The sequence below is a fragment of the Paenibacillus sp. AGC31 genome, assembly GCF_057334655.1.
This window is the reverse complement of the sequence record NZ_JBHFJH010000050.1, coordinates 173,014-230,684: the sequence shown is the minus strand read 5'-3', so window position 1 is coordinate 230,684 and position 57,671 is coordinate 173,014. Positions and strand designations below refer to the sequence as shown.

Below are 57,671 nucleotides of genomic sequence, written 5' to 3'. Positions count from 1 at the left end.
AATTCCCTCCAGTTTCAATGTAAGCTAGGTTTGATCTAACCATATGATCCCCAAACTCCAGGGGACTTATGTAACAAATGCATTTTATCCATATCCTGCGATTTCTCAGTCTCATCTGGGCTAAAATGTGTAACGAGTGTTCTGCACATCACTGTACCCATCAGAAACTGCCAGTCCAAATTGAGAAAACATGAACGAATAACACATCGCTATCTTCAAAGAGTTACGGTTTTTCCCCTTCGAGCTTTTGTTTCTCCTTGTGTTTACGACGCTGCTCTCGCAGTAGCTTGAACCACATCCGCCATCCGCCTTCGACTTGTAACACTCGGGTTAATAACCTTATTCCTGCAACCATAATGGCTGTAATCCGGATCTTCAATCGGAATTCAAGTTCCGTCCGGAACTCCATCTCATCTGACCATACCGGTATAACTTCAAGCATTGGCGTCTTTTCAAACTTAACCTGATAGGTCAGAAAACCAATGATAATGGACTTGATTCCCCATACCCAACCCGTAAGGACAGCCGTATACGCTGCATCACCAACCCCGATGTGGGTAGCCCAGGACAGTTGAGTCATATGTACGCGTGTGAGTGTTTGCTTAAGCCACAGCTTGAGCGCGTCCGTTGCCCTAAGCATGATTTTCACATCTTTAGCCCACTTCTTGACTTTGCGTTTGTTGACTCTCTCGCTTCCCTGGACCTCCCCTCTCGAATGATTCATGGATTGTTCGGTCTTGACCAGAAAACCTTCCTTCATATTGCGAAAAACAATACTCGGGATCTCATAGTTAATCCGCACAATTCCATAGAGAAGACGAACATTAATATTGGCGTAATCATCACTTTTATGTTTACTGAATGTAAAATGTACATGAACATTTGAGATGAGGACTGCGGCAATCAGCAATGCGAACAACAAACCGATTCCTCCAAGCCAAATCCACACAGGCCTTACCTCCAAGCCCTCAATTCTTTTTCTCGTCTAGTATGGCACTTTGAATAGGAAAAAATTCACGTCTGACCTAAAAATCCCATTTCATATTTATTTGGAAACTGTTTTATTACCATTTATCTAAAACATTGCACAAAAAAACCGACTCCACTAATGGTGTCGGTTAATATAACATTTCAAATTAGAGTGAAGAATCCGTGCTATCATCTTCGCTGTTGATATGACTTAGATCATCCGCCGGATCAGCACTTTCCGGTTCCAGTTGTTGCAGATCCAGTTTGTTGAATAAGAGTTGTGTCTCTTCCTCCAGGTTCTCCGAATCTTCGAACAAGCCTGGTTCCGGTAGGTCTTTAATTGAAGCCAATCCGAAATAATCAAGGAATGACTTGGTCGTTCCGTACAGAATTGGTCGTCCAATCGCCTCGGCTCGTCCCACTTCAATTATCAAATCCTTATTCACGAGCGTATGAATGGCCCGCTCCGATTTTACACCGCGGATTTCCTCAATCTCTACCCGTGTAATGGGCTGCCGGTACGCTACAATAGCCAGCGTCTCCAGAGCCGCTTGGGATAAGGATGTTCGTGCTGGAGAGTACGCCAGTTTCTCAAAATACACAGCATGCTCAGGCAAGGTGCCCAACTGAACTACACCAGCGATCTTGAGAATCTGTACACCTCTTCCCTGCTGTGAAAATTCATGAATCATCTCCTCAATCGAGTCCGTTACAAGCTCCACTCGCTGGTCGACGATCTCGGCGATTTGTTTGATACTCAGACCTTCTTCTCCGGACAAAAACAGCAGGCCTTCAATAATCGATTTCAATTTCGGAAAATCCATGATTCTTTGTTTCCCCTCTCCACTCCATAACGATATCCTCAAACATCCGTTCCTGATAACAGACAATCTGCTTCATCTTCATCAGTTCCAGCACCGCCAGAAAAGTGACAACAATCTCATGGCGATAGATATGCTCATCCATCAACTTGGAGAATAACAGTCTGCCTCCCGGCCCCATACTTTCCAAAGCGCCGATGACATCCCGTATCCGGTCCTTAACCGAAATCTCATCCCGTTTGATTCGGGTTACAGTTGTACGCTTCTCAGCCTTGCGTAGCGCCTTCTGGAATGCTGCAATCAGATCAGAGGTGTGTAAACCCTCAACCGGGTTCGATTGGGCTTCTACGGGCATATAGGGGCGCAAATCCTCGGGCTCTTTGGAAAATATAAGGCTGCGTTCCCACTCCCGTTCATGAAGATGACGTGCAATTCCCTTGTACTTGCGATATTCTATCAGACGTGCAATCAGCTCTGCACGTGGATCATAATCTTCTTCTTCCATATAATCATAATCCTCGAAATCCTCAATGACCGGTGGTTTGGGCAATAAAAGTTTGCTCTTGATCGACAGCAATGTTGCTGCCATGACCAGAAATTCACTCGTAATATCCAGTTCCAGTTCCTGCATCGAATGCAGGTACGCCATGTATTGATCGGTAATATCGCTGATGGGAATATCCTGGATATGAATTTCAGCCTTATCAATCAGATGAAGCAGCAGATCCAAAGGCCCTTCAAAAGTCTCCAGTTTGTATGTAACTACCGTCACTAGACGAATCCTCCCGCCAGAAAAATACAAAACCCTGCTAAGCCGTCCGAATCCGGTTTCCCGTGTTCGTCTGCGCAAAGCAGGGCACTACTATTAAATAAGCACTATTTTAGCTGTTTCGTCAAGTTTGCCATCTCAATTGCCGCCGTAGCCGCATCCCAACCTTTGTTACCCGCCTTGGTTCCGGCACGTTCAATCGCTTGTTCAATATTTTCTGTTGTAACCAGTCCAAAGATTGTAGGCACGCCTGTTTTCAGGTTGATTGCCGCTACCCCTTTAGCCATCTCGTTGCACACATAATCGTAATGTGTAGTTGATCCACGAATGACAGTTCCCAGCGTAATCACCGCATCATACTTGCCACTCTCCGCCATTTTCTGCGCTATTAAAGGGATTTCGAACGCACCTGGGACCCAGGCTACATCCACTTCCTCATCCTTCACGCCGTGACGTTTGAATGCATCGAGCGCTGCGCTAAGCAATTTGCTCGTGATGAATTCGTTGAAACGTCCAACAACAACTCCATATCTTAATCCTTCTGATACTAAATGTCCTTCAAAAAATTGTGCCATTCATGTCATCTCCCTAACGGTATAATGTAATGTAAGTAACGGAAATCCCTAATTAATCTCTTCCATAAATTACATGGTGAACGTTATTCACCTAAAATTATTTACTCTTCGTTCTGCTCGATATCATCAAACTTGAGCATATGCCCCAACTTGGCTTGCTTGGTGTGAAGATACACCGTATTGTCCTCGTTCTCCTCCATCTGGATCGCGACACGCTCTACCACTTCAAGTCCATATCCTTCAAGGCCTTTAATTTTACGAGGGTTGTTAGTTAACAGTCTGATCTGACGAACTCCAAGGTCTTTTAGAATTTGAGCGCCAATTCCGTAATCACGCAAGTCGGCAGCAAAACCCAAACTCAGGTTTGCGTCAACAGTATCCATACCTTCCTCTTGCAGCTTATAGGCTTTGAGCTTGTTAATCAGCCCAATCCCCCGACCTTCCTGTCTCATATATAACAGTACGCCATTGCCTTCCTCGTGAATCTGTTTGAGTGCCGCATCAAACTGCGGACCACAGTCACAACGATGCGAATGGAATACATCACCTGTCAAACATTCAGAGTGCACACGTACAAGCACAGGTTTCGAACCATCAATTTCTCCTTTGACCAAAGCCACATGTTCCTTATTGTCCACAGCATTTGTATAAGCCACCGCTTGAAACTCACCAAAGTCTGTTGGCATACGCACAGCCACTTCACGTTGAACCAGCTGTTCTTTTTCGTTACGGTAACGAATCATGTCCTGAATACTGATCAGCTTCAGATCATGTTTGCGGGCAATCTCCTGCAGATCCGGAAGTCTGGCCATTGTGCCATCTTCCTTAATCACTTCACAGATAACGCCAGCAGGGTAGGAACCACACATGATAGCAAGATCTACTGCAGCTTCCGTATGTCCGGCACGCCGAAGTACACCGCCGTCTTTTGCAATCAACGGGAACATGTGACCAGGCTTACGGAAGTCCCCGGCTTTCGCCTCAGGATCAATCAGACCTTTCACAGTAATAGAACGTTCATGTGCCGAAATACCTGTTGTCGTATCTTTGTGGTCCACAGAAACGGTGAAAGCTGTTCCATGGAAATCCGTATTTTGTTGAACCATCGGTTTCAGGTTAAGTTCGTCCGCACGTTGTTGTGTAATCGGAACACAGACCAGACCTCTACCTTCAGTAATCATGAAATTAATGACTTCAGGTGTCGCCTTTTCGGCCAAAGCGATAAAATCGCCTTCATTCTCCCGATCTTCATCATCCACAACAATGACGGGTTTACCACGCATGAGATCATATATGGCTTCTTCTATTGTGTCCAGAATGGATTGTTCTGACATTGGTCCACCTCCAGTTAATTTCTGTTCTCTATTTATACAAATCCGTGATTGGAGAGAAAATCTTCACTGATACTGCGCGGCTTGCCAGCATCTGTCTCCCGATGTCCTCTTCCATACTGGAGCAGATGATCCACATATTTGCCCAAAATATCGCATTCGATATTAATGGTATCCCCTGTCTTTTTCACATTTAGTACAGTTTCACCAATGGTATGCGGGATAATGGAAACCGTGAATGCGGTATCCGATGTATGGACAACGGTCAAGCTAATGCCATCCAGTGTAACCGATCCTTTGGGGATCAGATATTTGAACAACTGGTGATCATCAGGCTTGATCTCAAACACAATTGCATTCTGATCACGTGTTATACTGCCAATCACTCCAGTACCATCGACATGACCCTGTACGATATGTCCGCCAAAACGACCGCCTGATTGCATGGCCCGCTCCAGATTAACTTTACTGCCTGATTGCAGCTGACTGAGATTGGTATGGCGATAGGTTTCAGGCATTACATCGGCGGTAAAACCTCCACCTTCGAGCGTTGTCGCAGTTAAGCACACGCCGTTCACTGCTACACTATCACCAATCTTCAGATCGTCCATGATGGCGGAAGCTCCGATATTCAGGACCATCGCTTCGCCTTTCCGACCAATACGCCGGATCTGACCGACTTCTTCCACCAAACCGGTAAACATGCTGCCGCCTCCCTTTTTCAAGTTATAAAAAACCTAACTTTCTACTTTCAAATCCATTTATTTATTCAGGCCACACCGGAATACCACCAATGCTGATATTATCTCCAACTTGTTCGATCTCCAACTGATTCAATTGAATCGCCTGATTCATACGTTCCACACCTTCGAAGCGGAAGCTTCCAGGTGTATCATAACCGCCTACAATCTTCGGAGCGATAAACATCAGCAGTCGATCGACCAACCTTGCCTCCAGCATGGCTCCATTCAAGGTACCTCCACCTTCAAGCAAAATTGAACCAATGTCACGCTCACCCAACTTGCTAAGTCCGTTTAACAGATCCACACGTGGTCCAGGACCACAGCGTATAATTTCGACGCCGTAGGCTTCCAAACGTTCAGCAGCTTCAGGACTGGCTTCGTCTGTTGTTAGCACCCATGTTGGAGCAAGACCATCCTTAACCATTTTGGCACCTACGGGAAGACGTAACTTTGAATCCACCACAATGCGCACCGGACTAATGCCTTCGACTTGCAAACGGGTTGTAAGTTCTGGATTATCGGCAATCACTGTGTCCACGCCAACCATAATTCCCTGGTGACGATGACGAAGGGCATGCACAATCTCACGAGCAGGCTCGTTCGAGATCCACTTGCTGTCTCCGCTGCGAGTAGCAATTTTCCCATCCAAAGTTGTAGCTGTCTTCAGTGTCACAAAAGGTAGACCCGTTGTAATAAATTTAATGAATTTTTCATTCATGCGTCTTCCACGCTCACGCAGTACGCCAACTTCAACTTCAATGCCTTGTTGACGAAGCATGCTTATGCCTCTGCCGGATACTTGCGGATTTGGATCTTCACAACATACCACAACACGTTTCACCTTTTCATGAATCAGGCGTTCACTACAAGGTGGCGTCTTGCCATAATGACTACAAGGCTCAAGTGTAACGTATACCGTACTTCCTTCTGCATCACTGCCTGCCATGTTAAGTGCATGCACCTCTGCATGACCGGTTCCACGTTTCAGATGGCTCCCCAGGCCTACAATACGACCTTCTTTCACAACTACACATCCAACGACCGGATTGATCCCCGTCTGTCCCTGTGCTCGTTCCGCCATATCCAATGCCAGTGCCATATAAAATTCATCATTGATCATTTCCAAATCCGTTCACCCCGCGGTTTAAAGTCTTGTTTATTAAAAAATCCCCGTCGAACAATCAGTTCGATGGGGATGATGAGAGACAAATGTCAACAGCAGGAGTGAAATGGATACAGCACGCCAACACTTTGCCCAAAACTTCATTTCGGGCAAGTGAAAATAGACACATACCTTAATGAACATCAATTACAGGTAAAGAGCTTTTATAGTGCGGCATATGTATGGAACTGTCCGGCGTAACCGGATCTTCCCTGCACAGTGCAAGACATCACACATCGTGACCGTGCAGCAATACTCCTGCTGAATGCAAACCTGTTAGGTCTGCACCTCTCCTTCTCCCATCCAGACTATACTGTCGGTTCTGGAATTACACCAGATCAGCCATCTGCCAATGGCAGACAGGTCACGGACTTTGCATCAAGTGCTGGACACATAGTCCTTACACTTCCTGCATCACCGCCGGTAGGGAATTGCACCCTGCCCTGAAGGATTGCTTTCGTTATTACTTGGATGTTAGCACTTTAATGCCAAAAAATCAATTGTTTTTTGTTCCTTTTTGTCACATACTAACTTTTAATAAGCTAAGAAACAACAAAAAACCGCTTCCTCTCAGGAGGTACGGTTTTTGCTTGGAGGCACATTTTCACATCCATCGTATCATTCTACATATCAGGAAAACACCAGCTCGCCATATGCTTTAATTCTTTGGCATTATGATATGGAATGCGGTCAGGTTCTTGCAGGGGCGAAGTCGGAAGCGGGAACTCTCTTGCCACCCTTCTGACCCAACTTGTGGAATCAATCGCAATAGCCGAGCATTTCCAGCGTCCATTCGCTCTCGGTCGAAACGTCCCATGCAAATCTGCTTTTCCCGGCATCTCTGGAAAGACACCATCCAGATATTCGACGATGACGCGCTTGTCTCTGACTTCGTGACAATATACTGTCACCCATACACCTTCCCGGACCCGAACAGCATACACATCGCCAGACTGTACCTCCCCGGTACCTGCATCAGGAGATGCCTTTGGCACTTTTCCGCGAACACTTCTCTTCTTCTCCAATGCACCTAAGATCGTGTCCTTTACAGCTGGACTCTCATCAGGCTTATCCGCAAGAGATATATTATTCAGATCAAACTCATGAAATATCTTGTTCAGGTTGTTCTCATTAATTCCGACAGATGAATCCCACCACGCCAGAGGGGCCTGCACTTCAACCCGCACATTGGGGCGTGCGTCACGTTGCATATAAGAGGTAAATTCCGTGATCATACCAGGATGCTCCGGCGTATCCAGTATGCCAATCAGAGCTAACGTCTCAAGCAAATCACGGTAGGCATATTCCTTCTGTGTAGGCAAAAGACGTTCCTTCTTGAGCGCTACTGCTGCCTTGCTGTAACGTGTTTTGGGAGGTAATTCGCGCAGCACCGTTAACACCGCACGGAATGTCCAGCGGTCATAATCATTGGGTATTGGAATCTCCTTCGCGGTAGCCAGTTCTCGAAGTGCCAACACGCTTCCAAAAGGATCACCGTCCAACGGGGTTCCATTGGTCATCCGCCAATACCATTGCAGCGTCGTGTCGATTGCTTGATCTACACTTAATCCGCAGATCTTGCAAGTGTTCGAAGATGGATATGGCGTATGTTCATGACTTGGCATACTGCTCGCAATAAGCTTGCTTGTAAGCAACGAGCGCCAAATCATGGGTGCTGACCACAAAGAGGATACAAAGGCCTGCGCTGCATCATTGATCGTCCATTGATTTGCAACTTTTTTCAGCTCAGTAATCGTTTCATCATGTTGCGGACGTACAAATCGATTCGGTTCATGCCCGTCTGTCTCAAGCGCTTCTCGATCCTTTACGGATAGACTATCCGGAACAACATGTCGCGATGCCTGCAGTTCTTCATCCCACAACGTGCGCTCACTATAAATTTGTTTTAACAAGCTTAGCTGAGTAACCATATCCAAGATTTTATTCATCCTTTCTAATCATCGATTTCAAGTATGTAACAAAATAAAAAAAGTGCTTCTTTAAAAGAAGCACTTCATGTTTGGATCCAGTTAAAGTGAAGGTATTAAGCTTCTACAACTTCAACAGTTTCCATTTTGTCTTTACCTTCCAAAGCGTCCACGAACTCCATACCTTTAGTTACTTTACCAAATACAGTATGTTGTCCATCCAAATGTGGTTGCGGTTGGTAGCAGATGTAGAACTGGCTTCCACCTGTGTTACGGCCAGCATGTGCCATAGCAAGTGTTCCGCGCTCATGTTTGTTTGGGTTAATTTCACAGTTGATTGTGTAACCTGGGCCACCTGCACCGGAACCGTTAGGGCATCCGCCTTGAGCTACAAAGCCCGGGATAACGCGGTGGAATGTAAGACCATTGTAGAAACCGGAGTTAGCCAGTTTCTCAAAGTTTGCTACTGTGTTTGGAGCTTCTTGATCGAACAGATCGATCAAAACTTCTCCGCCGTTTGCCAATTTAATTTTCGCTTGTTTCGCCATATGTAAATGACTCCTTTCGTATTGACCATCGTTAATGGTACCAGAACGCATGACCCTGGGCCAAGCATTACAGCACTTTTCTTAGTGTACACCGAAAATGTCTGGATCGCAAAAAAAACGACAACTTTTTTCATGATTTAGCTCAAATACGCAAAAAGCAGACGAAAAAGGAAGGTTCCTTTTCATCTGCTTCAACTGCAAAATCCCTATATCTTGAATAATGCAGAACCGCATTATCTTTTGACGAATTAGCGAGTCACTGGCTGTTTGCCAATACGTGCAGGTACCAGGTCATTCTGGATGATATCTTGATACGTCTCACGGCGTACCACGACATCTCCTTGACCGTCTTTGACAAATACAACGGCCGGACGACGAATCCGGTTGTAGTTGCTCGCCATGGAGTAGTTATACGCGCCTGTGCAAGCTACAGCGAGCAGATCGCCGCTTTCCACTTTTGGCAGGTCCAGATCCCAGATCAACATATCGCCACTCTCGCAGCATTTACCCGCAACAGATACCGTTTCCTGAGCAGCCTCATTTGCACGATTGGCAAGCACAGCTTCGTACTTGGATTCATACAAAGCAGGACGTGGGTTATCAGTCATACCACCATCCACGGCAACGTATTTACGCACACCTGGAATGTCTTTGCTTGTTCCAACAGTATACAGCGTTGTTCCCGCTTCACCCACGATGCTGCGGCCTGGTTCAACCCAGATCTCAGGTACGGCATAGCCGATTTGAGCAAAATGATTTTTAACGGCATCTGTAATAGCCTTCACGTATTGCGCAACTTCAAGCGGCGTATCTCCATCGATATAACGGATTCCGAATCCACCACCAAGGTTAACCACTTTGAAAGCAACATTAAGACGCTCATATACACTTGCTGCAAATTCAGCAACACGTTGAACAGCCATCTGGAAGCCTTCAACTTCGAAGATCTGGGAACCAATGTGGGAATGCACACCGAGCAATACCAGGTTGGACTGCTTGGAAGCCAAGTCAATCGCTTCAAATGCTGTACCATTGCCGATATCGAATCCAAATTTCGAATCCGTTTGACCTGTGGAAATATATTCATGCGTATGTGCCTCAACACCAGGCGTCACACGAAGCAAAATGTTCACTTTACGATTTTTGTCCGCTGCTACAGCCTGCAACAGATGCAATTCATTGAAGTTATCAACAACAAAACATCCAATCTCCGCATCAAGAGCCATTTCGATCTCTTCCAACGTTTTGTTGTTACCGTGGAAGTGAATGCGCTCAGCCGGGAATCCTGCTTGCAGTGCAGTAAACAGTTCACCGTCAGATACAACATCCAGGGAAAGTCCTTCTTCTGCTGCAAGGGCACACATCGCCATTACACAGAATGCTTTACTTGCGTAAGCAACCTGGAAGCCCAGTCCGGAAGCACGGAATGCTTCCATGTACTCTCTGCAACGCTCGCGAACCAATTGCTCGTCCACAACATACAGGGGAGTTCCAAATTGTTCTTTCAGATCTGTTGCATCAACTCCGCCAATCTCCAGATGTCCTTGCGCATTTATTTTACTTGTACCATGTAAATACATAATCTGCATTCCTCACTTTTTATATACTGGAACAATTGATATTCCAATGATTTTACACCAGTATATCAAATTAGACAGCGAGATGAATGGATTTTTCGGAAGATCATTTGTGTTTTTTACTTTTTCGCAGTTCCCCGTCCGGATCATCGGACATTTTGGTGTTATCACGGGTTTTATTAAATGATGGACGTTTTTTATTTTCCAGCAACGGTAGCCGGAATAAAAAATTGCCCAGGGCTTTTGCATTAAACGGTATAAAAGGCCAGAGATACGAAGAATTGTACGACCGGTGAACGGTAAGCGCCAATATGAGCAATGTACAGCCCACGACCAATCCCGGAACCTTGAATATCGCTACTGCAATGAGCAGAACTAACCTGACCAACCTGTTGGCAAGACCCAGCTCGTAACTCGGCGTAGCAAACATACCGATGGCTGCGATAGCCATATAGAGTACAACTTCATTGACAAAATATCCTGTTTTGACGGCGATATCCCCGACTAGAATTGCCGCGATCAAGCCCATAGCCGATGCCAGAGGTGTAGGCGTATGGACCGCTGCCATCCGTAATAAATCGACGCCCAGTTCGATCAATAGAAATTGTAGAATCAGCGGTAGCTTTACATTTTCCTGCGGACCAATGAAGTCGAGTCCCATCGGTTTAATCGAAGGGTCAATAACCATGAGAAGCCATAGTGGTAGCAAAAACAACGATATGAGAATCCCTGCAAAACGCACCCATCTTAAATACGTCCCCATCAATGCCGTCTGTCTGTTTTCCTCCGCATGTTCACACAGATCGAAGAAGGTCGTAGGCAAAATCATCACACTTGGGGAAGTGTCTACAAAAATGACAACTCTCCCTTCCAGTAAATGGGAAGCTGTAACATCTGGTCGTTCCGAATAACGAACGAGCGGGAACGGATTCCAACCCTTGTTGATAATCGCTTCCTCTAGCTGCTTGTCGGCTGCGGGAATACCATCGATATCCACTCGCTGTATTTTTTCACGAACGGAATCTACCTGCACTTTATCCACAATATCGTCAATATACACCACACAGACATCGGTTTGTGTTCTCCGCCCCACCTGCATAATTTCGAATTTCAGTCCTGGGTCGCGTATTCTGCGGCGCACCAGGGTTACATTGGTCAGGAGCGTTTCGGTAAAGCCGTCTCTGGAACCTCGGACTACCCTTTCCAATGAAGGTTCTTCGGGTGAACGTACCGGATAACTCCGGGTATCCATAATTAAGACCGAGCGGTCCCCTTCAACGAACATTGCGCTCATCCCGGTAAGAACCTTGTTGATGACCGCACTCATCTTGTCGACTTTTTCCACCTGAATATGGGGAATGTAACATTCAAAATAGGATTTGAGAGCATGTCCGGACACGTCATCTGGCGTGAGATAGGTCAGTCTTTTCAATACTTCAAGCAAAATCTCATCCTTGGCAAAGCCCGTGATCATCAGCAATCCAACGTGCTTGCCCCCCAGGACCATTTCCCTCATATTAACGTCGAACGATTCTCCAAGCCCCAGTACCTGTTGCAGCGTATATTTGTTCTCACTCATGCGTGGGGAGATATCATCGTTTTCCTGCCAATATTGTACGGATTCCTCAATGCTGTCGGACATCTCATTTTGTTTTTTCTTATTGTACGCTTTCTCCTCTTCTTCCTTCTGAATCTCATAAGCAGACTTGTGTAACATCTCTTCCGTTATACCTTCACTATTTTCCTGGCCTGTGTGCTCCGTTCGTTCATCCATCTTCCATCCTCCTATGGCCACGAGTTACCGCTGATATATGAAAAAATCAAACAGGGAACCTGTCATTTTGCCCAAAATCATGGCGAGCAGTAATCCAAACAAATAAGGTTTCATGCCCAATCGTTTGGCTAATACGGGCAGTACATTGAGTACCTCAGTGAGCGCCGCGGCCAGCAGGCCGATGAACACGCCACAGAACAAACCAACAATCGGGCTGAGCAGCAGCACCCCATGCATTTTCCAGTGCCAGAAGTCCGCCACGGTCCCGAGCAGTGAACCACCTATTAGCGCCCCTTCGTACCAGTGAGTCCTGTCATACGATTGCGTAAGTTGAGCCAACCTTGGGATCATATCGAGCACCAGAATGAGCGCAATTACGCCGCTCCCTACGGCAATTCCCCCTGCAATACCTAATACAATGCTGATTGCTCCATTAAGAACGCTCATCCGCATTCATCTCCCTGCGTTCCTGCTCATGCATCCGTTCGCTCTCTTCAATCACCACATATTTATCTACATTTTGCTGGTATAGAAACATCTCCACTTCTAGCGGGGTAGGTTCCTCATTCCACTTTTTCTTGAACAAATGATTAAAAAATACGGCCATTCCGAATCCAATGCCAATGGAATACGCCACTTGGAACAAATAGGGATGTTCGTCCCGATGCCCAGTAAGCATCTCCACAATACGAATCTGTACTTCCTGCATGTTCACATCGGCATGAAAATTCATGATGGTTAAGGCTGATCCAAAGAACAGCAGCAGCCAAACCAGAATGAATAGGGACTTGGAAGGTTGACCATTTCCCGCAATGACTTCAACCAACGTATGACCTGATCCCATCAGTTCCACAGTTACCTCCGGCAAGATGTGCCGAATTCGGGGAATAATCTGCAATATATCAATGAGGATCAGATTGCCATCCTCCGGTCCAGGGCGCAGCAGTTCAAGCTCCAGTAGCCTGCCCTCCTGGTCTTCAGATGAGGTCAGTACATGTGCAATGTCTCCAAGCTTGACTGCTCTGCCCCTCTGGATGCGAATACGGCTGCGCAGACGAATATAGACCATTGGAGTGGGTGTCTGGGACATCCATAGCACTCCTTTACTGCGTAATTTAGGTTAGTATTTGAAGAATGTGCAAATTTATTACAAACGGGTTGGAAAAAAGGTGGAAGGGTGAGTTGGCGCTGCGGGATGGATCGGTCATTGGTCGCTGTTGCTCGGGGGAGGATACACCCAGACACTCCGACGGCAGACCAACCTTCTGATCGCTGTTGTCTCCAAATTCTTTTGATTGATTTCTAAGTGTTAGAAATTTGGAGACAAAGGCGAACGCTTCGCTTCTTCAGGTCTAATCTGCCGCCTGCGTTGCTTGTGTATTATTAGGCAAGCCCGCTTCGCTCCTTTTGACCGATTCCATCCCTCCGCTGCCCATCGTCCTCCCGTTTCCAAACGTTTGAAATAAATATGCTGGGGAGGTGGCAGGAAGGGAATTCAAAGAAGAGCTTTTGGGGGTTATTTGGCTCAAAATTCTATGACTCCTGAAGTTATCTTCTGAATACAACATAGACTACAACTTTGTAGAGATTTGGAGCCGAAGGCGAAGGCTTGGCTTCTTCAGGTCTAATCTGCCGCCTGCGTTGCTTGTGTATTATTAGGCAAGCCCGCTTCGCTCCTTTTGACCGATTCCATCCCTCCGCTGCCCATCGTCCTCCCGTTTCCAAACGTTTGAAATAAATATGCTGGGGAGGTGGCAGGAAGGGAATTCAAAGAAGAGCTTTTGGGGGTTATTTGGCTCAAAATTCTATGACTCCTGAAGTTATCTTCTGAATACAACATAGACTACAACTTTGTAGAGATTTGGAGCCGAAGGCGAAGGCTTGGCTTCTTCAGGTCTAATCTGCCGCCTGCGTTGCTTGTGTATTATTAGGCAAGCCCGCTTCGCTCCTTTTGACCGATTCCATCCCTCCGCTGCCCATCGTCCTCCCGTTTCCAAACGTTTGAAATAAATATGCTGGGGAGGTGGCAGGAAGGGAATTCAAAGAAGAGCTTTTGGGGGTTATTTGGCTCAAAATTCTATGACTCCTGAAGTTATCTTCTGAATACAACATTGACTACAACTTTGTAGAGATTTGGAGCCGAAGGCGAAGGCTTGGCTTCTTTAGGTCTAATCTGCCGCCTGCGTTGCTTGTGTATCCTTAGGTAAGCCCTCACGCTTCGCTCCTTTTGACCGATTCCATCCCTCCGCTACCCATCGTCCTCCCGCTTCCAAACGTTTGTAATAAATATGCTGGGAGTAGGCAGGAAGGGAATTGGACGATGAGCTTTTGGGGTTATTTTGCTCAAGAATTTAATGACTTGTGAAGGTAGCTTCGGGATATTAATTTTAGAAATTTGGGGGTTTGAGGCGTAACGGAGTGTGAAGCATTATTTTACATATCAAAAAAGTCGCCGTATGGGCGACTTTTTTTGATATTGGTAGATAGTCACGGATCATGTAACAATAACTCAACAATTATGTTCTTTTTCTCTTTTGTTCAATTCAGCTCTAAATCGTAAAGGGGTTGAATTCATTGTTTTGCGGAATTGGTTAATGTAATAACTTGTGCTGTTAAAACCGACCTCATAGGCAATTTCGGTGATGCTACGCTTGGACGATTGCAATAGTTCAATGCTTCTTTGGATGCGGTACTCTATCACATATTGCATGGGTGTAGTTTTCAGGATTTGCTTGAAATAACGGCATGTCTCTGATCGACTTAACTGTCCGGACTTTGCAATATCTTCCAGCTTAATTGGATCGGCATAATTGAGATTAATCCATTGCAACATGTCTTTCATTCGATTGTTTCTGCTCATCTCTGATGGATCATGTTTTAGAGAGTATCCGTTCATAATCAGCAGTTTCCACATATTCAACACCATAGAAGCAACATTCACTTCGTAAAAAGGATCTTGGTGCACTAGCTCCTTTCTAATCCGTGCAATAGCATCCAGGATCTGTTCTCCCCAAGCGTTAGCTCTTTCGATATACAGAAAAGGCAAATTAGTTGCCGTAACATATGGATGTACGTACTTTATATACAAATCCGAAGGCATGATAACATGTGGGGACAAATTCAGACATAAATAAATGCAGTTCTCGCTCACACCGCGATCCTCAGCCATATGCATTACTCCACTGTTGATAAAAATCCCGTCACCTTTGGACAAAATCATCTTTTGATCGTTGATATGAAACAACGCCGTACCCTGAAGAACGGCAACAAACTGCAATTCATCATGCCAGTGGAGAGGAATATGTCCGTGAACATTTTGAACAATGGTTGTCTCATAACAGGCTATAGATAATGTATCGGTACGGTGTTGCGTCATTTCTTTCAAATGTTGATCAATGATAAATTCAATCTTCTGCATGGCCCTCATCTCAATATAGTTATATTTTTAAGTGTAATATTGATATAAATGTACCTCATTTCTCCTTAATATAACACTATTCTTATATTTAAGGTGAGGCGAACAAGAATGACAACTTCTGCAAAATCCAAAATTTCAGGCATCATACTCGTTCTGACGGGAGCCATCTGCTGGGGCATTGGGGGGACAGTATCTCAAAAACTGTTTCAACTGGATGGAATTGAAGTCAATTGGTATGTCACTGTACGATTGTTGATTGCTGGGTTACTATTACTGGTTATTCAATCGTTTACAAATGGACGATTTCAGATTTTTGATGTGTGGAGAAATAAAAAAACGGCTGGACAGCTGATCATTTTTGGATTGGTGGGCATGCTTGCCGTTCAGTATACGTACATGGCATCCATTAAACACGGCAATTCAGCGGTGGCTACACTCCTGCAGTACCTGTCCCCGGTCATGATCATGATTTACATCGCACTCCGTAAGCAGTCTGTCCTCACACGCAATGACCTTGCATGCGCCGTTCTGGCTCTCGGTGGGTGTTTTTTCCTGCTGACGAATGGCTCACTTACGCGGTTATCTGTCTCCTCGCTCGCAGTGATATGGGGCCTGTTATCTGGGGTTTCAGCTGCATTTTATACGCTGTATGCCGTGCAACTGATTAAAAAATTCGATTCACTTGTTGTGGTTGGCTGGGCTATGATCATCGGTGGTTTGGGAATGAGTTTTATTCACCCGCCCTGGAAAACGAATTTCGCTAGCATCACGCTTGAAACCTACGGTTATTTGATATTTACGATCCTTTTTGGAACCATGATTGCTTTTTGGTTTTATATTGCGAGTCTCAAAAGTCTTACTCCCAAGGAAACTAGTCTGCTCGGGAGCGCAGAGCCCCTTGCTGCTGTTGGAACAACCGTCATATGGCTCCATGAACCTTTTGGCTTCTATCAATGGATTGGCATGGCATGTATTCTTGGCATGATGCTGGTCATGCAGTCCAATCGTTCAGGATCTTCCCGTATTAACAACAACAAATAACCTCCCTCGCCATAACGCGCGATAGAAGGTTGTTAGTTGTCGTATATTGGTACATAAGCGCCAATATTGTTGTTGCACTCCACAAAATCACTGCGCGATCTGGTCGCGGATGGATTGCAGTATTTTTTTCTCCAGACGTGATACCTGTACCTGAGATATTCCCAGCCTGCTGGCAACCTCGGATTGGGTCTGATCCCGGTAATACCGAAGATAAACGATTAACCGCTCCCGCTCACTGAGACCACCGATGGCTTCGTTCAGCGCCAGCTTGTCAAACCAACGTTCCTGAGACTCGTCGGCAATCTGATCCATTAACGTAATAGGATCACCGTCATTCTCGAATACCGTCTCATGGATGGAGGTCGGTGGTTTGTTCGCTTCCTGGGCAAATACGACTTCCTCCGGGGTTACCCCCAGCTCTGCGGCAACTTCCTTAATCGTTGGCAAACGATCCAAATGTTTAGACAGTTCGTCCCTTTTTTTGCGGACTTTATTCGCCATCTCTTTCAGTGAACGACTGACCTTCAAGGTACCGTCATCCCGCAGGAATCGCTGGATTTCTCCGATGATCATCGGTACCGCGTAGGTTGAGAACTTCACGTCATAACTGAGATCGAATTTGTCTACTGACTTGAGCAGACCGATACAACCAATCTGGAACAGATCTTCCGGATCATATCCCCTGTTCATAAAACGCTGTACGACGGACCAGACGAGTCTGATGTTGCAGTTCACCAGCGTATCCCGTGAGACATGGTCACCCGACTGACTGAGCGCAATCAGCCGTTTGACCTCGGCATCGTCCAAATAGGTCTGTGAAGATGGTTTCACTTCAGCATCCATAAGAACACCAACCCCTAATTATACAATGCTTTCTTGGATTCAATCCTTTTTTTCATCTTGATGGAGGTGCCTCTGCCGGGCTCACTGCTGACTTCGAATTCATCCATAAAGTTTTCCATAATGGTGAAGCCCATGCCCGATCGCTCAAGTTCGGGTTTGGACGTATATAGCGGCTGCTTGGCCAGTTCAAGATCTTCGATTCCTTCACCGCGGTCTTCCACAATAATGGTGATCATGTCTTCCCGAATCTCGGCCTGGATGGACACAACACCCTCGGAGTTATTGTTGTATCCGTGGATGATACTGTTGGTCACGGCTTCCGAAATGACCGTCTTCAGGTCACTGAGCTCGTCCATCGTTGGATCAAGCTGGGAGATAAATGCAGCAACGGTTACCCGTGCAAACGATTCATTCTCTGACTTGGCCGCGAATTGCAGATTCATGAAATTTGTCCCTGTTCCTTCATTCATGAGACGACCTCCAGACCTGAGAGAGCAGTTCCCTCATTTTCGTATATCGGCATAATCTTGAACAGACCCGACATTTCCAGCAAACGGTACACTGGCGAATTGACGTCACAGACCACCATCTTGCCACCTTTATTCTTAATGAGCTTGTATCTTCCCAAAATGACACCCAGACCTGAACTGTCCATAAATTGCAGATCTTTCAGGCTGAGTACCAGATGCTCGCTTTGTCTCCGCTGGATAGCTTCATCCATTTGCATCCGTACCATGTCAGCTGTATGGTGATCCAGCTCCCCGGATAATCGTACAATCAGAATCCCGCGATGGTGTTCCATTTCCACATGCAAGTTCACGTTTGCTCACTCTCCTCCCTGTCTTAGAACAAGGATTTCTACGCTTCCGAAGGCTTTTCCTGCCCCCCGACAAAACTAGAAGAAAACCCCTATTTAACTACAAAATATGTTCGAAGGATACGTGCAACTCGCAGAAATCGCCGTTTAGTCAAACAGGTTGGACGTTGTCCGCTTGAACAGCTTCCACCAGCCAGCCTTATTCACATCCTGCGGAGCCTGAATGTCGAACTCCTTAATCACGTCATTGCCCTGGTAGACCACCAGTTTACCAATACTTTGCCCGGCTTTGATCGGAGCTTTCAATTCTTTGGCAACCAGCAATTCATGCCGGATGTCATTGGATTTGGCTCCTTTGCGCATCAGCACACTATAATTTTGCGTGGCATTCAGAGGCAACTCGGTAACTTCACCTTTTTCGATCTTCAGACTACCCAGCAGATCCCCTGCCTTGTAGAGCGCCTTCATCGTATATTGACTGAACGCATAGTCAAACATCGAAGATACTTCGCTGTTCCGTGTTTTGGTATTTGGTTCACCGAGTACCACGGAAACGACACGCAGTCCATCTTTGGACGCTGTTGCAGACAAGCAGAATTTCGCTTCGGAGGTATAACCTGTTTTCAAACCGTCTGCCCCTTGATAAAAACGAACCAGCTTGTTTGTGTTCACTAGCCAAAATGGCTTTTCCGAATCTTTGCGAAGATAATCCTGATATGCACCAGTGTACTTTGTAATCCCGGAATGCTTCAGCAGTTCACGGCTCATGACAGCAATGTCATGAGCAGACGAATAATGATTATCGACCGGCAGACCGTTACAGTTGGCAAAATGAGTATCCTTCATGCCAAGCTCCTTCGCACGCTCATTCATCAGCTGTACAAAAGCTTCTTCCGAGCCAGCAATCTTCTCGGCCATAGCAACAGAGGCATCATTGCCTGATGCCATGGCAATCCCTTTTAACATATCATCGACCGTCATTTCTTCCCCAGGCTCCAGAAAGATCTGCGAACCGCCCATGGAAGCTGCATATTCGCTCGTTCTTACTTTGTCCGTCAGCTTCAGTTTGCCCGAGTCGATCGCTTCGATCGTAAGCAGCATTGTCATAATTTTTGTAATGCTCGCCGGAGGCAGTTGATCATGACTGTTTTTCTCATAAATGACCGTTCCCGTATCTGCATCCATTAAGATCGCAGAGCGCGCCGACGGGGCCAGATCAGTTCCTCCTGCTGCCTTCGGTTTTTCTTCAGCCAATGCTGTTGATGCCATAAGGGACAGCAGAATACAAAGGGTCATGAACGATGCCATTATTCTTTTCTTCACAAGGTTACCTCCTCAAATGACTTGCTTACTGCATGTTCCATGCATGTACTGCTAATCATTGTCGGCCCGTTTCCAGTAAATTATTCCATGTAAAGCATGATTTCCCGAACTTTTATTGAAAATGTGGTCAAAGCAAAAAAACGCACTGCATTCAACGAATGAGTAACCGTACGTTTATCACAACAAAAAAAGGTTACCCCCGATGATTTCTCATCTAAAGAGGTAACCCTATCTACTCAAATCTTGCTTACATTTGTGGAATAACCGCCAATACCAGCGCCAGGAACGACTCACGAACACGTTCCGTCGTTTCCATCACCTCATCATGTGACAGCGGCTGGTCCAGAATTCCGGCAGCCATGTTGCTGATACAGGAAATACCGAGTACTTCCAGACCTGCGTGGCGTGCCACGATCACTTCAGATACAGTGGACATGCCCACTGCGTCTGCGCCCAATGTACGCAGCATTCTGATCTCTGCTGGTGTCTCATAGTTCGGACCGAGCATACCTGCGTATACCCCTTCACGTACGTTAAAACCTTGTGAAGCGGCCGTATCCTTCGCCAGCGCACGCAAACGGCGGCTATATGCTTCGGACAGATCCGGGAAACGCACGCCCAGTGCAGCGTCATTTGGTCCGATCAGTGGATTTTTGCCTGTGAGATTTAAGTGATCAGAGATCAGCATCAAGTCTCCAGCTTCATACGACGTATTCACGCCGCCCGCAGCATTGGTTACAAGCAGGCTGCTTACACCCAGTTCTTTCATAACCCGTACAGGGAAAGCTGTCAATTCCGGACCATATCCTTCGTACATGTGGAAACGGCCTTTCATCATCACAACTGGACGACCTTTAATGGTTCCAACCAATAGTTCACCTTCATGTCCTTCTACTGTGGACACTGGAAAATGAGGAATATCCTGATAAGCAATACTTACGCCATCTTCAATCAGTTCTGCCAGTACGCCAAGACCCGAACCCAAAATCAAACCGACTTCCGGCTTGATGGAGCTTTTGCTTTGAATATAAGATGCTGCTTCCGAAATCATTTGTTGGTTTAATGCTGTCATGCGATGTATGTTCCTCCTTGAGTTGAAACGATCCGTCTTATGTATAACGGCGTTTGGATGTATTCAATTTATTTTATCCTAAATCGGCCCAATGTTCCGCATTTATTTGTGAATGCCATGCGTCAAAATCTATCTTGCCCTCGGATGATGGGTTTCATAGATTTCTTTCATGGTTTTGCGTCCATGATTGCCATATTGTTGTCCAGGCTGCTCCACGTGACCCAGCATGTCTTGAACCGCACGTGTATCCGCCCCATTGGCAATCAGGTGTGCCGCAAAGGAATGACGCAGTGTATGCGGCGTAATTTCTTCCGAGATTCCTGCGTCCACCGCCGCTTTTTTGAGCAGCTTCCAGAAGCCCTGCCGGGTTAAACGTCTCCCAGATACATTCACGAAAAGTGCCTGCTCGTCCGAATCGGTTTTGAGCAACTTGTTGCGGAATTCCTCCACATATACACTTGCCCAATGTGCAGCTGGCGCACCGATGGGAAGGATACGTTCCTTGCCCGCCCCACCGCATCGTATAAAACGCATGCCTGGCTGTACATCCCGAATGTCAAGGGCAATCAGTTCCGAGACCCGAATGCCTGTGGCATATAACAGTTCAAGCATCGCTCGATCTCTCACACCCTGCGGTGAACGAATATCAGGCGCTGTCAGCAGTTGTTCGATCTCTTGGATACTTAACACCTGTGGTGGCGTCTTGTCCGCCTTGGGAGCTTCCACATCAAACGTAGGGTCCTGTATAATATCACCCCGCCGCAGCAAAAAATGAAAGTAGGAGCGCAGAGATACGATGCTGCGGGCAATGGTTGCATTGGCACGTCCTGCCTGTTTGAGCTGACCTGCAAACAGGACGACATGTGTGCGTCTGACCTGATCGGCTTCGCGTATGCCATATTCCTTATCAGCAAATTCAATGAACTTGTCCACGTCTCGGAGATACGATTCAAGCGTGCTGCTCGACATCCCTTTATCATCTTCCAAGTATAAGGCATAGGCGTGTATCGTCTGTTTCATGTACAACGCTCCTCAACTGACAGATCTGCCGCTCTGGCAGACTGCTCCCGTATTTGCATCCCTGGCTGTTCGAAGCTACTCCCCGTACCAATAGAACAAACGGAGACGCTCTGCCATCGTAGGACGTCCTTCTCCATTACCCGGCCAATCCGTTTCCTGAAATACTTTGATTGCATTGCCAGTTGGCATCTGATACTGATCCACAGGTGAGATCCAGCCATTAAAAAGATCCAGAACATGATAGAACAGATAAACTAATGCGGCAAAAACTATGATAAATCGAATAAAACGGAGCCCTCTCCGCACTGATATAATCATGGGCGCGTCCCCTCCTGATTCGAATCCGGTATTGTCCTTGAATCAGGGTATGTCCATTAACACAGGTTTATGCCATTCGGGGGAAACTCCAGATCATGTCCGGTGCCAAAAAAGCTCTCCCGTCAAAACCGCCGGTGAGAGCTTGAAGATATGCTATGTTATTCTTCATCTTTGGGTTTCTGTTCATTTTTAGCTTTGCAACGATAACAAATTCCATGAAAGTCCAGTCGGTGATCTACTACCGAAAAGTTGAATTCCCGCTCCAAACGCTCTTCAAGCGGTCCAAGCCAGTCTTCACGTATTTCATCCATACTTCCGCATTGAACACAGATTAAGTGATGATGGTGATGCTTGGATGTATCTCCGCGCAGATCATAACGCGCTACACCGTCGCCGAAGTTGATTTTCTCTACAACATGCAGCTCACTCAGCAGTTCGAGGGTACGGTACACGGTTGCCAGACCGATTTCGGGAGCCTTTTCTTTAACGAGCATGAATACATCTTCTGCGCTCAGATGATCTTCTTCATTCTCAAGAAGTACTCTTAAGGTGGCTTCCCGCTGGGGCGTTAATTTATATCCTTGGGACTGTAGTTGCTGCTTAATTTTATCAATCCGTGCTTCCATTTTCTCCCTCCCCCTAGGAAATCACTGCACACTGCAACTTAACCCACTCTTTTCATTATAGGGGGAGTGCGTAATTAAAGTCAACATTTTACACTATACGGTACACGTTAGGCCGGTAGTAGCATTGGCGTGACCCAACGCATCATCGCAGGTGTAACCCATGTTTCAAAAGACGCCACGCCGAGCAGCAGTGCAGCCATAACCAAAGTTAACACTATATATGAAGCAAAAGGCCTTTGTCGACCCGGTGTTCGCTGCATCAAAACACGATTACGAATGATGTATAACGAAAACGTCATCGCCGCTACACTGCAGATCAGCAGGATCGGAATGACGAATAGATTATGAGGTGCCACGGACACCAGTGCAAACAGAAGCCCTTTCCAGGAATACTGGCCAACAAGGTACCCTACCGTGAATCCAATGAGCACACCTTTTAGAAAATCCAGAACCAGTATACCGGGCAGTCCAACAACGGATAAACCCAGAATAAAGATCAGACCCACCCATTTCAGGTGAAGCATGGCAATGTCCCAATATGCCCCGGTCTCAGTCACTTGTGCACTGTGCTGCACGGTCATGAAGAAATTGCCGAGATAACCCTCCAGATCCTGACGTTGCTCAAGAGACAATGCGTTGACCATGAGCGCGCCAAAAATGACGCCGACCAGAAACAAGACGGCCACGAATACATATAACGAAGTCTGACCTTTAAATGTAAAGTAGGAAGAGCGCATACAGGTACGAGTCCCCTTTCCGGTATCATGCTGCAAGGATTCTCAGTTACATCCTCATAGTCATTCTTATGAACCGGAATGCACCTGTATGACTTCTTGTCCAGATTGGACCTCTGTAAAGCAAAAGCTATATGAGTTGAACTACAAAATTTTTACACGGGTCACTCCGTAGCTCTTTGCTGAACAGCAACTTTACCGTAAGTGCCGCCACCTCCGGAGGACAGCTCCAGTTGTCCGTTCCGTGCAGCCACAATCAGGCCAGCCAGCACAGGTCCAACAACCGCAGCAAGCTCTTCCTCACGCGTGCGATGAAGTACGTTCATTTCTGTACCAAAATGGTCCAGTAGCTGGCGCAGTTTGGCTTTGCCAAGTCCCGGGATGAACTCCAGTGGCACCTGATAATGGTAGGCCGGTCTGTTTGCAGGAACATGAGGACTCTCTCGATCAGAGATTGCCAGAATGCGATCCAGAACCCCCTGAACCAGCTTCAGACTGCCACAGTGCGGACAACGCTCTGCTGACATCTCCTGTTCGTTCATTATGCTGCCACATGCGGCACAGTAAGTACGGTGGTATTTGCCCAGCCTTGGATTCAGTCCATAATTGGCCGCAATTTTCCTGCTGGCTTCTCCTTGAAGTGCCATGCGGAATTCATCAAAAGAAGGGGAAGCAACATGCAGTTCGTTATACTCCCGTCCAATCTTACCGAGTGAATGAGCATCCGAATTGGTCAGAAAAGGTACATGATCCAACTCCCGAATATAACTGGCCATGGATGAATCAGAGCTTAACCCCAACTCGACAGCATCCACGAGATGGGTATCCAGTACATCGCCCATACGGGGCGCAGTACTGCCATAGATGCCTTTATGCGGTGTAAATACATGTGCAGGCACAATAAGCCCACCACGTGCCTTAATCTCAGCTTGCATCTCTAGAGCGGGCACGTACACCCGCTGAGAACTGAGATTCACATTTTTCATATAACGTTTCATCCAGTCCGTGAAGGACTTCATCGTTTTCAGATCACGGAAGTACGCCAGCATATGGAACTCACGCATTCCAGGCTCGCGCAGCTCAATCTCTGTACCCAGCAGAATGGTGGTGTCCTGATAGGCAATGCCGCCGCCCTCAATCTCGGACATGGTACCACTCTCCAGCAATTGCTCGATATCCAACTGTACAACCGGAGAATGACAATCAATAACACCAAGCAAATGAATTCCTTTGCGATCCGATGCTTCCCGAGCAATATTCTCAAATGTCAGATCGCGACTGCCACTGATTTTCACGGCCTCACCGCGAGAGGTTCGTCCGATGTGAATATGCAGGTCTGTATAACAGGGCTCCCACGTCGTGGACATTTCCAGTTGGTCTTGCATGCCTAGAACCGTCCTGTCGTTCTGTAGAGGTCCCACGCGTATACAGCCATCATCGTTTTGGCATCACTAATCCGATTCTCATCCATGAGAGCGTAGGCTTCCTCCAGAGTTATTTCGGCAACTTCAAGGAATTCATCTTCGTCCAGCGCCATGTCCCCTGCTTCCAACTCTTCAGCGATGTAAAGATGAATGATCTCATCTGCGAACCCCGGTGACGTGTAGAACGAACGCAAATGACGCAACGACTTGGCCACATATCCCGTCTCTTCTCGCAATTCACGTGCTGCGGCCACCTCCGGCTCTTCTCCCGGGTCCAGTTTCCCCGCAGGAATCTCCACTTCGGTGCGTCCCATTGCCTGACGATACTGATCCACAACAAGCATGCGATCCCCGTTTAGCGCAAGTACAGCTACAGCACCAGGATGCCGGATAATCTCACGTGTAGCCGTTTGTCCGTTTGGTAGTTTTACCGTATCGACCTGAAGTGAAATCACTTTTCCCTCGAAGATCGGCTTGGTGGATACGGTCACTTCATCCAGCTTTGGATTGGCAGGTTGCGCTGCGTGGATGGATTGGGCAGATTGGTTTGGTTTCATTGGTTCTTCAACTCCATATCGTAGGATTATATATTCGGCTAATGTATATATCTCTGATTTTGGGCATATGGTGAGCGTATAGAATTCTCACAGCAAATATAAACGAATCAGGGGGACTTTCGATGAACAGTTATATGACGCCTCAATCCGTACACGTGGTAGGACAAGCCCGGCAAGTGCAGCTCATACTCAAGCAATGGTTGCGCGAGTGGGGCCCGGATGCCAAATTAGTCGATCTGCTCGCTGGACGCAAATGAATGGGGCATCGATCCCTTCATCCATTGATTCAATTTGACCTTAAATTAACGAGTCTTCTCCCTTGAAATATAACATGAATTCACAAAAAGTCCGAATCCGATACAGATAGACCGGGTTCGGACTTTTGTCTAACAACATGTGAGGTAACATGTGCTCTATATTATTTCTTGTCAGCTGCCGTTTCCTGAATAATAGCCACGACCACTTGGGATAACTTCACAATGTCTTCGGCACGAATACGTTCTTTGGTTGTATGGATATCCTCATACCCTACCGCCAGATTCACTGTTGGAATGTCGAATCCGTTAAAGATATTGGCATCACTGCCGCCACCGGAAGCAAACGTACTTGTCTCCAGCCCAATACTGCGGATGGCACGCTGTGCAAGCTGCACAACTTCGTGTTCATCATGGAAACCAAATGCAGGGTAAAGGATCTCACTTCTGAATTCAGCTGTTGCACCGTATTTGCGACATGTCGTTTCCAACGCGTCACGCATCTGTGCAACCTGCAATTCAACTTTCTCCTGCACAATACTGCGAGCTTCCGCTTCAAGCTGTACAAAGTCACATACCACGTTGAGTGCTGATCCACCCTGGAATTTGCCAATGTTTGCTGTTGTCTCATCATCAATTCTGCCCAGTGTCATCGCTGCAATTGCTTTTGCGGCAACCTGAATGGCGCTGATCCCGTCTTCCGGATTCACACCCGCATGGGCAGACTTACCATAGATGCTCATTTGAATTTCAGCTCTCGCTGGTGCAGCAACACAGATCGTACCTACAGCTCCATTAGAATCCAGCGCATAACCGAACTCGGCATCGATATCCTTTGGATTCATCGCACGTGCGCCCACCAAGCCAGACTCTTCGCCGACCGTAATGACAAATTGAATTTTGCCATGCGGAATGTTGTTTTCCTGGATCACACGAATCGCTTCGAACAATGCCGCAATCCCTGCTTTGTCATCTGCTCCCAGTATCGTTGTTCCATCACTGCGGATCCAGCCATCTTCACCCAGTTCAGGCTTGATTCCCTGTCCCGGCGTCACGGTGTCCATATGACATGTGAAAAAGATCGGTGCAACCCCTTCAGTTCCTTCCGCTTCCCAGGTAATGACGAGGTTTCCGGCGCCATGTCCGGTTTGCTCCATGGTATCATCCTCATAGACATGAAGACCGAGATCTGTAAACTGTTCTTTTAACACCTTCGAGATGTTCTGTTCATTTTTCGTTTCACTATCAATCTGCACCAGTTCCATGAACTGATCGATAACACGTTGTTGTTTAATCATAGGACTTTCCTCCCTCTCGTAGATACGGTACAATACAATTACTATGGCTTGTTTATTTTATGAGGTTGTTCAAAAAGTCTACTTTTGATTACGAAGGATGCCTGGCGGCATCATCAGCATCGAATATGGAATTCAGCCGAAATGTCCGTTGCTCACGTAGTTTTCCCTACGCTCCGCTACTCCATTTCTAGCTTCATCCCATCTTCTTGGTACTGAAAACCAGTCTTTTTGAACATACACTTTATGTTGAAAGGAGTTCTCTCATCATGCAAAAAAAGAAATGGTTCAAAATCATCATCTATCTCATGCTGATCGCCATGATCGGGTCCACCCTTTTCATAGCTCTCGAACCGTTGCTGTTCGGATAGCAACCTAAAGTCTTTCGACGATCTGTTTACAGACGTTGAAGGGCTTCTTTTTCCGTGACCCAATTAATCTGATATGGAAAAATACGATTAAAGTACGGAACAATTTCCTGCGCTACCTGCTCCACTGCATAGGACTTACCCGTTATATCCTCCAGTGAGGTAACACCATACTGCTCTATCCCACAAGGAACAATCCCCTGAAAACCTGCATGTTGAATGCCTGAGCTGATGTTAAAAGCAAACCCGTGACTGGTTACAAAACCTCGGCGGTGTTTGCAACGATTAAACTTGATTCCAATTGCAGCGATCTTCATATCGCCAATCCACACACCTGTGTAACCCTCTTTGCGTCCGGCTTCAATGCCCTGGTCTGCGAGATAATCCATAAGTACCTGCTCAAGTTTCCGTAAATAGCCGTGCAGATCCAGGTCTTCATCCCGACCAAGAATCAATAACGGGTAACCTACCAACTGGCCCGGGCCATGATAAGTAATATCACCGCCACGGTCAATTTGAAACAAGGAAATCCCTTGCTCTCGCAACTCTTCCGGACTGAGAAGTAGATGCTCCGGATGATTCTGTGAGCCGATCGTATACGTTGGGGGATGCTGTAAAAGAAGCATCTGCTCCGCTCCCTCGCCCTCGTCCAATCGCTGCACAATCGCTTTCTGGCGGTTCCAAGCCTCTTCATAATCAAGCATTGGTATGTATGCAACATCCAGCGGCTTGCTCATGATTCCCCACACCCTTCTGCTTCAGGTTCAATGTACTATTGAGCACTTGTCCGTAGACAGCAGGAAAAGTGCACGGCCTCCGGCACATACACTTTCCCGACAACTATTTACTTAATACACCTTGGTCTCCATGGTATATCCTTCAAGGTTTTCTTTGACACGTTGCAAGAAACGTCCGCTAATTACACCATCCAGGATTCGGTGATCCAGCGACAGACACAGGTTAGCCATCGAGCGAACAGCGATCATATCATTAATAACCACTGGTTTCTTGACAATCGATTCGAATGTAAGAATCGCTGCCTGCGGATAGTTAATGATTGGCTGGGACAGGATCGAACCAAATGAACCTGTGTTGTTCACCGTGAACGTACCCCCTTGCATATGGTCCAGCTTCAACGTACCTTCACGTGTTTTGCGAGCCAGTTCATCCACTTCACGGGCCAGACCTGCAATATTTCGCTGATCGGCATGTTTGATTACGGGTGTCAGGACGGAATCTTCGGTTCCTACTGCCATGGACAAGTTAATGTCCCGTTTGACGATAATTTTGTCCACTGCCCATACCGAGTTCATGATTGGGAAGTCTTTGATCGCATTAACGACTCCCTTCATCATGAAGGACAGGTATGTCAGGTTGATACCTTCCTTACGCTTGAACTCATCCTTGAGTTTATTGCGCAGCATCACAAGGTTTGTTACGTCCACTTCGATCATTGTCCATGCATGCGGGATTTCCGATACGCTTTGACGCATATTCCGGGCAATGGCATTACGCACAGGGGTAACATCGATGAAATACTCCGATCTTCCCTGGCCGCCACCCTCTACTTCGATCTGTGGAATTTTCGGACTTTCGGTTAGATGAATGCCTGAATGTCTCACAGGAACACCTGCATCGGACGCTGAGATCGCTTCTCCAGCGGTTAAACCCATTTCTCCATTTCCACGATTCACTCCGCTGAATGGAGAAGCAGACGGCACACCAGAAGGTGTATGCTGTACTGCTGCAGATGATGCTTGTGCAGACGCAGACGTTCCAGCCGTGTTACCTCCCTGTGCAACAAATGCCAGCACATCTTTGCGGGTAATACGACCACCGGCCCCAGTGCCTTGGATGCTTTGCAAGTTCAAGCCATGCTCTGCTGCCAAGGATTGCACTGCCGGGGAATACCGATTGCGCATCGGCTGGTTGGGGTCATGTGCTGCTGTATTTGAGGCGGCAACAGGAGTGTGGCTGACATGTTGCTGCACTTGCTCCTGTTGCTGCGATACTTGTGTTACTTGCTCAGCCGCTTCTTCGTCAGAAGCTGCGACCTGCATGCGGCAGATTGCTTCACCAACAGCAATCGTTGTGCCCTCTTCCACCAAAAGGTCACCCATAATTCCATCCACAGTGGATGGAATCTCGGCATTAACTTTATCAGTGATTACTTCACAGATCGGCTCGTACTGTTCCACACGGTCGCCCGGTTTTTTCAACCATTTGCCTATGGTAGCCGAGACCAGCGATTCCGCCAATTGCGGCATAATGACCTCGATCCATTTCATACGTTCAGCCATTTGATTATCACTCCAAACTTTACTTTTAAACGATCCAAAAACGAAATTAAAACTCGGCAAGTGTACGCATTGCTGCTTTGGCTTTGTCCTTGCTCAACATGTAGAATTTCTCCAATGTTGGGCTAATTGGCATGGCCGGAACGTCAGGTCCGCAGAGACGCTGAATCGGTGCATCCAGTTCAAATAGACATTCCTCACTAATAATCGCGGCAACTTCGGCACCTACACCACCGGTTTTGTTATCTTCGTGTACAATCAGCACCTTACCTGTCAGACGAGCGGAAGCAATAATCGCTTCTCGATCCAACGGTTGCAATGTGCGAAGATCCAGAACGTGTGCAGTAATGCCTTCTTCACGCTCCAGCTCCTCAGCAGCCTGCATGACAAAATGCAGCGGCTGACTGTAACCGATCACCGTAATATCCGCACCCTCACGAAGTACGTTGGCTTTACCAATCGGAACGATGTAATCATCTTCAGGCACATCTTCCTTGATAAGTTTGTAGCATTTTTTATTTTCAAAAAAGAGTACCGGGTCCGGGTCGCGAATAGCGGCCTTGAGCAGTCCCTTAGCATCGTATGCCGAGTAGGGAGCTATAATTTTCAGACCAGGTGTACCAAAGAATATCGACTCCGGACATTGGGAGTGATACAACCCACCGAAGATTCCGCCACCAATCGGCGCGCGTATAACAATCGGACAGCTCCAGTCATTGTTGGAACGATAGCGGATCTTGGCCGCTTCACTAATGATCTGGTTGGTTGCCGGTAGCATGAAGTCCGAATATTGCATCTCGGCAATCGGCTTCATGCCATACATTGCTGCACCAATGGCAACCCCTGCAATAGCGGATTCAGACAATGGTGTGTCCATCACTCGCATTTCGCCAAACTGATCTTGCAGCCCTTTAGTTGTGGTAAACACACCACCTTTGAGACCTACGTCTTCACCAAGGATAAAAACATTCTCATCCCGTTCCATCTCTTCTTTCATCGCGAGACGGATTGCATCAATATATTCCATCACTGCCATACTTACCGTCCCCCTTCTTCGCTGTCCGCATAAACGTGCGTAAGAGTGTCCTCAGGTTTAGGATATGGCGCGTTGTCTGCATATTCAGTTGCTTCTTTCATTTCCAGCGCAAGCTGGGAAGCCAGATCCGCATCCCGGGCTTCGTCCCAGATGCCGCAATCGATCAAGTAGTTCTTCATCCGAGGAACGCCATCTTTCTTCCAGTTCTCCTCAACTTCCTCTTTGGTCCGGTAAGCCAGATCATTGTCGGAGGTGGAATGAGGTGACAACCGATACATCATCGCTTCAATCAGTGTCGGGCCTTCCCCGGCTATGGCACGGCGACGCGCTTCCTTCACTGCGGCATATACTTCTAATGCATCGTTACCATCTACACGCAGTCCGGGGAACCCGTATCCTTGTGCTCGATCGGATATTTTGCCGCTCAACTGTTTGTGAATCGGTACCGAAATTGCATATTGATTGTTCTCACACATAATAATGACAGGCAATTTATGCACACCTGCAAAGTTGGCGCCCTCGTGGAAGTCACCCTGATTGCTTGATCCTTCGCCAAACGTAACAAAAGAAACAAATTCTTGCTTCTTCATTTTGGCAGCCAGCGCAAATCCAACAGCGTGCGGAACCTGTGTTGTAACCGGGCTGGAACCCGTCACAATCCGCAGCTTTTTGTGACCGAAGTGACCCGGCATTTGCCGACCGCCACTATTCGGATCTTCCGCCTTCGCAAAAGCAGAAAGCATCAACTCACGCGGAGTCATGCCTACCGCCAGTACAAAGCCGTAATCGCGGTAATAAGGTAAATAATAATCGTGATCCCGATCCAGACCAAATGCAGCGCCTACTTGCGCAGCTTCCTGACCTACACCGGATACGTGAAAGTTAATTTTGCCAGCCCGTTGCAAGAGCAAGCAACGCTCGTCAAACTTGCGCGCGAGCAGCATGTATTTGTACATATCCAATACTTCACCATCGCTAAGTCCCAGCTGTTGATGCCGGTGGACCGCGTCTGCAGTACCTTGTGAACTCATATGAGGTACCTCCTTTTAATCAGAGCCTGTGCCATACTTACTACCCGATCTTATAACCTGGTACTAAGACTTGGCTTAACCTTATTATAATCCCTTTTACCCAAAAAAGGAAAGGACCTTTCTCATAAGCTTGTTTGGCTTACATCCCAATGGCCTTTCCATCGACCACCAGCATGGCTTCACCCATGATTTCCGACAGAGAAGGGTGCGGATGGATGGTTTGTCCGACTTCCCAAGGTGTGGCATCAAGCGTCTGAGCCAGAGAAGCCTCAGCGATTAATTCCGTTACATGGGTGCCAATCATATGTACCCCCAATATATCATTCGTCTTGGCATCTGCGATCACCTTCACGAATCCATCCCGACTTCCGTGAATAAGCGATTTGCCAATGGCCGAAAATGGGAACTTGCCTGTTTTAATGTCATAGCCACGTTCTTTGGCTTCACGCTCGGTGAATCCGATGCTGGCTGCTTCCGGACGTGTGTACACACAGCGCGGGATACGGTGGGATTCTACGGCATGTACCGTTTCGCCCGCCAGATGATCAACAGCGAGAATGCCTTCATGACTTGCGGCATGTGCAAGCTGCAAACCGCCGATGCAGTCACCAATGGCGTAGATGTGACCTTCACCGGTCTGTAACTGTTTGTTCACAGCGATGAACCCACGCTCCAGTTTGATATCTGTATTTTCGAGTCCGATATTTTCGACATTAGCCTGACGTCCAACCGACACGAGCATTTTCTCCGCTCTCAGCGTTTCCTGCTTATCTTCACCAAGCTGCACATCAATCTGGATGCCCTCTTGATCCGCGTTATATGTTTCGGTTAGAACGGTGGCACCTGTCAGGAAACGAACACCTCGTTTGCCGAGCAATCGCTGCATTTCTCTGGCAACATCCTCATCCTCGGCAGGCAACACGTGAGCAGCTGCTTCTACGACTGTGATATCTACGCCAAAGTCATTCAGCATGGATGCCCACTCCAGTCCAATCACACCCCCACCGACAATAATGAGAGATGCAGGAAGTTCATCCATACGCAGGGCTTCGTCGCTGCTCATTATGAATTTTCCGTCCGGTTCCAGGCCCGGCAACACACGAGGACGTGAACCAGTGGCAATAATGAGATTGGTCGGAACAACCGTATCCATCTCGCCATCTTCAAACTCCACAGCGACTGCTCCGCTCTGCGGTGAGAAGATGGATGGTCCGATGACGCGACCTTTCGCGTGTAGAACCTGGATTTTATTTTTTTTCATCAAATACTGAACGCCCTGATGGAGCTGTTCGACAATTGCATCCTTGCGCGCCTGTACTTTGGGAAATACAAGTGTAGCTCCAGCTGTCTCGATACCATACGTCTCGCTCTCCTGGATCTCGGCGTATACTTCGGCACTTTTCAACAAAGCTTTACTCGGAATACAGCCACGATGCAGACAGGTACCGCCAAGCTTGTCCTTCTCAATGATAACGACCTGTTTTCCCAGCTGTGCAGCCCGGATCGCGGCTACATATCCACCCGTCCCTCCTCCAAGAATGGCAACATCACATGTAATTGGCATCTCTCATGCTCTCCTCTATGAATCAAATTTCAATATAATTTATGATGGCTTGAATCATGGTTTGGCTTATACCCTCTATATGCCATTGTACTCTCCTTGAGCGGTCAACTCAAAGTTTGAAGCAATCACACATGGACAGCCTATGCATTCCAAGCTATGATGGAATCAGGTATGATCTGTAAGCGTAACCTTTATTTAATGTCGACTTTGGCAGAAAGGGTATAATGCTCATGAATACAAGATTGGTCTTTGCGCGATTTTTGGCAATTGTTGTTCTGGTCATCCCCGGTTTAATGGCAATGAAGGGTTTTCTGATGATGAAAGATGCCCTGTTCCTATATTATGCCGAACACGGGAACGAACTGATTTCACCAGGGTTCCAGTGGCTTTCCTTTGGCGGTGGACTTGTCCTTTTTGCCGCAGGTATGAGTTTTCTGGGAGGCTGGATCCTGTTCCGTGACCGCAAGCGTAATTATGTAGGTCCCCGTTTCCGGTCCAAAAATGTACCCGAAAAAGCAGAGACGCCCGGAAGGACTCCTTGAGTCCGGGCTTTTTGTGTGTTTATACAACACACCGCCTACTTTACATAGACAGGATGGATCATCATGGTATCATTTCTAATCACGTTACAACGATTGCTCAAAGGCATTTTCCATGCGTTCAAAGACCCCAAGTTTCTGGCTTTGTTCGCCTTAACGGCAGCAACGTTGCTGTCAGGCACTTTGTTTTACACTCGTGTTGAAGGTCTGCACTGGATCGATGCATTATACTTCTGTGCAGTTACCCTGACTACGGTGGGACATCCTGAATTTGTGCCATCCACCGGATTCGGCAAAGCCTTTACCGTGATTTATATGTTTGCCGGCATTGGGCTTACCTTTGCCATGATTGCCAGAATTACAGCAGGTATTCTATTCCCTCGCAAATTAAAGACAGAAGAGGACCCGGAGTAATCTCCGGGTCATTCGTATAAAGCATCCCGCAGTTTGGTAGACATACGTGATTCTTTGGAAGAAGATTTCAAGATCGTTCTACGCAAGGTCAAGTTACTTGCCCGCAGTCTCTCCGCTTCTGCGAACAGTTCTGCAAATAATGCCTGCGCCGCTTCATCCAGAGATCCCTGTTCTTTCAGACTTTCATATTGCACTTGCAGGGATGTTAATGCTTCACTCATACTAAACACCTCTTTTCACAACTCCTGTTAATTAGCTGCCGTAACCAATACCTTAACAATCCATATAGTAACACAAAGCTGCGCAGATTAGTTCTGGCTCTTTCCAAAGATTTTGTGGTACTCTGTAAAGGTCGCTTTTTTTGTTGAATCCCGTATGTGAGAGGAGTAGCAGCACCGTGCAAACAGGACGTATTACCGTAATTACTGGACCCATGTTCAGTGAAAAATCCGGTGAACTCATTCGCCGTTGTCAGAAATTAATACAATTTGGCCGTAAAAAGGTTGTGGCCTACAAACCAGCCGAGGATGATCGGTTTGCCCAGGACGAGATCGTAAGCCGAATTGGTTATCGACTCCCTGCCCATTCCATTCCCCGGCAATTAACCCCGGAATCCGTAGAAATGATCTTGAACCAAACCATAGATGCTGATGTTGTTGCATTTGATGAAGTACAATTTTTCAGCAGTGCCATTATGGAACTTGTCTCGGAGTTAGCGTATTGTGGCAAACATGTCATTGTGGACGGACTTAATATGGATTACCGTGGTAAGGAATTTGGATATGTCGGCGGTTTGCTTGCCATGGCAGATGACATTGAGAAACTCTCGGCTTTCTGTGCGGTATGTGGCAGCCCGGATGCAGCCTTTACGCAACGTATCGTCAATGGGGAGCCTGTTACCTTGGGTCCGGTTGTCATGATTGGCGATTCAGAAGCTTACGAGCCACGCTGTCGTTGCTGCTTCATTCCTCCTCACAAAGTTGAATGCTCATCGTAATTCCTAAAAGCTAAAAGATCTTAGATATCTTCCAAAAAGGCCCCTTGGGGCTTTTTTTGTTATAGAGCAAACATTCGCACAAAAAAGCACCGCTTCGCAGCGATGCTTCCAGGGTCACTTCCCGCTAGTCCCGGGAAACAAAATATTTGTTGGTCATGTAGTAAGCGTCACCACGCGACGTTTCCACCATTCCTTTTTTGGCATCCAAAAATACAATCTCTTTACACTTTGTACAGTACCATTTTGTGCGCTTGTATGGGGATTCCGTCACATAAGCCGTGCCACATTTACAATCAATCTTCATTAATAACTCGGTTGATTTATAAGCACTGGACAAGCGTTCCAGGTTATCCTGCTGCTGTGTAGGCATAATGGTCTGCTGATAATCCGATAAATGATTTTGAACCTTAAAGTCTGCTACCAATCCTGCATTCAATCCAAAAAACTCCTTGCCAATTTCGGTCACGAAGCGCTTCTCATTTCTGTAGCAATCCAGCCACTCAATAATCTGCTTATTAGACAGTGGAACCGTACCCTTGATACCGCTGTTTAAGGTGTAGGTCATGATGTATAAAGTATCGTCTTGTCTACCTGAGTACATTAGAATCCTCCTTCGAATACATTTGCTAATGTACTACAAAAACGCGCATAAATCAAAAAATTCTTATTTCCTGAGCGCATCTCTTCTTATTAAATGGGAAACATTCCTCGTTCATCCGCCAAAGACTTACAAGAACTGCATACACCTGAAACATTTCCCTGTGGTGCCGCATAATGCACGACCGATTTAACGTTTTTCTTGCATATGGAACAGTAGTGCCTCCTTTCCTTTTTTGGGATATAGTCCGATAGCTTAACCACGTTTTTGTTCGGTCGGAATCGTTGTAAGAAGCCCGGCCATTTCATCTCGCTTCACTCTTTCTTGTTCGTCTACTTCGTAGTCATTTTTTTGCTGTGGGCTAAAAATTATCTCGCCTTTTTTTATGTATACGATTCCAAGTTGTGCGTGCCTATCTCATAATCTATTCGACGTTTTGAGCGTTTTTCCTGTTTTTAATCTCTACACGTATAAAAAAAACCGACAGAACCTGCTCTCCTTATTTTCGGAAGAACAGTATTTTAGTCGGTTCCAGCCTTATTTATAAAAAGTTCCCAGAACGTCCAGCTCTGATGAGCGCTCTATTCGAAATGGATAGATATAACCCTGATTCATTCGGGTAAATTTGCGACTCCACAGATCCAGTCCCGATGTGAACTGATAGGCCTGATATATAAACTTGGAGCAGTAATTACGCTCAATACTGCGCAGATTGGTCTGCAAACGGTAGAATTTTACCTGCTTGTAATGGTCATGTACCCACCCGGCTGCTTTCATTCCTGCCTCATTCAATCTGGAGCGGAATACAATGAAACGATCTCCTTCATAAAACCGCGTGAGATACCACTCTAATGAGTCAGCAAATACAGGCCCATAAGGGTGCACATGATACACCTTGCCGTCGAGACCGATAATGCCCATATGCCCGGCATAATATGTCGATTCCGAGCTTGGCGTGTACACAATATCCCCTGGCTCTAGCTTCATTTCGCCCAACACGTTAATTGGCAAGTCCTGATGAAGCCGTTTGGCTGCTGAACGTTCACGCCGCCCTTCAACCAACAAGCGATGAAGGGCACCAGCAAGTGCGAGATATATTTCAGACCATTTGATCTTTTTTTTATCAGATCGTTTGAACCACCGCTGGATGAAGGCGAAACCTCGTTGTGGCTGTGATCCCTTTTTCATACGCTGCACTCCACTCTGTACTAGTTATCAATAACTTGTTGTTATTCTACAGTTTCTCAGGCTTATTATAGACATTTGGTAGTGTATATTCAATTCGGCAACCATTGTATCTGTTGAAATTATGCCTTCTTATTACCCATTTTATGCAAAAAAAGATGACTTCGGGATTAACCCGAAGTCATCTTACTCGTATCCAAATGTATACATTTATTCTTCTACAACACCAAGAGCTTTATTTTTCTCCTTAAAGCGGCTGTTATGGGAAGAAACATAAGCCACTTTTTCTGCTTCAGGGTCCATGTAAAGCTTCGCACTGTTTACCGCTAGGGCTGCATCAGTGAAAGTACCCGCAATCAGGTACAGTTTGCTACCATAATCTACAAAATCACCTGCGGCAAAAACACCAGGAATATTGGTTTGCAATCTCTCCGTTGTAGTGACATGCCATTCGCCAAGATCAAGTCCCCAATCCCGGATTGGACCAAAGTCACTCTTCATGCCGTGGTTTACAATGACAGCATCTACTTCAAGCATTTCAGTTTCACCTGTGTCCACGTGTGAGATGGTCACCTGTTCAATCACATCACCACTCATACTATGCAAGGTCTCTACCGCGTAAGGTGTACGAACATCTACAGAGGATTCTCTCATACGCAGTACATTACGCTCCAACCCGCCAAAGCGGTCACGACGATGCACAACCGTAACTTGCTCTGCCAGGGCTTCCAGTTCATTCGCCCAGTCCACAGCAGAGTCGCCTCCACCTGAGATCAGCACACGTTTACCACGGAATGGCTCCAGTTCCTGCACGGTATAGTGCAGATTGCTAACTTCGTAACGGTCTGCACCTTCAAGCTCCAACTTGGCCATTTTATATATGCCATATCCGATTGCCATAATGACGGTCCGTGTCCAGTGTTGCTCACCTGTTGCAGAAGTTAACAGAATTGTGCCATCAGGTTGACGCTCGAATCCTTCGATCTGTTGTTCAAATACGAGGGTTGGCTCAAAAGTTCTTGCCTGTTCTTCCAATTGTTTGATCAGATCTTCACACAGAATTGGCGTCACACCCCCGACATCCCAGATCATTTTCTCCGGATAAAAGAGCATGCGACCGCCCAATCTGTCACGTGCCTCAATCAACTTGGTCTTCATATCCCGCATGCCGCTATAAAAGGCAGAGTACATGCCCGCAGGGCCACCGCCGATAATGGTTACATCATAAAGTTCCAACTGCTGATTCATATTAAAAATACCTCCGTTAATTCGATCCAGAACATCGAGTATTTGATATCGATTCTCATTATCACTTAAATCCTAGTGTAATGGTAATCTTATCAAAATACAATGGCTAAAAAACAAACATTTCTTGTACAAAAATTCTATGAACACATCTCTTTACTATTGCGCTCTTGGAGCCGCCAACAGCTTTTCAACGACAAAATCAAGTTGTTTATTAATTGAATAGATATCCGAATAATAGAAGAAATCGAAATCAATCTCAATCAGACGACCTTCCTTGATGGCAGGGATACTGCTCCATATTGGATTATCCGTCAAATTATCTGCCCCTTCATATACCGAGCGAAACACATAGTCTCCGATATATTCAGGAAGGACTTCCATGGAGATCGTGGAGCCTGCCGCGTCCGAAACCACGTCGATTTTTTTCTGTACGACTTCAGGTGCTTTCATTCCCAAGTACTCATATACCGCCTGAGATCCACGGCCAAATTGTTTGCTCTCTACAATAACCATACCTTTCAAACCACCCTCCACAATGGAGATTGTTTTGTCCAGTATGCCTGCATCTGCAAGAGTTTTCTTACTCTCTTCAACTTTGTTATTGAGATTGGTGATTAACGTCTCGGCTTCCTGCTCTTTGCCAAAGATACTTGCTATATTATGAAGTCTCTCTTCTGTAGTCAATTTCTCATACGGAATATATACCGTAGGTGCAATATCTTTTAATAACGTATACGTCTCTTCTGAAGGAACAATGATCAGATCCGGATCCAGATCAATGACAGCTTCAGGATTCGGTTCGAACCAGGTACCCAGTGCATTTACACCCTCTAGCTCACTCTTGTATGCAGCCCCGTCATATACATCTGAGGTAGCGATTGGCTTAACTCCAAGTGCGACGACATCCCCCTGGAGATACAATACAACAACCCGTTTTGGATTCGCTGGAACAACTACGTCACCCTTAACCGTCGAGACCGTGCGTGTTTCATTGTCTTTGTTCGTCTGGCTTCCTGTGTCTGATGATACTGCCGTGCTGCTGTTATTGGAACTGGCACCCGTTCCTTCGCCAGCTGCTGGTGTTGTCGCTGTACCTGAAGAGCAGGCTGCGAGGAGCATCGTTATGCTCAATAATGCAACCATAATCATACTGGAACTTGTTTTTCTTCTTTTCATTGGTGTAGACCCTCCGTCTATATATTGATAATGATTCTCATAATCAATATATCCCGACTTCCATCTTCGGCCAATGGACGATTCAGAGATTACCAATGGACGATCCTCTGCTCTCGCTTCTTCTCTTATCTTTCGTTGATACTGAATCGGAGAGATCCCCACATGTTTTTTGAAGATACGACTAAAATAGTACACATCCGAATAACCCACTTCTGCTGCAATTTCACTCAGCGTTGCATCAGATCGTACAAGCAAATTCCGAGCCTTGGCGATTCGAGTCTGAATTAAATAATCAATGGGACTGTAACCCGTCTGTCGTTTGAATTGCATGGATAAATGTCGGGAGCTGTAGTTGAATTGTTCAGCAAGGAAATCAAGCGTGACCTGTTCTCTATAGTGCTTCTGTATATAACGAAGTGTTTGTTTCACCGGGTCAGCAAACTCTGTTTTGATCTCCTGATCTGCCAACTGAACCATCATTTCATGAATGAATTGGTAAAATAAACTTTTTGTATGAAGCAAATCCAGACTGCCAGATTGAATCCATGCACCCTCAAGCTCATCAAGGTAACGTAACAACCCCAGCGGACTACTTGGCGTAAATCCATATTGCAAAGAGAACGGTGCAACTTCCGGCTTTGCCAATAACCACTTTTTACGATAACTGGGGAAGGCAAGGAATGCTCTGTAATAGAGTAGGATATATTCGAAATCTTCGTTGGTTTGGATATCCAGTGAAGATCCTTTGGCCCCATGAAGCATGTAGAACCGCTCTGCCTTGTATGTTTGTCCATCCAACTGCAGCACAGCCGATCCTCTAATCGTATATATAAAACCATTTGCCGGAAGTGTGTAGGAACTTAGTTGTGCCCCTGCCTCCATAACGATTCGACGTATATCCAGAACCTTAACAGCGGCATGATTCCAGCATTTCATCTGTTCATCTAATTGCATTGAATACTCTCCAATCCCAGCCTCACCCGGAACAAAGGCCTTACAAGGTCATCATTCTGCCACACATCCGATAACATATGCGTAGCAGAGGTTCCTAATATACCTTTATTATAAATGATAATAATTTTCATTATCAACTGAAATTTAGAGTGGAATTGAATTTCATCTCGACAATTACTTGTTACTCTTATTTTGGTTCAGAGATCTCCGTAAACCACGCGGCCAATTCCTCTGTTTGATCCAATGTTGCAATCGGGTCAAAGTACCATGAACGATCCGGGCTCCAGATAAACACACGATCATTTTTAACCGCATCCAGTGAACTCCAGACCGGTTTGGATTTCAACTCTTCCAGGGTCAGATTGTCTGCTGTTAGAATAATGTAATCCCCGGCAAACTCAGGAATCGCTTCCGATGAAACTTCAACCAGTTGATCCTTCATTAGGATCTCTTTTTTATCTGCAGGAGGATTCAAACCAAGCGCGCCGTAGACTGCCTGGCCTCCCCGACCAAAATTATCACCAAAGGCCAACGATGCTTTATCATAGAACTGCATGACAGACACCTCGGCCTGCGGATCAATCGCCTCACCAACACGTTTCTTGGCATCTGCAATTCTTGCGTCATAATCGGTTAACCAAGCCTCAGATTCTTTTTCTTTATTTAACACTTCACCGAAATAGGCAATTTCTTCGTGAGTGTTTTTCAATTCGCCATAAGGTACAACCAAGGTAGGTGCAATTTTGCTAAAGGAATCAAATAAATCAGGATCACCTGTCACAATGAGATCCGGTTCAAGTTCCAACACCTTTTCGAGAGAGATGGTTTCATATTCACCAATATTTTGCACACCCTCAAGTGACTCGATAAAATAAGGATTTTTCAGGTTCATCTCGGGTGTACCCACAGGTTTGATCCCCAGTGCGATCAGACTTCCCAGATACAGGTCAACCACAATCCGCTTAGGTTCAGCCGGGATTGTAATATCTCCCTTAACCGTTGAGAGTGTGCGGGGTTCCGATGATTTGCTTTGATTCTCCGCTGTTACTGTCTTCGTGGAACTTGACGTACTTTTGCTTCCGGATGCATCCCCGCTCGAATTACTGGCAACACCTGTAGAGCAGGCACTCAGCAGTAATGTAAAACTTAATAGAATACTAAGCAGCATTCCCGTTCTTGTCTGTCTGTTCATATTTATTGACCCTCCATGCTTATATTGATAATGATTATCACCATCAGTATAAACATACCTTCCACTTCCACCTCTGAAAATGTCATTTCGCGCCACACCTGATGTCAGATCAGGCCAATATAGGGGTGCTGAGGTCTTCTCTTTAAATTGCAAAGGAGAAAGACCTGTATGTTTCTTGAACATACGTCCCACATAATATCCGTCAGGATAACCGATGCCGGCTGCAATCTCATCCAACGTGGCGTCCGTTTGCAGCAACATCTCCTTGGCTTTGAACAAACGAAACTGAATCAGATAATCAATAGGACTGGTTCCAGTCGACTGCTTGAACTTGCGTGACAAACTTCTTGGGCTGGTGCCGATCATTTCTGCCAAAACATGAAGTGTAAGTGGCTGGGTGTAAGAGGACTCTACAATTTCAATGACTTTGCTGACCTGATCCATCATACTTGGATAGCGATTGGATATACGAGGAATCTGTGATGAGATCTGCTCCACAAATGCATAGAACAAACTCTTGGCCTGAAAGTGCTGAATAGGGTTCTTTTGATCCCACAAAAAGTGCATCTGTTTCAATTGCTCATATAGAATGGTTGGCATATCGGGGGTAAAGCCATAGTTCATTTGAAACGGATTGATACGCTCCATTAACCTTCCCAGATCGTTTCTTCCTCCACTAGGCAGGTTTGCTTTGTACATCAAGTAATATAAGCGTAATCCGGATTCACCTGCTTGAATCACCAACTTACTCCCTTTTCCCCCATGGAGAACATAAAAGCGACTCACGTCATATGTTTGATTGTCAATCGTCACTCCAGCATCACCCTGAATGGTGAGTACAAAGGTACTTGTCGGAAATTTGTATTTCATCTTTTCATATGCCTCTAATTCCATGTAACGGATATCTGTTATACTCACCGCAGCATAGTTCCAGAGGATATAATAATCATTCCACATTTTGCTAATCCCATCTCCGTCTACATAAATTGTGTCTGTACTCTACTCTCTTATTGATAACCATTATCAATTATTATGATGAAGTACGCAATACAACCGAGGTAAATGAATCCATTCAGACGAAAGAAGAGCTATTCAAATCCTTCTCTTAACATCCGATATATGTAAATAGAACCATGATAAAGAGTAGAAGGAGAACAGAGGATATGAATTCAATCTCATCTGCGACCAAAAGCAGTTTCACTCCCGGGAATCAAGTCTCCAATCGGGATAAAGAAATTCAGGGACTCATGCAGCAGAAGATCCGGCTCAATGAAGAAATGCAAGGTGTAAAAACCAATGACGAGTTGGATACCAAAACCAAAGCTCAGCGAATTAAATCCTTAACAAGCTCCATATCCCAGATCGACAGCCAGATTGCCCAAATTAAAGCTGAAGAATTGCAAGAAAAGAACAAATTAAGACAGCCCGAAAAGACTCAACAGCAACAACCCAAACCAACCGACGAGGCACAAGCCCCTTCACTCGATCACCTGATCAAGCATAGTCAGACTTATGATCAATTGGGTAAGTTGGTCGGTTTGCGGGATCGCATGCAGGGCTCCATTCAGACCACCGAAGGAGAAACCCGCTTCGACCGACTTGTTCTGGAGATCAATCCTCCCGCAAATGATCTCGATCTTGGCAAATCAATGATGCTGGAAAATTCAGAACGCACCGTCTTTCAGGCAAAGCGAGAGGTTGTTCAGGACATCAACTCCCAGTTAAATAAGGTCAATCAGAAGATTGGGGAACTGGTGGAAGATATCCATCAGCCCGCACCTAAAAAGGGAGTACAACCACCTATCTCTGCAACATCTGGAGAAGAAAATTAGGAAGTAAATGAAGGAAAGAAAACGGGAAGTAAGGAGCACCCATCAGATGGCGGAACCACAGATCAGGAATCAGGAAATGGTCCACAAACTACGGCTTCTGCATCTCCTGCTGCTTCATATCCATCCGTCGATATTCGAATCTGAGTACCCTTTGTTCAAACATACTTATATGTATACATAATGAGGTTGACGTGTTTTCGCAACAAAACAATCGACTCGCATCACATAATAGATAAACCGCTATTACAGGTGACTAACTCCTGATAAATAGCGGTTTTTCTGTATTTTAACGTGATGGGTATAGAGGCGAAGCCTCAGCTTCCGAAGAAGCTTTCTTACAGAAAGCTTTTAGACCCACATCTTCAGGTTCTCTCTGTCCTCTACGTTCTCGTAATTTTATCTCTAGCACGGAGTACCAGCGGTATCATTTGCACAGATGATACTACCAGCAATCGCTTTACAACCTTTTTTGATGCGTGTGGCCTCATCAATTATCTGATCTATGTTTTCATATTTTCGCTTGCTGTTGGTGACAACGGCGATGGACACCGACACGAGAGGAATGGGCCGATTTAGCCCGGAACGTCCTTCCCCCAGAACATATTGATTATGCCAATCATGTTCGTTGTAGAATGTCTTTTTCATTTCCTCAAAACCTGAGATGACTTCCTCACTAATATATTTGTAATCATGGTGATTCAGGATCGTAATAAAATCATCCCCACCAATATGTCCAAGAAAAGCTTCAGGGGGAACAAATAACTTGCGAAGCAAGTTAGCTGTCGCCTGAATAAGCTGATCCCCCATTTTGAAGCCGTAGCTATCATTGTAGGATTTGAATTGATCGAGATCAACGTACAATACGCTAAAATGGTCCATCTGAAGAGCCTGAGACAGCCTTTCATCTATGATATGATTACCTGGAAGACCAGTCAGCGGATTCATAAAAATCGCCATTTCAGCCCGTACATCAGCAACAGCGAGTAGCAAACGTCGAATACTCACAGCTCCAAAGAAACTTTCCCCTGACGTGACTAAAACAAGATCATATATCTCCCCTTCATCTCGGTCCATGGCTAGAACACTGACATCTGTAATCTGTTCCGAATAATCCACGACCAGTGCTTGCGTGTTCATCACCAGTTCTACAGGACGTCCCATATACAGATTATAGCCGTACTGGGTGCCTATCTGCTGAAAGAATTGGGGCCGCATCATTAATGACACACCCTTCTCCCCCATAACAGCTATACCTTCCAGACTAGGATTGGACTTGAAAAGATGATAGACGATATCACATTTTGTATCAGATTGTACTACAGGAATTGGTTCAGCAATCTGGCCTATTTGCGTAAACATACTATTCTACTCCTCTGTTCGTAGCATCTAATCCAACTTTTTAAATATATATGTAGGTCTTTGTCAATGGTCACATCGTACCACTTTCTACTTGAAAAAGCGTTAACTGAGGGTAAAAGTTTATGAAATATTTCCTTTTCTGAATTTTGCTATAGGGAGCTTACTTTAATGCTTGATCTCAAAGTTCAGAAACAATCATGCAAAAATACCGTCAATTACTGGATATCTTGAATCCAATAATTGACGGTATTCGTTAGCATATATTACAGAAGTTTATCGGTATGAAATGAACGAGTTCAGATATAGGCCGCCAAAATTCATTTGGCTAGAACATGTAATGAAACCATACTATACTTGCCAACTCACTACTCCTGAACCTTTCAGCTTACCTTATGCTCAATTCTCAGCTTGTCAGCGACCATCGCAATGAATTCCGAGTTTGTCGGCTTCGACTTGCTGATGTTGATCGTGTAACCAAACAAGTGGCTGATGCTGTCGATGTTACCACGAGTCCATGCCACTTCAATGGCATGACGGATGGCACGTTCGACGCGGGACGGGGTGGTTTTGAATTTTTCGGCAATCGCCGGATACAGTGTTTTGGTGATGGCTCCCAAAATTTCGATATTGTTATACACCATCGTAATGGCTTCGCGCAAATACTGATATCCTTTAATATGCGCAGGAACGCCGATTTCATGTATGATGGACGTAATATTTGCATCCAGATTTTTGTGTTTGCCCATTGGCACAACATTGGATGATTTCATGAACATGGATGATCCGCTGCTTGTGGACATCGCCGTCTGTGTTCCCACCAGTTGACGCACACGATTCGCAAGCACTTCCATGTCAAACGGCTTAAGAATATAATAAGAAGCTCCGAGTTGCACGGCACGCTGTGTGATATTCTCTTGTCCGAATGCCGTAAGCATAATGACTTTAGGCTGTGGAGACAGGTTCAGGTCACGCAAGCGCTCAAGCACACCCAGTCCGTCCAGGTGAGGCATGATAATATCCAGAATCAATACATCCGGCACATCCCGAGTTTGCTCCAGCAATTGCAGTACTTCTTCTCCATTGTATGCAATACCGGTTACTTCCATATCTTCCTGCTCAGATATATATTCGGCAAGCAAATTCGTAAATTCACGATTATCATCGGCCAGCAATACCTCAATTTTTTGCAAAACGGTATCCTCCTTTAAATTAAACATCGTTTCGTACATTTCCTTACACGTTTAATTTTCGACACAGCCAGTTAAATTCCTTCTGTCGAAAATTATTTTTCTTTATTTTTTTTTCTTGATCCTATATAATAAATAATTTATTTCATTATCCGATATATTATGTTTGCTTTCGACAAAAAAGAACCTCAGGGCTGTTTAGCCAGCCTTGAGGTTCTTATCGTTTTCCTTCTTCATCATAACGCCAGCATCTTGTAACATCCATTCAATGAAGCAACCGTAACCCGATTTCGGATCATTCACGAATACATGAGTAACTGCACCGATCAACTTACCGTTTTGTACAATGGGGCTGCCACTCATCCCTTGAACAATGCCTCCGGTCTTATCCAACAGTTTCGGGTCCGTGATTCGAAGCACCAGACCTTTTGTTGCTGGTTCGGTTTGATCTGCCACATGAACAATGTCAATGGAGAAGCGCTCAACTTGTTGACCGTCAACCACGGTAAGTATTTCGGCCGGTCCTTCTTTGACTTCATGAGAAAAAGCGACGGGAATACCTTTCGAATACAGACTGTGCTCAGGATTTCCGGACATTTTACCAAAGATGCCAAAAGCCGTATTACGTTCAATATTGCCCAAAATTTTGCTTTCCTTGAGGAAATGAGCACGTTTTTCACCCGGATCACCGGTCTCACTTTTAGAAATGGACGTCACATTGGACTGAACAATCTGACCACTACCCACAACAATAGATGTTTGTGTGTTCATATCTGTAATCACATGGCCCAGTGCGCCGTATACGCCCTGATCTGGAGCATAGAAGGTAAGTGTGCCAACACCGGCTGCAGAATCACGAATGTACAACCCAAGCCTCCACGCTTGATCCTCGGAGTCATACGCCGGAGTTAATCGTGTCTTCACCGTTTCCTTACCACGTTTTAACACAACATCAATACCTTTTTTACTTTTACCTGCAAGTTCAACGGCTTCAGAGACACCTGCCACGCCATCAAGGCGTTTACCATCCATATGCGTAATCAGATCTCCGAGCTTAATGCCTGCCGTTTCTCCTGGCGATACACGCTCATCCTGCCCAGAATGGACCAGATGATGACCTACCACCAGAATGCCTGCCGATTTAACTTTGACGCCAATCGTTTGACCACCGGGTACAACACGCAAATCCGGTATCACATTCACATGGACTGTTTTGACCGGAATTTTCCCCCACAACTTCAACGTTAATTTGGCATGTCCCGTCTGTTGGGGGTGAAGATGCAAAGGTTGTTGCCTGGTAACATGCATCGCTGCCCGATCATCCAAACCAACGATATCAGGACGATCTACAACGGCGCTTGAAGCAGCAGGTACAGCGAGCCGGACATCCGCTTGCCTGCCAGCAAACACCTGTAATTCATCCGGCAGTGAAGCATAACTTTGCACAGGCTGAATGGCCTGGCTAATCACACAAAGAAAGAAGGCAAATAAAAGACCTAGCAATTTCTTCCTGAGGGGGGAATTCAATGGCTGTCACACTCCCTTTGCTTCTTTCGCTTGACGAAAGGTGGTCGCCAATTGCGTACCTTTAAGATAACCTCGCCCCCAGGCTTTTATTACTGTCAATCATTACGCCAGCCGTCCGTTTCACCCTTTTTTGGCTTCCGCCAAATTCAGCATTTCCTGTGCGTGATGCAGTGTTTTTTCTGTAATTTCCACGCCGCCCAGCATACGTGCCAATTCCTTCACTCTGCCTTCGTCTGACAGCGATTCCACCTGCGTCATCGTCCGTCCATCGTAGACATGTTTCTCAATGAGATACTGATGATCTGCCATACAAGCCACTTGTGGTAAGTGCGTTATTGAGAAAACCTGACAAGTCGAAGACAAGCGGAACAGTTTTTCCGCAATCGATTGAGCTGCTCTACCGCTAACTCCTGTATCAACTTCATCAAAAATCAGCACAGGTATCCGGTCATGTCGCGCAAAGATACTCTTCATCGCCAGCATCATCCTCGACAACTCACCACCTGAAGCAATCTTGCCAAGTGGTCGTAATGGCTCGCCCGGGTTCGGTGAGATCAGGAATTCCGCATTGTCCGCACCCTGACGATTCAGACGAATACGACGTCCATTCCATTCAATGCCCTTAGGATCTTCGAAAGGAGTAATCTGAACACGCAGTGTAGTCCGCTCCATTTGCAGATCCTTGAGCTCGCTTTCCACCTGTGCAGCAAGATCCTCGGCGCATTGTTTGCGAACCTTGCTGAGCTCTTCAGCAGACTCCATCACAAGGTTAAGCATTTTGTCACGTTCAGCTCGCAATTTCTCCAGCCGTTCGTCCTTGTTCTCCAGTTGGTCGGTTTCATGGCTAATCTGCTCATAATAACTCAGAATAACTTCAACACTGTCCCCGTATTTCCGTCTGAGGCCAGAAATCAGATTCAGCCTTTGCTCCACTTCTTCCAGCCTTGCCGGATTAAATTCAATCTTCTCCCGGTAATCCCTTAACTGAAATGTCGCATCTTCCAATTGATAAAATGCGGATTGAAGCTGTTCTACGATTGGTTGCAGTCCTTTGTTATCATATCCAGAAATGTCTTCAATTCTTGAAAGGGCAATGCTCACAGCTTCAAGTCCGCGTTGACCACTGAGCAGATCATATGCACCAGCAACACTGTCCATCATTTTCTCGCTATGGGATAGTTTGACCCGTTCTTCCCCGAGTAATTCATCCTCACCTCGTGTAAGGCTTGCGGCTGCAATCTCTTCAAGCTGAAAGCGATACATATCCAGAAGTTGATATGCCCGCTGACTGGACTCCTGAAGCGCACGCAGTTCCTTTTCCGCCGTGATAAACTTGCTATAACGCTCTTGATACGTCGCTTTGACAGGTCCGATGACTTCCGAGCCATAAGTATCGAGAAGCCCCAGATGGCTCTCTGCACGCAGCAAACTCTGATGTTCATGTTGTCCATGAATATTGATCAGCTTCTCACCTACTTCCCGCAGCATGGTCAGATTGACCAATTGTCCATTAATGCGGGATGTACTCTTCCCCTGTGTATTCAGTTCACGTCGAATGACCAGATGCTCTTCAGGCTCACAATGGATACCCAGCTTCTCCAATGTCTGCCATACCGGATGACTCTGCTCCATCTCGAACAAGGCTTCCATCTCTGCCTTGTCACAACCGTAACGGATCAGATCCGCTGAACTTCGTCCACCAGCAATTAAGCCAAGTGCATCTATAATAATCGACTTTCCTGCACCCGTTTCCCCTGAAAGTACATGGAATCCCGGATGGAATACAACGTCCACTTCTTCCACCACAGCCAGATTTCGAATCGATAACGTAACTAACATCTGCAAAAACACCTCCGGATGACTAACTCAGAAATTATGTTTTTGAACCATTGATTCAAGAGGTTGTTCAAAAAGTCCGCTTTTGATTACAAAGGATGCCTGGTGGCATCATCAGCATCGAATATGGAATTTAGCCGAAATAAGTGGGATGCTTACGAAGTATGTTTCCTTCGGAAACATTGCAGTTGCTCACGTAGTTTCCCTACGCTCCGCTACTCCATTTCTAGCTTCATCCCATCTTCTCGGTACTGAAAACCGATCTTTTTGAACACGCACTTTAAGCAATATAACCCATGATGCGTTCAATAACGGTCACGCTGTTACCTTCAGTCCGGCAGATAATCAGAATGGTATCATCTCCACAGATCGTGCCCATGACTTCATTCCACTCAATATTATCAAGCAAAGCTGCAATGGAGTTGGCTGTTCCTGGCAGACATTTCATCACAACTAGATTGTTTGTGTGATCAATGTGCAAGAAGTTGTCAACGAGTGCACGCTTCAACTTTTGAATCGGATTATATCGTTGATCTGTTGGCAAAGAGTATTTGTATCTTCCGTCATCCATTGGAATCTTGATTAACAGAAGTTCCTTGATATCCCGGGATACCGTCGCCTGAGTCACCTGAAAACCTGATTTGCGTAGTGCTTCAACCAGATCATCCTGGGTCTCAATTTCATTTTGACTAATGATTTCACGAATCTTGATGTGCCTTTGTCCTTTCATACATGCCTCCAGTTAAATGTATTGCAATAAAGCAGCATTTGTAATTCGCCGCAGACTTTGCCCTGCAATGTTCATTCTTTTATATTAGTCCAGATCATCCCCATCATACACATCTTCCTGATAGTCCATGAGCCTGATTAACTTAATATCGGAATCCTCCACGTCAACATACAGCAATCCTTCACAGCCAGGATATAACAACAGATAATTGAGGAAGCGATCCCTTAGCGCAGGGCCGGTCATTTCAATTGGCTGTCTGCGACGAGACGTTTTCACCAGGTATCTGAGATCCTCACGTTCTGCAACATAATCAATGAATAATCTGCTGTAATAAATGGATTCATTGGCCTCAAAAGCCAGAGGGACTTTCATTTTGCCACCAATGACTTCGTAACCCTGTGCTTCAAGCAAGTCCAATGCCGGGGAATCCTGAATCTTCACGTTCAGTTGCATTCCAGACAAGCTTACTGGCATCGGTCGATTCACCCAATTACGTAAGCCAAAGAACAACCACAAGATCAAACAGACAGCAAGTACACCTATAACGATTGTGTCATATTGACCATCCATTATCGCTCACCTCGAAGACATATTCGAGGTTCAGTAACGATTTCCCTTTACATGAATCACCTTTCCAGCGAAAAGAAACCCATCTTATGATGAGTTTCCCTTAAATGTATGAGCTGCTTCCTTCGCAACTTGCTCTGCAAGTGCGTCAAGTGAAGCTGGATCGATCTCTGGTTGTGTTGCCTCTGGTGCTTCCAGACGCCAATGTGCGAGAAATTCGATATTACCTTCTCCACCGGTTATCGGTGAAAAAGTTAAACTCTGCAGATGCAAACCAAGTTGACTGGCAAAATGAAGCATCGTCTGCAATACATCCTTGTGTACCTTCGTATCACGTACCACACCGGACTTGCCTACTTTTTCACGCCCTGCCTCAAATTGAGGTTTAATCAATGCAACGATATCTGCAGGTTGTTTCAAAAGAGCCAGAAGTGGCGGCAATATGATTCGCAGTGAAATGAACGACACATCAATGCTCGCAAAGTTCGGCACGGGTCCCGCCAGATCTTCAGGAGTCACATAGCGAAAATTAGTTCGTTCCATAACAGTAACCCGCTCATCATTACGCAAAGACCAGTCGAGCTGATTATACCCCACATCAATAGCGTAGACGTGAGACGCGCCATGCTGAAGTGCACAATCCGTAAATCCACCGGTGGATGAACCAATGTCGAGCATGACAAGTCCATTCATATCAAGGCCGAAATGACGGATCGCTTTTTCGAGCTTCAATCCGCCTCTGCCGACGTAGGGATGTACCGAGCCTTTAACTTTCAGCTCGGCTTCCCTTGGAATTTTCATGCCCGCCTTTTCGATTGGCTCATTATTGGCATATACCAGTCCAGCCATGATTGCAGCTTTTGCCTTCTCACGACTTTCATAATAGCCCTGCTCAACCAGCAGAACATCAATTCGTTCTTTCGGGAGTGACATGTCTGTCTCCTATCATGTAAATTTACGAAGGAAAACGTGTTTTGGGTATGCCGTAAGATGATTGAACAGCCATCTTGCGCAGTTCAGCACATACATTTTCAACGGTAAGACCCACTTCCTCACGTTGTTCCTTAATACTGCCATGCTCGATGAAACGATCCGGAATCCCCATCAGTTGCACATGTACGTCATGCAGTCCCTGTTCTGCGTAGAATTCCAGAACCGCACTTCCCATGCTACCTGCTTGGGATGCTTCTTCAAGTATAATCAATTTGATGCCTCGAACAGCTAGGTCACGCAGCATTTGCTCATCCAGAGGTTTGAGGAAGCGAGCGTTGATTACGCCTGCTGTAATCCCTTCCCGCTTCACCATCTCTGCTGCTTCTTCTGCAAGCTGTACCATCGACCCTGAAGCGATGACAGCATATCCTTCGGATGGACGCAGTTGCTCCCATGATCCGATCGAAATCGGAACAAGTACATCATCCAGAGGTACACCAACTACATTGTTTCGCGGATAACGGTAAGCAATTGGACCTTCATTATAATCAAGCGCCGTTTTCATCATGTGACGCAATTCATTTTCGTCTTTTGGCATCATCAGAACGATATTTGGAATATGGCGCATAAATGCCACATCATATACCCCTTGATGTGTTTCCCCATCCGGACCAACAAACCCGGCACGGTCAATGGCAAACATCACGTTAGCGTTATGTCGGCAAATATCATGTACGATCTGATCATATGCACGTTGCATAAACGTAGAATACACGGCAAAGACCGGCTTCAAACCTTCCATAGCCAGTGCAGCACACATGGTTGCCGCATGCTGTTCTGCGATCCCTACGTCAATCATGCGGTCAGGGAATTCCTTACTAAAAGGGATGAGACCTGATCCTGTAGGCATTGCTGGCGTTACAGCTACGACCCGCTTATCCTGCTTCGCAAGATCAATTAGTGTTTGACCAAACACTTCCGTGTACATCGGTTTTCCGACTGCCTTCAGCACTTGCCCAGATTCAATTTTGTACGGAGAAATCCCGTGCCACTTGTGCGAATCAGCTTCTGCTGGCTGATAACCTTTGCCTTTGGTCGTAAGCACGTGAACGAGCACAGGACCATCAACGTTATCTGCCTGTTTGAAGGTTTCAATCAATTTGGGAATATCGTGCCCATCAATCGGTCCCAAATACGTGAAGCCCAGTTCTTCGAAAAGAACACCTGGTACCATCATATATTTGACACTATCTTTGATCCAGCTTGCCGATTTGGCCAAACGGTCCCCAATAGCAGGAATTTTTTTAAGCATCCCCTCGACATCATCTTTTGCTTTCAGATAATGACGATCCGAACGAATCTTGCTCAAATATTTATGCATGGCCCCAACGTTTGGAGCAATGGACATTTCATTATCATTCAGAATAACCATCAGTTTTCTCTGCTCATGACCGATATGATTAAGGGCCTCAAAAGCCATACCACCTGTAAGCGCTCCATCACCAATCATCGCGATAACTTGGTTGTTCTCACCCTTCAGATCACGTGCAAGAGCCATCCCCATCGCAGCGGACAATGAAGTACTGCTGTGTCCAGCTTCCCATACATCATGTTCACTTTCGTTGCGTTTGACAAACCCGCACAGGCCGTTATGTTGACGCAATGTATCAAAACGATCCATACGCCCTGTCAGGACTTTATGCACATAAGCCTGATGCCCTACATCAAAAATCATTTTGTCTGCTGGACTGTTATAGCAGTAATGCAGGGCTACCGTGAGCTCAACCACGCCTAAGTTGGGTGCGAGATGCCCACCTGTAACAGACAGCTTCTCAATCAGAAACTGCCGGATCTCTGCCGACAAAAGGGCAAGATCATCCTGAGACATCGACTTTAGATCACTGGGTTGTTTAATTTGTGGAAGCAGCACGAGAATCTCCCCGCTTTCCTAGATTGTTTAGTTATTGTTGTAAATCGATATATACATTATGAATCAAATGACATTAAATCATTATAACATAAAAGAACAAGAATCATAATTTACTGCACTATACTCCCGATAACGAGCATTCTCGCCAGTAAGTTATTTAAAATTCTTCTCCATATGTATTCACGCATCCACTCGGAACAGCTCTTTACATCTACTCGGAAAAAGGACATTACATTCATTACACGGTTACATAGATTTTGAAACAGACCGCTCCGTCAGAATCTAATGGTCACGACTCATCAGATAATCTGCAATTTCCAGCAATCTGGATGAATCAGGTAACTCGGCTCTTTCAAGTGCATCTTTTGCAGATTGGGTAAGGGATTTCACTTCCTCTACAGAAGCCTCCATGCCAATAAAATAAGGATACGTTACCTTCTGCTGATTCACATCGCTCTGTGTTTTTTTGCCCATCTTCTGCTCGTCGCCCGTCAGATCGAGAATATCATCCTGAATCTGGAACGCCAGCCCCAGATCACGTCCAAACACACGCAGTGCTTCCAATTGTCCTTCCGTTGCTCCACCGATTCGTGCTCCAGCAATGAGTGAGAAAACAATCAGGTCACCCGTTTTGTGCAAATGAATATATTGGAGCTGTGCAAGATCAGTCATGCCCTGCTCGCCTTCCATATCTGCAACTTGACCGCCGACCATCCCTCTTGCTCCAGCAAGTTCGGACATGTCCTCTACGATGGACAGCAACGCATCTGCCGCCACACCACTACGGCGTCCAGCTTGAACAATGCTATAAAAAGCATGGGTTAACAGCGCATCCCCTGCCAATATGGCGGTTGCCTCACCATATACCTTGTGATTCGTTAATTTCCCTCTACGGTAATCATCATTATCCATAGCAGGCAGGTCGTCGTGGATCAGTGAATACGTATGAACCATCTCCACGGCGCAGGCTACCGGCATTGCAGCTGTACGCTGTGCACCGAAGGCTTCCGCCGCAGCAACGACCAGAAGAGGACGAAGGCGTTTGCCTCCGGCCATGAGTGAGTACTGCATCGCATCCGTCAGCGATTGGGGTACATCCCAGTGAGCGGGAAGCGTATGTTTCAACGCTTCTGTCACCTCAGCTGTGACCTCTTCGAGGTATGCTTGAAACGAAGGACGATTACTCATGGACTTCACCGCTCTCATCGTCAGCAGTTCCGAAAGGCTTCTTGCGAAGCTCTCCATCTTCTTCTACGATCATTTCGATCTTGCGTTCCACTTGTTCCAGCTTCAGACCGCAAAGTTGCGAAAGTTTCATCCCGCGCTGAAACAGATCGATGGCCTGTTCCAACGGAACATCACCATGTTCCAGCTGACCTACGATGTCTTCCAATGCCGCCATTGCCTCTTCAAAATTCAATTCCGGTTCATTCGCCATGGGTATTGTCGTCCTCCTTCATTCCCCAAACCTGACAGTCCAGCTGCCCGTCTGTTAATTTAATCTTAATTGAATCTCCAGGCTGTACATCCTTCGTTGACTTGATCAATCGCTGTTCTTGCTCGTCATAGACAAGGCTGTATCCCCGTGACATGACTTTAAGCGGGCTAAGCGCATCCAGATGCCGCACAGATGATTTCCACTGTTGCTGCTTCGACCTGGTTATAGACCTGATCGCAAGTTCAAGTTGTCTGCGTGCTGCCGCATTCTCACGGCGTGCTGCATTGACCTGCTCACGAGGATTGAATCGTTGCAGTGCTGCCCGCAGACGCTCCTGTTTCTCTCCTGTCCATTTCATACGCGTATCCACTGTTCTCAAAAGCCGTTGGTGCATCATATCCAGACGTTCCGTATGCTGCATCAAGGTACGTCTTGGATGCACCAGTACTGGCGAACGCTGTAATCTTGCGAGCCGTTCACGATTATGTACAGCACGCTGACGCAAGCTAAGCTGTAACTGACGCTGCCGTTGTCCGATCTGATCAAGCAACTCAGCTCGATTAGGTACAGCTAATTCAGCAGCTGCTGTAGGTGTAGCCGCACGCAAATCGGCTGCAAAATCAGCAATAGTGAAGTCCGTTTCATGCCCAACCGCAGAAATGACAGGAATATCCGAAGCAACTATTGCTCTTGCCACAATCTCCTCATTAAAGGCCCACAACTCCTCCAGTGAACCGCCTCCGCGTCCAACGATAAGTACGTCAGCTTCTCCCATCCGGTTCAAGTTGGCAATTGCTTTGACAATGGAAGGTGCTGCACCTTTGCCTTGTACCAGAACAGGATACAAAACAACTTTGGCAGAAGGGTATCTACGCTGAAGTGTGATCATGATGTCTCGTACCGCCGCTCCCGTCGGTGAAGTTACAACCCCGATGGTCTGTGGATAACGAGGGATCTGTCTTTTTCGCGAAGGTGAAAATAACCCTTCACCCTCGAGCTTTTTCTTGAGCTGTTCGTAAGCCAGATACAGACTTCCAATTCCGTCCGGCTGCATATGGGTAGCGTAGAATTGATACTGCCCATCCCGTTCATATACCGAGACATTACCACGGGCAATAACCCTTGCACCCTCCTTCGGTACAAAAGGTAATCGCTGGTTATGGGACGCAAACATAATTGACTTGATTCGGCTGTCCTTGTCCTTCAATGTAAAATACATATGGCCGCTGGAGTGATGCGTGAAATTCGAAATCTCCCCGCGCAGCCAGACGTCCGACAGAACCTGATCCGATTCCAGTTTCATCCGGATGTATCGGTTCAGGTCTTTGATGGAGTATATCTTTTGATCTGCCACAGACAAAACCCTAGGCCAATCCGTGAGCGCGCTTGGCAGCGATCAATGTATTTTGCATCAGCATTGTGATTGTCATCGGACCAACACCACCAGGAACGGGTGTAATTGGACCAGAAACTTCTTTCACGCTCTCGAAATCAACGTCTCCTGCCAGTTTGCCATTCTCCAAACGGTTCATGCCGACATCAATAACAACAGCACCCGGTTTCACAAAATCAGCATCCACAAAATTAGCACGGCCGATGGCTACAACCAAAATATCCGCCTGACGCGTAATTTCTTTCATGTTGGCTGTACGGGAATGACACATGGTTACCGTCGCATTCTCACGTTGCAGTAACAGCGATACCGGTTTGCCGACAATATTGCTTCTTCCGATGACCACTGCATGTTTACCGGACATTTCCAGCCCAGTACGTTTGATCAGCTCAATTACACCCGCAGGGGTACATGGAAGCAGACTATCGTCTCCAATAACAAGATTACCAACATTGACTGGGTGGAATCCGTCTACGTCTTTATCCACGGCAATTGCATCAATGACCGCTTTCTCTTCGATATGTTTCGGTAATGGGAGTTGAACCAAAATTCCGTTAATGGATTGTTGATTGTTCAGCTTGTCCACCAGCGCAAGCAGATCTTCTTGGGACGTGTCTGCATCCAAGCGATGCACTTCAGAGTAGAAACCGAGGTCGTGACATGCTTTTTCTTTATTACGCACATATACTTGGGATGCCGGATCTTCCCCGACGAGCACAACAGCCAGACCAGGTACTACCCCCTGTTCGCTAAGCTGTTTTACTTCTGTTGTCATGCTTGCGCGGATCTCTTGGGATACTTCTTTACCGTTAATAATAGATGCTGTCATTGTACTCTCTCTCCCTTATGTGAATATAAATTTAGAGGTTGTTCAAATAGTTAATCATAACTTAAGATAATTTTGCTTTAATCGCGTCAACTTCCTGAATCATGCGTCCAAGTACGCCATTGACGAACTTACCGGATTCTTCTGTACCAAAATATTTGGACAGCTCAATTGCTTCATTGACAGATACTTTTGCCGGAATGTCATCACGAAACACCATTTCATACGTAGACAGTCGTAGAATCTGGCGATCTACACGTGACAGACGGCTAATCTGCCAACCTTTCAAATAATCAACAAGCAGCCCGTCAATGGCTTCCTTATTGTTCCAGGCTCCTTGTACAATCTCAGTAACATAAGTACGCATTACATCTGCATCGCGGATAACTACTTCAGTTTCATTATCTTCAGCAGCTTCATTGATTAACATGTTTACAGCTTCTGCTGCACCCACCTCATTCATTTCCATCTGATACAGACTTTGTACTGCAATTTCCCTTGCCAAACGTCTTTTCATGTCCTGCCTCCTGCAGCGCTCCGTCTGGAGCGTCATCATGCTTATTTTATAATCCATG

General features: G+C 46.1%; 57 protein-coding genes and 1 riboswitch. Of the genes, 7 read left to right on the top strand and 50 right to left on the bottom strand.

Annotated features, from left to right (window positions below; all coding sequences use genetic code 11):
* Positions 1-223: 223 nt before the first annotated feature.
* The 14 genes from ACE04G_RS31015 to ACE04G_RS30950 form a co-directional block, all read right to left on the bottom strand.
* Positions 224-949: a DUF2953 domain-containing protein gene (locus tag ACE04G_RS31015; RefSeq protein ID WP_449005413.1), complete on the bottom strand. Its 726-nt coding sequence runs from the start codon at positions 947-949 to the stop codon at positions 224-226.
* A gap of 187 nt (positions 950-1,136) precedes the next feature.
* Positions 1,137-1,793 (bottom strand): SMC-Scp complex subunit ScpB, encoded by a 657-nt coding sequence (scpB, locus tag ACE04G_RS31010; RefSeq protein WP_449005412.1) that lies wholly within the window; start codon positions 1,791-1,793, stop codon positions 1,137-1,139.
* Positions 1,762-2,562 carry a segregation and condensation protein A gene (locus ACE04G_RS31005; RefSeq protein WP_036672308.1) on the bottom strand — a complete coding sequence of 267 codons (801 nt, stop codon included), beginning with the start codon at positions 2,560-2,562 and terminating at the stop codon, positions 1,762-1,764. The genes scpB and ACE04G_RS31005 overlap by 32 nt, the downstream gene beginning before the upstream one ends.
* A gap of 104 nt (positions 2,563-2,666) precedes the next feature.
* Positions 2,667-3,134, bottom strand: a complete 468-nt coding sequence (gene ribH / locus ACE04G_RS31000; RefSeq protein WP_076215868.1) for a 6,7-dimethyl-8-ribityllumazine synthase — start codon at positions 3,132-3,134, stop codon at positions 2,667-2,669.
* A 101-nt stretch (positions 3,135-3,235) separates the two neighbouring features.
* The gene (locus ACE04G_RS30995; protein WP_076215865.1) at positions 3,236-4,468 is read right to left on the bottom strand and encodes a bifunctional 3,4-dihydroxy-2-butanone-4-phosphate synthase/GTP cyclohydrolase II; all 1,233 of its coding nucleotides are present in this window, start codon (positions 4,466-4,468) and stop codon (positions 3,236-3,238) included.
* A 32-nt stretch (positions 4,469-4,500) separates the two neighbouring features.
* A complete protein-coding gene (gene ribE / locus ACE04G_RS30990; protein ID WP_237174652.1) occupies positions 4,501-5,169 on the bottom strand; it encodes a riboflavin synthase in 669 nt (222 codons plus the stop codon).
* A gap of 61 nt (positions 5,170-5,230) precedes the next feature.
* Positions 5,231-6,334 carry a bifunctional diaminohydroxyphosphoribosylaminopyrimidine deaminase/5-amino-6-(5-phosphoribosylamino)uracil reductase RibD gene (ribD, locus tag ACE04G_RS30985; RefSeq protein ID WP_036607842.1) on the bottom strand — a complete coding sequence of 368 codons (1,104 nt, stop codon included), beginning with the start codon at positions 6,332-6,334 and terminating at the stop codon, positions 5,231-5,233.
* A 323-nt stretch (positions 6,335-6,657) separates the two neighbouring features.
* Positions 6,658-6,825, bottom strand: a riboswitch (FMN riboswitch).
* Positions 6,826-6,993: 168 nt separating this feature from the next.
* On the bottom strand, positions 6,994-8,301 hold the full coding sequence (locus ACE04G_RS30980; protein WP_449005419.1) for a hypothetical protein: 1,308 nt from the start codon (positions 8,299-8,301) through the stop codon (positions 6,994-6,996).
* Positions 8,302-8,414: 113 nt separating this feature from the next.
* Positions 8,415-8,846, bottom strand: coding sequence for a peptidylprolyl isomerase (locus tag ACE04G_RS30975; protein WP_017687646.1), 432 nt, complete (start codon positions 8,844-8,846; stop codon positions 8,415-8,417).
* A gap of 248 nt (positions 8,847-9,094) precedes the next feature.
* The gene (gene lysA / locus ACE04G_RS30970) at positions 9,095-10,426 is read right to left on the bottom strand and encodes a diaminopimelate decarboxylase (protein WP_017687645.1); all 1,332 of its coding nucleotides are present in this window, start codon (positions 10,424-10,426) and stop codon (positions 9,095-9,097) included.
* A 103-nt stretch (positions 10,427-10,529) separates the two neighbouring features.
* Complete coding sequence (locus ACE04G_RS30965; protein ID WP_221822084.1) at positions 10,530-12,197, bottom strand: spore germination protein; 1,668 nt, start codon at positions 12,195-12,197, stop codon at positions 10,530-10,532.
* A gap of 24 nt (positions 12,198-12,221) precedes the next feature.
* Positions 12,222-12,650 (bottom strand): stage V sporulation protein AB, encoded by a 429-nt coding sequence (locus ACE04G_RS30960; RefSeq protein WP_221822086.1) that lies wholly within the window; start codon positions 12,648-12,650, stop codon positions 12,222-12,224.
* A complete protein-coding gene (locus tag ACE04G_RS30955; protein ID WP_076215849.1) occupies positions 12,631-13,287 on the bottom strand; it encodes a stage V sporulation protein AA in 657 nt (218 codons plus the stop codon). The genes ACE04G_RS30960 and ACE04G_RS30955 overlap by 20 nt, the downstream gene beginning before the upstream one ends.
* A gap of 1,419 nt (positions 13,288-14,706) precedes the next feature.
* Complete coding sequence (locus ACE04G_RS30950; protein ID WP_449005411.1) at positions 14,707-15,615, bottom strand: AraC family transcriptional regulator; 909 nt, start codon at positions 15,613-15,615, stop codon at positions 14,707-14,709.
* 108 nt (positions 15,616-15,723) lie between these two features.
* Between ACE04G_RS30950 and ACE04G_RS30945 the strand changes: the two genes are divergently transcribed.
* Entirely contained in the window at positions 15,724-16,656 is a 933-nt protein-coding gene (locus tag ACE04G_RS30945) for a DMT family transporter (protein WP_449005410.1), read from the top strand.
* An 87-nt stretch (positions 16,657-16,743) separates the two neighbouring features.
* Here the strand turns inward: ACE04G_RS30945 and sigF are convergent, their stop codons facing one another.
* From sigF to ACE04G_RS30890, 11 genes are all read right to left on the bottom strand, one after another.
* Positions 16,744-17,499: an RNA polymerase sporulation sigma factor SigF gene (gene sigF, locus ACE04G_RS30940; protein ID WP_036607856.1), complete on the bottom strand. Its 756-nt coding sequence runs from the start codon at positions 17,497-17,499 to the stop codon at positions 16,744-16,746.
* Positions 17,500-17,513: 14 nt separating this feature from the next.
* Positions 17,514-17,969 carry an anti-sigma F factor gene (gene spoIIAB / locus ACE04G_RS30935; protein WP_036672324.1) on the bottom strand — a complete coding sequence of 152 codons (456 nt, stop codon included), beginning with the start codon at positions 17,967-17,969 and terminating at the stop codon, positions 17,514-17,516.
* Positions 17,966-18,319, bottom strand: a complete 354-nt coding sequence (gene spoIIAA, locus ACE04G_RS30930; protein ID WP_017687636.1) for an anti-sigma F factor antagonist — start codon at positions 18,317-18,319, stop codon at positions 17,966-17,968. The genes spoIIAB and spoIIAA overlap by 4 nt, the downstream gene beginning before the upstream one ends.
* 144 nt (positions 18,320-18,463) lie before the next feature.
* Positions 18,464-19,639 carry a D-alanyl-D-alanine carboxypeptidase family protein gene (locus ACE04G_RS30925; protein ID WP_445252477.1) on the bottom strand — a complete coding sequence of 392 codons (1,176 nt, stop codon included), beginning with the start codon at positions 19,637-19,639 and terminating at the stop codon, positions 18,464-18,466.
* A 247-nt stretch (positions 19,640-19,886) separates the two neighbouring features.
* Positions 19,887-20,711, bottom strand: a complete 825-nt coding sequence (locus ACE04G_RS30920) for a purine-nucleoside phosphorylase (protein WP_091018093.1) — start codon at positions 20,709-20,711, stop codon at positions 19,887-19,889.
* Positions 20,712-20,840: 129 nt separating this feature from the next.
* Positions 20,841-21,731 carry a tyrosine recombinase gene (locus ACE04G_RS30915; RefSeq protein WP_339304835.1) on the bottom strand — a complete coding sequence of 297 codons (891 nt, stop codon included), beginning with the start codon at positions 21,729-21,731 and terminating at the stop codon, positions 20,841-20,843.
* Between the two features lie 75 nt (positions 21,732-21,806).
* Positions 21,807-22,049, bottom strand: a complete 243-nt coding sequence (locus ACE04G_RS30910; RefSeq protein WP_076215836.1) for a DUF4227 family protein — start codon at positions 22,047-22,049, stop codon at positions 21,807-21,809.
* A 158-nt stretch (positions 22,050-22,207) separates the two neighbouring features.
* A complete protein-coding gene (gene fur, locus ACE04G_RS30905; protein ID WP_036607866.1) occupies positions 22,208-22,675 on the bottom strand; it encodes a ferric iron uptake transcriptional regulator in 468 nt (155 codons plus the stop codon).
* Between the two features lie 107 nt (positions 22,676-22,782).
* Positions 22,783-23,412: a stage II sporulation protein M gene (spoIIM, locus tag ACE04G_RS30900; RefSeq protein ID WP_017687629.1), complete on the bottom strand. Its 630-nt coding sequence runs from the start codon at positions 23,410-23,412 to the stop codon at positions 22,783-22,785.
* Between the two features lie 161 nt (positions 23,413-23,573).
* Positions 23,574-24,794 (bottom strand): endonuclease Q family protein, encoded by a 1,221-nt coding sequence (locus tag ACE04G_RS30895; RefSeq protein WP_449005409.1) that lies wholly within the window; start codon positions 24,792-24,794, stop codon positions 23,574-23,576.
* Positions 24,795-24,796: 2 nt separating this feature from the next.
* Positions 24,797-25,390 carry an NUDIX domain-containing protein gene (locus tag ACE04G_RS30890; RefSeq protein WP_051447058.1) on the bottom strand — a complete coding sequence of 198 codons (594 nt, stop codon included), beginning with the start codon at positions 25,388-25,390 and terminating at the stop codon, positions 24,797-24,799.
* Between the two features lie 122 nt (positions 25,391-25,512).
* On the opposite strand from ACE04G_RS30890, the gene ACE04G_RS30885 reads away from it, so the two are divergent.
* Entirely contained in the window at positions 25,513-25,647 is a 135-nt protein-coding gene (locus ACE04G_RS30885; RefSeq protein WP_091028853.1) for a Z-ring formation inhibitor MciZ, read from the top strand.
* A 161-nt stretch (positions 25,648-25,808) separates the two neighbouring features.
* Here ACE04G_RS30885 and ACE04G_RS30880 read toward each other — a convergent pair whose 3' ends face one another.
* Positions 25,809-26,942 carry a tripeptidase T gene (locus tag ACE04G_RS30880; protein ID WP_449005408.1) on the bottom strand — a complete coding sequence of 378 codons (1,134 nt, stop codon included), beginning with the start codon at positions 26,940-26,942 and terminating at the stop codon, positions 25,809-25,811.
* A gap of 266 nt (positions 26,943-27,208) precedes the next feature.
* On the opposite strand from ACE04G_RS30880, the gene prli42 reads away from it, so the two are divergent.
* Complete coding sequence (gene prli42, locus ACE04G_RS30875; protein WP_017687624.1) at positions 27,209-27,310, top strand: stressosome-associated protein Prli42; 102 nt, start codon at positions 27,209-27,211, stop codon at positions 27,308-27,310.
* A gap of 26 nt (positions 27,311-27,336) precedes the next feature.
* Here the strand turns inward: prli42 and lipB are convergent, their stop codons facing one another.
* The 5 genes from lipB to lpdA form a co-directional block, all read right to left on the bottom strand.
* Positions 27,337-28,044 (bottom strand): lipoyl(octanoyl) transferase LipB, encoded by a 708-nt coding sequence (gene lipB / locus ACE04G_RS30870; RefSeq protein ID WP_036607873.1) that lies wholly within the window; start codon positions 28,042-28,044, stop codon positions 27,337-27,339.
* Between the two features lie 111 nt (positions 28,045-28,155).
* A complete protein-coding gene (locus tag ACE04G_RS30865) occupies positions 28,156-29,607 on the bottom strand; it encodes a dihydrolipoamide acetyltransferase family protein (RefSeq protein WP_449005407.1) in 1,452 nt (483 codons plus the stop codon).
* 46 nt (positions 29,608-29,653) lie between these two features.
* A complete protein-coding gene (locus ACE04G_RS30860) occupies positions 29,654-30,640 on the bottom strand; it encodes an alpha-ketoacid dehydrogenase subunit beta (RefSeq protein ID WP_017687621.1) in 987 nt (328 codons plus the stop codon).
* A 2-nt stretch (positions 30,641-30,642) separates the two neighbouring features.
* Positions 30,643-31,671 carry a thiamine pyrophosphate-dependent dehydrogenase E1 component subunit alpha gene (locus ACE04G_RS30855; RefSeq protein ID WP_017687620.1) on the bottom strand — a complete coding sequence of 343 codons (1,029 nt, stop codon included), beginning with the start codon at positions 31,669-31,671 and terminating at the stop codon, positions 30,643-30,645.
* Positions 31,672-31,810: 139 nt separating this feature from the next.
* Entirely contained in the window at positions 31,811-33,235 is a 1,425-nt protein-coding gene (gene lpdA / locus ACE04G_RS30850) for a dihydrolipoyl dehydrogenase (RefSeq protein ID WP_449005406.1), read from the bottom strand.
* A gap of 224 nt (positions 33,236-33,459) precedes the next feature.
* On the opposite strand from lpdA, the gene ACE04G_RS30845 reads away from it, so the two are divergent.
* Both ACE04G_RS30845 and ACE04G_RS30840 read left to right on the top strand, forming a co-directional pair.
* Positions 33,460-33,777: a DUF2627 domain-containing protein gene (locus tag ACE04G_RS30845; RefSeq protein ID WP_278294295.1), complete on the top strand. Its 318-nt coding sequence runs from the start codon at positions 33,460-33,462 to the stop codon at positions 33,775-33,777.
* A gap of 63 nt (positions 33,778-33,840) precedes the next feature.
* Positions 33,841-34,188, top strand: a complete 348-nt coding sequence (locus ACE04G_RS30840; protein ID WP_339177600.1) for a potassium channel family protein — start codon at positions 33,841-33,843, stop codon at positions 34,186-34,188.
* Positions 34,189-34,196: 8 nt separating this feature from the next.
* Here the strand turns inward: ACE04G_RS30840 and ACE04G_RS30835 are convergent, their stop codons facing one another.
* Complete coding sequence (locus ACE04G_RS30835; RefSeq protein WP_237174563.1) at positions 34,197-34,409, bottom strand: hypothetical protein; 213 nt, start codon at positions 34,407-34,409, stop codon at positions 34,197-34,199.
* A gap of 176 nt (positions 34,410-34,585) precedes the next feature.
* Between ACE04G_RS30835 and ACE04G_RS30830 the strand changes: the two genes are divergently transcribed.
* Positions 34,586-35,185, top strand: coding sequence for a thymidine kinase (locus ACE04G_RS30830; protein ID WP_062835251.1), 600 nt, complete (start codon positions 34,586-34,588; stop codon positions 35,183-35,185).
* 124 nt (positions 35,186-35,309) lie between these two features.
* Here ACE04G_RS30830 and ACE04G_RS30825 read toward each other — a convergent pair whose 3' ends face one another.
* The 5 genes from ACE04G_RS30825 to ACE04G_RS30805 form a co-directional block, all read right to left on the bottom strand.
* Complete coding sequence (locus tag ACE04G_RS30825) at positions 35,310-35,786, bottom strand: hypothetical protein (RefSeq protein WP_017687614.1); 477 nt, start codon at positions 35,784-35,786, stop codon at positions 35,310-35,312.
* A gap of 534 nt (positions 35,787-36,320) precedes the next feature.
* Entirely contained in the window at positions 36,321-36,971 is a 651-nt protein-coding gene (locus ACE04G_RS30820) for a hypothetical protein (protein WP_237174561.1), read from the bottom strand.
* Between the two features lie 207 nt (positions 36,972-37,178).
* The gene (locus ACE04G_RS30815) at positions 37,179-38,216 is read right to left on the bottom strand and encodes an NAD(P)/FAD-dependent oxidoreductase (protein ID WP_253438770.1); all 1,038 of its coding nucleotides are present in this window, start codon (positions 38,214-38,216) and stop codon (positions 37,179-37,181) included.
* Between the two features lie 156 nt (positions 38,217-38,372).
* The gene (locus ACE04G_RS30810; protein WP_449005405.1) at positions 38,373-40,346 is read right to left on the bottom strand and encodes an AraC family transcriptional regulator; all 1,974 of its coding nucleotides are present in this window, start codon (positions 40,344-40,346) and stop codon (positions 38,373-38,375) included.
* A 187-nt stretch (positions 40,347-40,533) separates the two neighbouring features.
* Positions 40,534-42,408, bottom strand: a complete 1,875-nt coding sequence (locus ACE04G_RS30805; RefSeq protein ID WP_486095491.1) for an ABC transporter substrate-binding protein — start codon at positions 42,406-42,408, stop codon at positions 40,534-40,536.
* Between the two features lie 293 nt (positions 42,409-42,701).
* Here ACE04G_RS30805 and ACE04G_RS30800 point away from each other — a divergent pair, with 293 nt between their 5' ends.
* Positions 42,702-43,370 carry a hypothetical protein gene (locus tag ACE04G_RS30800; RefSeq protein WP_449005403.1) on the top strand — a complete coding sequence of 223 codons (669 nt, stop codon included), beginning with the start codon at positions 42,702-42,704 and terminating at the stop codon, positions 43,368-43,370.
* A gap of 402 nt (positions 43,371-43,772) precedes the next feature.
* Here ACE04G_RS30800 and ACE04G_RS30795 read toward each other — a convergent pair whose 3' ends face one another.
* From ACE04G_RS30795 to nusB, 13 genes are all read right to left on the bottom strand, one after another.
* Positions 43,773-44,729, bottom strand: coding sequence for a GGDEF domain-containing protein (locus tag ACE04G_RS30795; RefSeq protein WP_449005402.1), 957 nt, complete (start codon positions 44,727-44,729; stop codon positions 43,773-43,775).
* Between the two features lie 380 nt (positions 44,730-45,109).
* On the bottom strand, positions 45,110-45,919 hold the full coding sequence (gene spo0A / locus ACE04G_RS30790) for a sporulation transcription factor Spo0A (RefSeq protein ID WP_036614349.1): 810 nt from the start codon (positions 45,917-45,919) through the stop codon (positions 45,110-45,112).
* A 195-nt stretch (positions 45,920-46,114) separates the two neighbouring features.
* Positions 46,115-47,443 (bottom strand): SpoIVB peptidase, encoded by a 1,329-nt coding sequence (gene spoIVB / locus ACE04G_RS30785; RefSeq protein WP_449005401.1) that lies wholly within the window; start codon positions 47,441-47,443, stop codon positions 46,115-46,117.
* A 120-nt stretch (positions 47,444-47,563) separates the two neighbouring features.
* Positions 47,564-49,282 (bottom strand): DNA repair protein RecN, encoded by a 1,719-nt coding sequence (gene recN, locus ACE04G_RS30780; RefSeq protein ID WP_449005400.1) that lies wholly within the window; start codon positions 49,280-49,282, stop codon positions 47,564-47,566.
* A 277-nt stretch (positions 49,283-49,559) separates the two neighbouring features.
* On the bottom strand, positions 49,560-50,009 hold the full coding sequence (gene ahrC / locus ACE04G_RS30775) for a transcriptional regulator AhrC/ArgR (protein ID WP_017687604.1): 450 nt from the start codon (positions 50,007-50,009) through the stop codon (positions 49,560-49,562).
* Between the two features lie 84 nt (positions 50,010-50,093).
* A complete protein-coding gene (locus tag ACE04G_RS30770) occupies positions 50,094-50,579 on the bottom strand; it encodes a hypothetical protein (RefSeq protein ID WP_339177624.1) in 486 nt (161 codons plus the stop codon).
* Between the two features lie 84 nt (positions 50,580-50,663).
* Positions 50,664-51,509, bottom strand: a complete 846-nt coding sequence (locus tag ACE04G_RS30765) for a TlyA family RNA methyltransferase (protein ID WP_339304855.1) — start codon at positions 51,507-51,509, stop codon at positions 50,664-50,666.
* A gap of 22 nt (positions 51,510-51,531) precedes the next feature.
* Positions 51,532-53,439 carry a 1-deoxy-D-xylulose-5-phosphate synthase gene (gene dxs / locus ACE04G_RS30760; RefSeq protein WP_339304857.1) on the bottom strand — a complete coding sequence of 636 codons (1,908 nt, stop codon included), beginning with the start codon at positions 53,437-53,439 and terminating at the stop codon, positions 51,532-51,534.
* 282 nt (positions 53,440-53,721) lie between these two features.
* Positions 53,722-54,627: a polyprenyl synthetase family protein gene (locus ACE04G_RS30755; protein WP_445252519.1), complete on the bottom strand. Its 906-nt coding sequence runs from the start codon at positions 54,625-54,627 to the stop codon at positions 53,722-53,724.
* Positions 54,620-54,877: an exodeoxyribonuclease VII small subunit gene (gene xseB, locus ACE04G_RS30750; protein ID WP_017687599.1), complete on the bottom strand. Its 258-nt coding sequence runs from the start codon at positions 54,875-54,877 to the stop codon at positions 54,620-54,622. Before xseB ends, ACE04G_RS30755 begins: the two co-directional genes overlap by 8 nt.
* Entirely contained in the window at positions 54,867-56,231 is a 1,365-nt protein-coding gene (gene xseA, locus ACE04G_RS30745) for an exodeoxyribonuclease VII large subunit (protein WP_339304861.1), read from the bottom strand. Before xseA ends, xseB begins: the two co-directional genes overlap by 11 nt.
* 10 nt (positions 56,232-56,241) lie before the next feature.
* Positions 56,242-57,099, bottom strand: coding sequence for a bifunctional methylenetetrahydrofolate dehydrogenase/methenyltetrahydrofolate cyclohydrolase FolD (folD, locus tag ACE04G_RS30740; RefSeq protein WP_017687597.1), 858 nt, complete (start codon positions 57,097-57,099; stop codon positions 56,242-56,244).
* A 61-nt stretch (positions 57,100-57,160) separates the two neighbouring features.
* The gene (gene nusB / locus ACE04G_RS30735) at positions 57,161-57,613 is read right to left on the bottom strand and encodes a transcription antitermination factor NusB (protein ID WP_017687596.1); all 453 of its coding nucleotides are present in this window, start codon (positions 57,611-57,613) and stop codon (positions 57,161-57,163) included.
* Between the last annotated feature and the right edge of the window lie 58 nt (positions 57,614-57,671).

Excerpts from the sequence above, each read along its gene's own strand:
- ACE04G_RS30820 (WP_237174561.1), bottom strand. The coding sequence starts at position 36,971 with ATGAAAAAGGGATCACAGCCACAACGAGGTTTCGCCTTCATCCAGCGG.
- ACE04G_RS30915 (WP_339304835.1), bottom strand. The coding sequence starts at position 21,731 with ATGAAACAGACGATACACGCCTATGCCTTATACTTGGAAGATGATAAA.
- fur (WP_036607866.1), bottom strand. The coding sequence starts at position 22,675 with ATGGAAGCACGGATTGATAAAATTAAGCAGCAACTACAGTCCCAAGGA.
- spoIIAB (WP_036672324.1), bottom strand. The coding sequence starts at position 17,969 with ATGAATGAAGGAACAGGGACAAATTTCATGAATCTGCAATTCGCGGCC.
- ACE04G_RS30910 (WP_076215836.1), bottom strand. The coding sequence starts at position 22,049 with ATGATTATATCAGTGCGGAGAGGGCTCCGTTTTATTCGATTTATCATA.
- ACE04G_RS30885 (WP_091028853.1), top strand. The coding sequence starts at position 25,513 with ATGAACAGTTATATGACGCCTCAATCCGTACACGTGGTAGGACAAGCC.
- lysA (WP_017687645.1), bottom strand. The coding sequence starts at position 10,426 with ATGTATTTACATGGTACAAGTAAAATAAATGCGCAAGGACATCTGGAG.
- recN (WP_449005400.1), bottom strand. The coding sequence starts at position 49,282 with ATGTTAGTTACGTTATCGATTCGAAATCTGGCTGTGGTGGAAGAAGTG.
- sigF (WP_036607856.1), bottom strand. The coding sequence starts at position 17,499 with ATGGATGCTGAAGTGAAACCATCTTCACAGACCTATTTGGACGATGCC.
- ACE04G_RS30835 (WP_237174563.1), bottom strand. The coding sequence starts at position 34,409 with ATGAGTGAAGCATTAACATCCCTGCAAGTGCAATATGAAAGTCTGAAA.
- ACE04G_RS30765 (WP_339304855.1), bottom strand. The coding sequence starts at position 51,509 with ATGTCACTCCCGAAAGAACGAATTGATGTTCTGCTGGTTGAGCAGGGC.
- ACE04G_RS30980 (WP_449005419.1), bottom strand. The coding sequence starts at position 8,301 with ATGGTTACTCAGCTAAGCTTGTTAAAACAAATTTATAGTGAGCGCACG.
- ACE04G_RS30840 (WP_339177600.1), top strand. The coding sequence starts at position 33,841 with ATGGTATCATTTCTAATCACGTTACAACGATTGCTCAAAGGCATTTTC.
- ACE04G_RS30950 (WP_449005411.1), bottom strand. The coding sequence starts at position 15,615 with ATGCAGAAGATTGAATTTATCATTGATCAACATTTGAAAGAAATGACG.
- ACE04G_RS30795 (WP_449005402.1), bottom strand. The coding sequence starts at position 44,729 with ATGTTTACGCAAATAGGCCAGATTGCTGAACCAATTCCTGTAGTACAA.
- ACE04G_RS30805 (WP_486095491.1), bottom strand. The coding sequence starts at position 42,408 with ATGAAATACAAATTTCCGACAAGTACCTTTGTACTCACCATTCAGGGT.
- ACE04G_RS30890 (WP_051447058.1), bottom strand. The coding sequence starts at position 25,390 with ATGAAACCAAACCAATCTGCCCAATCCATCCACGCAGCGCAACCTGCC.
- spoIIM (WP_017687629.1), bottom strand. The coding sequence starts at position 23,412 with ATGCGCTCTTCCTACTTTACATTTAAAGGTCAGACTTCGTTATATGTA.
- ACE04G_RS30895 (WP_449005409.1), bottom strand. The coding sequence starts at position 24,794 with ATGCAAGACCAACTGGAAATGTCCACGACGTGGGAGCCCTGTTATACA.
- ACE04G_RS30965 (WP_221822084.1), bottom strand. The coding sequence starts at position 12,197 with ATGGATGAACGAACGGAGCACACAGGCCAGGAAAATAGTGAAGGTATA.
- ACE04G_RS30945 (WP_449005410.1), top strand. The coding sequence starts at position 15,724 with ATGACAACTTCTGCAAAATCCAAAATTTCAGGCATCATACTCGTTCTG.
- ACE04G_RS30845 (WP_278294295.1), top strand. The coding sequence starts at position 33,460 with ATGCTCATGAATACAAGATTGGTCTTTGCGCGATTTTTGGCAATTGTT.
- ACE04G_RS30770 (WP_339177624.1), bottom strand. The coding sequence starts at position 50,579 with ATGGATGGTCAATATGACACAATCGTTATAGGTGTACTTGCTGTCTGT.
- ACE04G_RS30825 (WP_017687614.1), bottom strand. The coding sequence starts at position 35,786 with ATGTACTCAGGTAGACAAGACGATACTTTATACATCATGACCTACACC.
- prli42 (WP_017687624.1), top strand. The coding sequence starts at position 27,209 with ATGCAAAAAAAGAAATGGTTCAAAATCATCATCTATCTCATGCTGATC.
- ACE04G_RS30755 (WP_445252519.1), bottom strand. The coding sequence starts at position 54,627 with ATGAGTAATCGTCCTTCGTTTCAAGCATACCTCGAAGAGGTCACAGCT.
- ahrC (WP_017687604.1), bottom strand. The coding sequence starts at position 50,009 with ATGAAAGGACAAAGGCACATCAAGATTCGTGAAATCATTAGTCAAAAT.
- ACE04G_RS30800 (WP_449005403.1), top strand. The coding sequence starts at position 42,702 with ATGAATTCAATCTCATCTGCGACCAAAAGCAGTTTCACTCCCGGGAAT.
- scpB (WP_449005412.1), bottom strand. The coding sequence starts at position 1,793 with ATGGATTTTCCGAAATTGAAATCGATTATTGAAGGCCTGCTGTTTTTG.
- ACE04G_RS30855 (WP_017687620.1), bottom strand. The coding sequence starts at position 31,671 with ATGAGTTCACAAGGTACTGCAGACGCGGTCCACCGGCATCAACAGCTG.
- lipB (WP_036607873.1), bottom strand. The coding sequence starts at position 28,044 with ATGAGCAAGCCGCTGGATGTTGCATACATACCAATGCTTGATTATGAA.
- nusB (WP_017687596.1), bottom strand. The coding sequence starts at position 57,613 with ATGAAAAGACGTTTGGCAAGGGAAATTGCAGTACAAAGTCTGTATCAG.
- xseB (WP_017687599.1), bottom strand. The coding sequence starts at position 54,877 with ATGGCGAATGAACCGGAATTGAATTTTGAAGAGGCAATGGCGGCATTG.
- ACE04G_RS30865 (WP_449005407.1), bottom strand. The coding sequence starts at position 29,607 with ATGGCTGAACGTATGAAATGGATCGAGGTCATTATGCCGCAATTGGCG.
- ribH (WP_076215868.1), bottom strand. The coding sequence starts at position 3,134 with ATGGCACAATTTTTTGAAGGACATTTAGTATCAGAAGGATTAAGATAT.
- ACE04G_RS30975 (WP_017687646.1), bottom strand. The coding sequence starts at position 8,846 with ATGGCGAAACAAGCGAAAATTAAATTGGCAAACGGCGGAGAAGTTTTG.
- ACE04G_RS30815 (WP_253438770.1), bottom strand. The coding sequence starts at position 38,216 with ATGAATCAGCAGTTGGAACTTTATGATGTAACCATTATCGGCGGTGGC.
- folD (WP_017687597.1), bottom strand. The coding sequence starts at position 57,099 with ATGACAGCATCTATTATTAACGGTAAAGAAGTATCCCAAGAGATCCGC.
- ACE04G_RS30860 (WP_017687621.1), bottom strand. The coding sequence starts at position 30,640 with ATGGCAGTGATGGAATATATTGATGCAATCCGTCTCGCGATGAAAGAA.
- ACE04G_RS30810 (WP_449005405.1), bottom strand. The coding sequence starts at position 40,346 with ATGCAATTAGATGAACAGATGAAATGCTGGAATCATGCCGCTGTTAAG.
- ACE04G_RS30960 (WP_221822086.1), bottom strand. The coding sequence starts at position 12,650 with ATGCGGATGAGCGTTCTTAATGGAGCAATCAGCATTGTATTAGGTATT.
- ACE04G_RS30880 (WP_449005408.1), bottom strand. The coding sequence starts at position 26,942 with ATGATTAAACAACAACGTGTTATCGATCAGTTCATGGAACTGGTGCAG.
- ACE04G_RS30955 (WP_076215849.1), bottom strand. The coding sequence starts at position 13,287 with ATGTCCCAGACACCCACTCCAATGGTCTATATTCGTCTGCGCAGCCGT.
- lpdA (WP_449005406.1), bottom strand. The coding sequence starts at position 33,235 with ATGCCAATTACATGTGATGTTGCCATTCTTGGAGGAGGGACGGGTGGA.
- ACE04G_RS30995 (WP_076215865.1), bottom strand. The coding sequence starts at position 4,468 with ATGTCAGAACAATCCATTCTGGACACAATAGAAGAAGCCATATATGAT.
- ribE (WP_237174652.1), bottom strand. The coding sequence starts at position 5,169 with ATGTTTACCGGTTTGGTGGAAGAAGTCGGTCAGATCCGGCGTATTGGT.
- ACE04G_RS30920 (WP_091018093.1), bottom strand. The coding sequence starts at position 20,711 with ATGACAGCATTAAACCAACAAATGATTTCGGAAGCAGCATCTTATATT.